54 protein-coding genes, 2 other RNA genes and 1 pseudogene (1 of these 57 cut by a window edge) are annotated in these 57,062 nt (G+C 63.9%); 40 read left to right on the top strand and 17 right to left on the bottom strand.

Annotation, left to right across the window (positions count from 1 at the left end; genetic code table 11):
* The 10 genes from ABW22_RS05085 to ABW22_RS05040 all read left to right on the top strand — a co-directional run.
* A protein-coding gene (locus ABW22_RS05085; protein WP_059752656.1) for an ExeA family protein crosses the window boundary here: on the top strand, positions 1–1,120 show its 3' portion. 176 nt of this gene lie to the left of the window's left edge; 1,120 of the gene's 1,296 nt are visible here — the last part of the coding sequence; its start codon lies beyond the left edge, outside the window; the stop codon is at positions 1,118–1,120.
* 8 nt (positions 1,121–1,128) lie between these two features.
* On the top strand, positions 1,129–2,874 hold the full coding sequence (locus tag ABW22_RS05080) for a secretin and TonB N-terminal domain-containing protein (RefSeq protein ID WP_237763233.1): 1,746 nt from the start codon (positions 1,129–1,131) through the stop codon (positions 2,872–2,874).
* On the top strand, positions 2,871–3,992 hold the full coding sequence (locus ABW22_RS05075) for a tetratricopeptide repeat protein (RefSeq protein ID WP_059752652.1): 1,122 nt from the start codon (positions 2,871–2,873) through the stop codon (positions 3,990–3,992). The genes ABW22_RS05080 and ABW22_RS05075 overlap by 4 nt, the downstream gene beginning before the upstream one ends.
* Positions 3,993–4,105: 113 nt before the next feature.
* Positions 4,106–5,803 carry a GspE/PulE family protein gene (locus ABW22_RS05070; RefSeq protein ID WP_059752650.1) on the top strand — a complete coding sequence of 566 codons (1,698 nt, stop codon included), beginning with the start codon at positions 4,106–4,108 and terminating at the stop codon, positions 5,801–5,803.
* A 4-nt stretch (positions 5,804–5,807) separates the two neighbouring features.
* Complete coding sequence (locus ABW22_RS05065) at positions 5,808–6,215, top strand: GxxExxY protein (RefSeq protein WP_059752648.1); 408 nt, start codon at positions 5,808–5,810, stop codon at positions 6,213–6,215.
* A gap of 39 nt (positions 6,216–6,254) precedes the next feature.
* The gene (locus tag ABW22_RS05060; protein WP_059752645.1) at positions 6,255–7,460 is read left to right on the top strand and encodes a type II secretion system F family protein; all 1,206 of its coding nucleotides are present in this window, start codon (positions 6,255–6,257) and stop codon (positions 7,458–7,460) included.
* A gap of 159 nt (positions 7,461–7,619) precedes the next feature.
* Positions 7,620–9,098: a YdgA family protein gene (locus tag ABW22_RS05055; RefSeq protein WP_237763232.1), complete on the top strand. Its 1,479-nt coding sequence runs from the start codon at positions 7,620–7,622 to the stop codon at positions 9,096–9,098.
* Positions 9,095–9,694, top strand: a complete 600-nt coding sequence (locus ABW22_RS05050) for a hypothetical protein (RefSeq protein WP_059752642.1) — start codon at positions 9,095–9,097, stop codon at positions 9,692–9,694. Before ABW22_RS05055 ends, ABW22_RS05050 begins: the two co-directional genes overlap by 4 nt.
* 388 nt (positions 9,695–10,082) lie before the next feature.
* Positions 10,083–10,433 (top strand): hypothetical protein, encoded by a 351-nt coding sequence (locus ABW22_RS05045; protein WP_237763231.1) that lies wholly within the window; start codon positions 10,083–10,085, stop codon positions 10,431–10,433.
* Positions 10,430–11,206, top strand: coding sequence for a type II secretion system protein (locus tag ABW22_RS05040; RefSeq protein WP_059752640.1), 777 nt, complete (start codon positions 10,430–10,432; stop codon positions 11,204–11,206). Before ABW22_RS05045 ends, ABW22_RS05040 begins: the two co-directional genes overlap by 4 nt.
* On the opposite strand, the gene ABW22_RS05035 is transcribed toward ABW22_RS05040, so the two are convergent.
* Entirely contained in the window at positions 11,163–12,917 is a 1,755-nt protein-coding gene (locus tag ABW22_RS05035) for a sensor histidine kinase (protein WP_059752639.1), read from the bottom strand. The genes ABW22_RS05040 and ABW22_RS05035 overlap by 44 nt on opposite strands.
* A 266-nt stretch (positions 12,918–13,183) precedes the next feature.
* Here ABW22_RS05035 and ABW22_RS05030 point away from each other — a divergent pair, with 266 nt between their 5' ends.
* Complete coding sequence (locus ABW22_RS05030) at positions 13,184–13,882, top strand: prepilin-type N-terminal cleavage/methylation domain-containing protein (protein WP_059752636.1); 699 nt, start codon at positions 13,184–13,186, stop codon at positions 13,880–13,882.
* A 33-nt stretch (positions 13,883–13,915) separates the two neighbouring features.
* Here ABW22_RS05030 and ABW22_RS17220 read toward each other — a convergent pair whose 3' ends face one another.
* Entirely contained in the window at positions 13,916–14,176 is a 261-nt protein-coding gene (locus tag ABW22_RS17220) for a hypothetical protein (RefSeq protein WP_157648551.1), read from the bottom strand.
* Here ABW22_RS17220 and ABW22_RS05025 point away from each other — a divergent pair.
* The 3 genes and pseudogenes from ABW22_RS05025 (at position 14,165) to ABW22_RS17935 (ending at position 16,753) form a co-directional block, all read left to right on the top strand.
* On the top strand, positions 14,165–14,653 hold the full coding sequence (locus ABW22_RS05025; RefSeq protein WP_059752633.1) for a hypothetical protein: 489 nt from the start codon (positions 14,165–14,167) through the stop codon (positions 14,651–14,653). The two genes, ABW22_RS17220 and ABW22_RS05025, sit on opposite strands and share 12 nt — an antisense overlap.
* A gap of 286 nt (positions 14,654–14,939) precedes the next feature.
* Complete coding sequence (locus ABW22_RS05020; protein ID WP_059752626.1) at positions 14,940–15,776, top strand: type IV toxin-antitoxin system AbiEi family antitoxin domain-containing protein; 837 nt, start codon at positions 14,940–14,942, stop codon at positions 15,774–15,776.
* Positions 15,776–16,753: pseudogene (locus ABW22_RS17935) on the top strand (nucleotidyl transferase AbiEii/AbiGii toxin family protein). The gene ABW22_RS05020 and the pseudogene ABW22_RS17935 overlap by 1 nt, the downstream one beginning before the upstream one ends.
* A gap of 27 nt (positions 16,754–16,780) precedes the next feature.
* Here ABW22_RS17935 and ABW22_RS05010 read toward each other — a convergent pair.
* Positions 16,781–18,751: a monovalent cation:proton antiporter family protein gene (locus ABW22_RS05010; protein WP_059752825.1), complete on the bottom strand. Its 1,971-nt coding sequence runs from the start codon at positions 18,749–18,751 to the stop codon at positions 16,781–16,783.
* A gap of 250 nt (positions 18,752–19,001) precedes the next feature.
* Here ABW22_RS05010 and ABW22_RS05005 point away from each other — a divergent pair, with 250 nt between their 5' ends.
* From ABW22_RS05005 to ABW22_RS04940, 14 genes are all read left to right on the top strand, one after another.
* Positions 19,002–19,988 (top strand): KpsF/GutQ family sugar-phosphate isomerase, encoded by a 987-nt coding sequence (locus ABW22_RS05005; protein ID WP_059752624.1) that lies wholly within the window; start codon positions 19,002–19,004, stop codon positions 19,986–19,988.
* A 147-nt stretch (positions 19,989–20,135) separates the two neighbouring features.
* A complete protein-coding gene (locus tag ABW22_RS05000) occupies positions 20,136–20,663 on the top strand; it encodes a KdsC family phosphatase (RefSeq protein ID WP_059752620.1) in 528 nt (175 codons plus the stop codon).
* A 46-nt stretch (positions 20,664–20,709) separates the two neighbouring features.
* The gene (gene lptC / locus ABW22_RS04995) at positions 20,710–21,291 is read left to right on the top strand and encodes an LPS export ABC transporter periplasmic protein LptC (RefSeq protein WP_059752618.1); all 582 of its coding nucleotides are present in this window, start codon (positions 20,710–20,712) and stop codon (positions 21,289–21,291) included.
* Between the two features lie 5 nt (positions 21,292–21,296).
* Positions 21,297–21,830 (top strand): lipopolysaccharide transport periplasmic protein LptA, encoded by a 534-nt coding sequence (gene lptA / locus ABW22_RS04990; protein ID WP_059752615.1) that lies wholly within the window; start codon positions 21,297–21,299, stop codon positions 21,828–21,830.
* Positions 21,827–22,549 (top strand): LPS export ABC transporter ATP-binding protein, encoded by a 723-nt coding sequence (gene lptB, locus ABW22_RS04985; RefSeq protein ID WP_059752613.1) that lies wholly within the window; start codon positions 21,827–21,829, stop codon positions 22,547–22,549. The genes lptA and lptB overlap by 4 nt, the downstream gene beginning before the upstream one ends.
* 80 nt (positions 22,550–22,629) lie before the next feature.
* Complete coding sequence (locus ABW22_RS04980; protein ID WP_059752610.1) at positions 22,630–24,069, top strand: RNA polymerase factor sigma-54; 1,440 nt, start codon at positions 22,630–22,632, stop codon at positions 24,067–24,069.
* Positions 24,070–24,225: 156 nt separating this feature from the next.
* Positions 24,226–24,561, top strand: coding sequence for a ribosome hibernation-promoting factor, HPF/YfiA family (gene hpf / locus ABW22_RS04975; RefSeq protein ID WP_059752609.1), 336 nt, complete (start codon positions 24,226–24,228; stop codon positions 24,559–24,561).
* Between the two features lie 96 nt (positions 24,562–24,657).
* Complete coding sequence (locus tag ABW22_RS04970; protein ID WP_059752607.1) at positions 24,658–25,113, top strand: PTS sugar transporter subunit IIA; 456 nt, start codon at positions 24,658–24,660, stop codon at positions 25,111–25,113.
* Positions 25,114–25,124: 11 nt separating this feature from the next.
* Positions 25,125–26,075, top strand: coding sequence for an HPr(Ser) kinase/phosphatase (hprK, locus tag ABW22_RS04965; RefSeq protein ID WP_059752603.1), 951 nt, complete (start codon positions 25,125–25,127; stop codon positions 26,073–26,075).
* Complete coding sequence (gene rapZ, locus ABW22_RS04960; RefSeq protein WP_059752599.1) at positions 26,076–26,912, top strand: RNase adapter RapZ; 837 nt, start codon at positions 26,076–26,078, stop codon at positions 26,910–26,912.
* A 166-nt stretch (positions 26,913–27,078) separates the two neighbouring features.
* On the top strand, positions 27,079–27,441 hold the full coding sequence (locus ABW22_RS04955) for a NusG domain II-containing protein (protein WP_059752597.1): 363 nt from the start codon (positions 27,079–27,081) through the stop codon (positions 27,439–27,441).
* Complete coding sequence (locus ABW22_RS04950) at positions 27,422–27,982, top strand: Gx transporter family protein (protein WP_059752594.1); 561 nt, start codon at positions 27,422–27,424, stop codon at positions 27,980–27,982. The genes ABW22_RS04955 and ABW22_RS04950 overlap by 20 nt, the downstream gene beginning before the upstream one ends.
* Positions 27,958–28,578: a flavin prenyltransferase UbiX gene (locus tag ABW22_RS04945; RefSeq protein ID WP_059752591.1), complete on the top strand. Its 621-nt coding sequence runs from the start codon at positions 27,958–27,960 to the stop codon at positions 28,576–28,578. Before ABW22_RS04950 ends, ABW22_RS04945 begins: the two co-directional genes overlap by 25 nt.
* Complete coding sequence (locus ABW22_RS04940; RefSeq protein ID WP_059752588.1) at positions 28,571–29,152, top strand: LON peptidase substrate-binding domain-containing protein; 582 nt, start codon at positions 28,571–28,573, stop codon at positions 29,150–29,152. Before ABW22_RS04945 ends, ABW22_RS04940 begins: the two co-directional genes overlap by 8 nt.
* A gap of 7 nt (positions 29,153–29,159) precedes the next feature.
* Here the strand turns inward: ABW22_RS04940 and ABW22_RS04935 are convergent.
* Positions 29,160–29,235: non-coding RNA, sX9 sRNA (locus ABW22_RS04935), on the bottom strand.
* Positions 29,236–29,299: 64 nt separating this feature from the next.
* Between ABW22_RS04935 and ABW22_RS04930 the strand changes: the two genes are divergently transcribed.
* The 5 genes from ABW22_RS04930 (at position 29,300) to ABW22_RS04910 (ending at position 31,388) form a co-directional block, all read left to right on the top strand.
* On the top strand, positions 29,300–29,848 hold the full coding sequence (locus ABW22_RS04930; RefSeq protein ID WP_059752586.1) for a pyridoxamine 5'-phosphate oxidase family protein: 549 nt from the start codon (positions 29,300–29,302) through the stop codon (positions 29,846–29,848).
* Positions 29,845–30,051: a hypothetical protein gene (locus ABW22_RS04925; protein WP_059752583.1), complete on the top strand. Its 207-nt coding sequence runs from the start codon at positions 29,845–29,847 to the stop codon at positions 30,049–30,051. The genes ABW22_RS04930 and ABW22_RS04925 overlap by 4 nt, the downstream gene beginning before the upstream one ends.
* Positions 30,052–30,133: 82 nt before the next feature.
* On the top strand, positions 30,134–30,334 hold the full coding sequence (locus tag ABW22_RS04920; RefSeq protein WP_059752580.1) for a DUF2905 domain-containing protein: 201 nt from the start codon (positions 30,134–30,136) through the stop codon (positions 30,332–30,334).
* On the top strand, positions 30,331–30,891 hold the full coding sequence (gene greB, locus ABW22_RS04915) for a transcription elongation factor GreB (protein ID WP_059752577.1): 561 nt from the start codon (positions 30,331–30,333) through the stop codon (positions 30,889–30,891). Before ABW22_RS04920 ends, greB begins: the two co-directional genes overlap by 4 nt.
* Positions 30,892–30,989: 98 nt before the next feature.
* Complete coding sequence (locus ABW22_RS04910) at positions 30,990–31,388, top strand: c-type cytochrome (protein ID WP_059752575.1); 399 nt, start codon at positions 30,990–30,992, stop codon at positions 31,386–31,388.
* A 45-nt stretch (positions 31,389–31,433) separates the two neighbouring features.
* On the opposite strand, the gene ABW22_RS04905 is transcribed toward ABW22_RS04910, so the two are convergent.
* From ABW22_RS04905 to ABW22_RS04875, 7 genes are all read right to left on the bottom strand, one after another.
* Positions 31,434–32,276 (bottom strand): thioredoxin family protein, encoded by an 843-nt coding sequence (locus ABW22_RS04905; RefSeq protein WP_059752572.1) that lies wholly within the window; start codon positions 32,274–32,276, stop codon positions 31,434–31,436.
* Positions 32,277–32,462: 186 nt separating this feature from the next.
* Positions 32,463–33,833: an adenylosuccinate lyase gene (gene purB / locus ABW22_RS04900; RefSeq protein WP_059752569.1), complete on the bottom strand. Its 1,371-nt coding sequence runs from the start codon at positions 33,831–33,833 to the stop codon at positions 32,463–32,465.
* A gap of 459 nt (positions 33,834–34,292) precedes the next feature.
* Entirely contained in the window at positions 34,293–34,886 is a 594-nt protein-coding gene (recR, locus tag ABW22_RS04895; protein ID WP_059752566.1) for a recombination mediator RecR, read from the bottom strand.
* Between the two features lie 3 nt (positions 34,887–34,889).
* The gene (locus ABW22_RS04890; protein ID WP_059752564.1) at positions 34,890–35,216 is read right to left on the bottom strand and encodes a YbaB/EbfC family nucleoid-associated protein; all 327 of its coding nucleotides are present in this window, start codon (positions 35,214–35,216) and stop codon (positions 34,890–34,892) included.
* Entirely contained in the window at positions 35,213–36,979 is a 1,767-nt protein-coding gene (gene dnaX, locus ABW22_RS04885) for a DNA polymerase III subunit gamma/tau (protein WP_059752561.1), read from the bottom strand. The genes ABW22_RS04890 and dnaX overlap by 4 nt, the downstream gene beginning before the upstream one ends.
* Positions 36,980–37,103: 124 nt before the next feature.
* Positions 37,104–37,200, bottom strand: an RNA gene (gene ffs, locus ABW22_RS04880) — signal recognition particle sRNA small type.
* Between the two features lie 49 nt (positions 37,201–37,249).
* On the bottom strand, positions 37,250–38,326 hold the full coding sequence (locus ABW22_RS04875; RefSeq protein ID WP_059752559.1) for a 3-deoxy-7-phosphoheptulonate synthase: 1,077 nt from the start codon (positions 38,324–38,326) through the stop codon (positions 37,250–37,252).
* A 299-nt stretch (positions 38,327–38,625) separates the two neighbouring features.
* Between ABW22_RS04875 and ABW22_RS04870 the strand changes: the two genes are divergently transcribed.
* The 3 genes from ABW22_RS04870 to ABW22_RS04860 all read left to right on the top strand — a co-directional run bounded on the left by ABW22_RS04870 (position 38,626) and on the right by ABW22_RS04860 (position 44,703).
* The gene (locus tag ABW22_RS04870) at positions 38,626–42,321 is read left to right on the top strand and encodes a DUF1631 family protein (RefSeq protein WP_059752556.1); all 3,696 of its coding nucleotides are present in this window, start codon (positions 38,626–38,628) and stop codon (positions 42,319–42,321) included.
* 230 nt (positions 42,322–42,551) lie between these two features.
* On the top strand, positions 42,552–43,493 hold the full coding sequence (locus tag ABW22_RS04865; protein WP_157648550.1) for a transferrin-binding protein-like solute binding protein: 942 nt from the start codon (positions 42,552–42,554) through the stop codon (positions 43,491–43,493).
* Between the two features lies 1 nt (position 43,494).
* Positions 43,495–44,703 (top strand): porin family protein, encoded by a 1,209-nt coding sequence (locus ABW22_RS04860; protein WP_059752550.1) that lies wholly within the window; start codon positions 43,495–43,497, stop codon positions 44,701–44,703.
* A 531-nt stretch (positions 44,704–45,234) separates the two neighbouring features.
* On the opposite strand, the gene ABW22_RS18250 is transcribed toward ABW22_RS04860, so the two are convergent.
* The 6 genes from ABW22_RS18250 to ABW22_RS04835 all read right to left on the bottom strand — a co-directional run bounded on the left by ABW22_RS18250 (position 45,235) and on the right by ABW22_RS04835 (position 53,302).
* On the bottom strand, positions 45,235–45,360 hold the full coding sequence (locus ABW22_RS18250) for a hypothetical protein (protein ID WP_269083896.1): 126 nt from the start codon (positions 45,358–45,360) through the stop codon (positions 45,235–45,237).
* A gap of 14 nt (positions 45,361–45,374) precedes the next feature.
* Positions 45,375–46,847 (bottom strand): metalloprotease TldD, encoded by a 1,473-nt coding sequence (gene tldD / locus ABW22_RS04855; protein ID WP_059752547.1) that lies wholly within the window; start codon positions 46,845–46,847, stop codon positions 45,375–45,377.
* A 30-nt stretch (positions 46,848–46,877) separates the two neighbouring features.
* Positions 46,878–47,825 (bottom strand): carbon-nitrogen hydrolase family protein, encoded by a 948-nt coding sequence (locus ABW22_RS04850; protein ID WP_059752545.1) that lies wholly within the window; start codon positions 47,823–47,825, stop codon positions 46,878–46,880.
* A gap of 16 nt (positions 47,826–47,841) precedes the next feature.
* The gene (locus tag ABW22_RS04845) at positions 47,842–51,669 is read right to left on the bottom strand and encodes a YhdP family protein (RefSeq protein ID WP_059752542.1); all 3,828 of its coding nucleotides are present in this window, start codon (positions 51,667–51,669) and stop codon (positions 47,842–47,844) included.
* 79 nt (positions 51,670–51,748) lie between these two features.
* The gene (locus ABW22_RS04840; RefSeq protein ID WP_059752538.1) at positions 51,749–52,150 is read right to left on the bottom strand and encodes an RNA-binding S4 domain-containing protein; all 402 of its coding nucleotides are present in this window, start codon (positions 52,148–52,150) and stop codon (positions 51,749–51,751) included.
* Between the two features lie 246 nt (positions 52,151–52,396).
* Positions 52,397–53,302, bottom strand: a complete 906-nt coding sequence (locus tag ABW22_RS04835; protein ID WP_059752536.1) for a LysR substrate-binding domain-containing protein — start codon at positions 53,300–53,302, stop codon at positions 52,397–52,399.
* Positions 53,303–53,408: 106 nt separating this feature from the next.
* On the opposite strand from ABW22_RS04835, the gene ABW22_RS04830 reads away from it, so the two are divergent.
* The 4 genes from ABW22_RS04830 to ABW22_RS17600 all read left to right on the top strand — a co-directional run.
* A complete protein-coding gene (locus ABW22_RS04830; RefSeq protein WP_059752533.1) occupies positions 53,409–54,107 on the top strand; it encodes a pirin family protein in 699 nt (232 codons plus the stop codon).
* Positions 54,108–54,189: 82 nt separating this feature from the next.
* On the top strand, positions 54,190–54,759 hold the full coding sequence (locus ABW22_RS04825) for an NADPH-dependent FMN reductase (RefSeq protein WP_059752529.1): 570 nt from the start codon (positions 54,190–54,192) through the stop codon (positions 54,757–54,759).
* A gap of 186 nt (positions 54,760–54,945) precedes the next feature.
* Positions 54,946–56,184: a GIY-YIG nuclease family protein gene (locus tag ABW22_RS04815; RefSeq protein ID WP_059752523.1), complete on the top strand. Its 1,239-nt coding sequence runs from the start codon at positions 54,946–54,948 to the stop codon at positions 56,182–56,184.
* 187 nt (positions 56,185–56,371) lie between these two features.
* Positions 56,372–57,062, top strand: a 691-nt coding sequence (locus ABW22_RS17600; RefSeq protein ID WP_237763230.1) for a protoglobin domain-containing protein, incomplete at its 3' end; no start/stop codon positions are given.

Here is a 57,062-nt window from a genome sequence, read left to right as displayed (position 1 = left end):
GTGCCGCAAGCTGGTCGCCCAACTGCCCGACAGCGTCGACAGCGTCTATCTCGGCAACCCCACCCTGTCACCCGACGACATGCTGGCGGCGATCCTCGCCGACCTCGGCATCGAGGCGCCCGAGAGCGGGCGGCAGGCCCGGCTGGCGCAACTCAACACCACGCTGCTGGCGCGCCACGAAGCGGGGCGGCGCGTGGTGGTGTTCGTCGAGGAGGCGCAGGGCATCGCGCTCGACAACCTGGAATTCCTGCGGCTGCTGACCAATCTGGAAACCGCCACCGACAAACTGCTGCAGATCGTGCTGTTCGGCCAGCCCGAACTCGACGCACAACTGACCGACCCGCGCATCCGCCAACTGAAGGATCGCATCACCCTGAGCCTGAACCTGTCGCCACTGACCGAATCCGAGGTGGCCGCCTACCTGCGCGCGCGACTTTCGGTGGCGGGCTATCGCGGCCCCGACCTGTTTGCGCCGGTGCTCATCGCCCGCATGACCCAGCTTTCCGGCGGCCTGTCGCGCCGCATCAACGTGCTGGCCGATAAAACCCTGCTGGCGGCTTATGCCGGGCAAACCCACACGCTGACCCCGGCCCATCTGGACGCTGCGGCGGGCGACGCAGCAATGCAGTTGCCCGCGTACGCACGACCGGCGTTGCGCCGCTGGGCGTGGTTGAGCGCCGGCCTGGCGGCCGCGCTGGGCCTGCTGGCTTTTGTCGCCTGGCAGGCCCTGTCGCTTGACGCCTCGCCCCGCGCGTCCGCTGCCATGGCCGTCCATACGCCCGCCCCCCCGGCCGCCGTTGACGTCGCCGACCTGGCCCGGCAAACCCAGCGCTGGCTCGCCGCCGCCGCGCCCGACACCCATGTCATCCAGCTCGCCTCGGCTAAAGAAGCAGCGCAGGCAGCCGTATTACTGGGGAGCCTGGATGTCGACACGCCACAGCCGGTTCGGGTTTTGTACGGGCTGCGCCATGGAGCGCCTGCCTGGATGATTCTGGCAGGCGAGTTTGCTGATCGCGACGCGGCCATGGCGGCGATGCGCACGCAGCCCGCCTCAGCGGCAGGCACACCTTTTTTACGCACGGTCGGCAAAATGCGCGCCGTAGCCTTACCAACAGGATGATGAATGCTGTGTTGAAACGCTCCGTATTGACGAGTCTGGCGCTGGCCAGCTTCGTGCTGGTGGGCGGCTGCGTGCCGCCCAAGGCGTTTGACACCTCGCCCGGCCACATCAGCCAACCCACCCAGCCTGCCGTGCCGCTCGCCCCGCCGCCCGCGCCGGTGAAGGCCGCGCCTGCACTGGCCGCGCCCAGGCCGAGCGCGCCGGTGCCGACCTACACCGTGGTGGTCAACGACGTGCCGGTGAAAGATCTGCTCTTTTCCATCGCGCGCGACACCCAGTACAACATCGACCTGCATCCGGGCATCTCCGGGCGCGTCTCGCTCAACGCGGTACAGGAACCGCTGCCCGCCATTCTCGACCGCATCGCGCGGCAGGCCGATCTGCGCTACGAAATGAACGGCCGCACGGTGTCGATCATGCCCGACACGCCCTACGTCAAAACGTATGCGGTCAACTACGTCAACGTCGTCCGCAACACCACCTCCAGCGTCGGTGTGGCGGCGCAAATCGCCAGCACCGGCGGCAGCGTCGGCGCGACCGGCAGCAGCACGACCACAACTGGCAACTCCTCCACCACCACCGTGACCAGCCAGTCCAGCAACGACTTGTGGACCGTGCTCGCAGACAACATCCGCACTATTCTTGCCGGCACCCGTGCGGTCACACAAAGCAACGAAGAACGCGCCGCCCGGCTGGACGCTGAAAAAGCCGAACGCGCCGAACGGGTATCGCAGGCCGAAGCCGCCAGCAAGGCCGGCGCCGGCGCGGCAAACTTGTTCACCGCCGCGTTTGCCAACCAGCCGGTGGGCGACGGCAAATACGATGTGGCGGTCAACCCGGTGGCGAGCACCGTCACCGTGCTGGGCACCGCCAAACAACAGGAACTGGTGCAGCAGTATCTCGACCGCGTGATGCAGTCGGCGCAGCGCCAGGTACTGATCGAGGCGACGATCGTCGAGGTCAGCCTCAAGGATCAATACCGCGCCGGGATCGACTGGTCGAAAGCGCTGCAAGGCACCACCGGATGGGCCATCAACACCCTTGGTGGCGGCACCAACGCGCTCGCCGGCACACTGACCCCCTTCATCCAGGCCACCTACACCAACAGCGGGAGCAACGGCTTCGCAGCTGCGATCGACCTGCTGGAATCCTTCGGCAAAACCAAGGTGCTCTCCAGCCCCAAGCTGATGGCCCTGAATAACCAGACCGCGCTGCTCAAGGTGGTCGACAATCTGGTCTACTTCAGCGTCAAAGCGGACACCACCACGACCGCGAATGTGGGTACCACGACCACCTTCACCACCACCCCGCAAACCGTTCCGGTCGGCATCGTCATGACGATGACGCCGCAGATCAACCAAAACGGCATGGTCTCGCTCACCGTTCGCCCGACCATTTCGCGCAATGTTGGCTTCGTTCGCGACCCCAATCCCAGCATTCCTGCCGCCATCCCCAACCAGGTGCCCGTTATCCAGGTGCGCGAAATGGAATCGCTGCTGCAGGTGCAAAGCGGCCAGACCGTGATCCTTGGCGGCCTGATCCAGGACGACACCAACAACGCCCGTGACGGCATTCCCGGTCTGTCGCGCCCGGAAGGCATTGGTGCTGTGTTCGGCCAGCACGAGCGCATCAACAGCCAGACCGAGCTGGTGATTTTTCTGCGGCCCACTGTGGTGTCCAATCCCACGCTGGAAAGCGATGAACTGCGTCAGTTCCAGCGGCTGCTTCCCAGCAGCGCACGGAGCAGCCCTTGAGCCTGCTGCTGAAAGCACTGAAGCAGGCCGAAGCCGCCCATGCGGACAAGTCCGGGGCCGGCAAGCAGGTTGAGGACGACCTCGAACTGGAACCCCTCACACCCGGCACGGCCCAGGCACGCGAATGGGTGGAGCCGCCCGACCTGCTGTTCGGCAGCAGCGGGCCCACGCCTGCGCCACGCCGTGCACCGGCTTTTCGCTGGCCGCAACTCTCGCTGGTGCCGCTCACCGCACTGCTCGCCGCGCTGATCGCGCTGGGCTACGGCGTCTATCTCTACTTCGCCCTGCAGCCGCCGGCTGCTGTCGCGCCCGCCCCGGCCAGGGTGACAGCGCCTGTGCCTGTGCCTGCCCCCGCCACGCCAAGCGCGCCCGCACTGGCCGCCCCACCAGCAGCCTTGCCTGCCGCACCCTTGCCGCAACCGCATGCGGCTGCCGAGGCGCCGACCGACGCCTCGCCGACGCCGATGCCTGCGCCTGCCCGCAGCGCCCCGCGTGCTGCTGCGCCCTCAAGCATCACCGCACCGCCACCCGCCGCGCTGCCGCTGTTCCAGCCCGACGTGCAAACGAGCTTGCTCAACCAGGCCTATGCGGCCTATCAGCGCGGTGCACTGGCTGAAGCGCAGCGGCTCTACACCCAGGCCGCCGCACGCGGACGCAATGTGGATGCGCTGCTGGGACTGGCAGCGATCGCCAGCGTGCAAAACCGCGAAGCGGACGCGCAGCGCCTGTATCGCGAGGTGCTCGACCTCGACCCGCGCAATGCCGCCGCCCAGGGTGCCTTGCTCGACCTGCTCGGCAACACCGACAGCCAGGCGACCGAAAGCCGCCTGAAAACACTGATCGAACGCGATCCGAGCCCGCAGCTTTACCAGACGCTCGGCAATCTCTACGCCGAGCAGGCGCGCTGGAACGACGCCCAGGCCGCCTATTTCGAAGCCTGGCGCGGCGCGCCGGATAACGGCGATTACGCCTTCAACCTGGCGGTCAGCCTCGACCAGTTGCGCCAGTATCCGGCGGCACTCACGTATTACGAGAAAGCGCTCGCCAGCGGCGGCGTGCACCGTTTTGATCGTGCGCAGGCGGCGGCGCGCGTGCAACAACTTAAAACATTGCAATGAAAACCTCTCACCACAGAGGCACAGAGGCACAGAGAAAACCCCAGTTTGAACGGTTTTCTCTGTGCCTCTGTGCCTCTGTGGTTAAGGGTTTTTTCTGGATGCGCTGACGCGTTATGGAGCGCCGTAAAAAACTCCGCATGGGCGAGACCCTGGTTTCGCAGGGACTCATCACCCTCGACCAGCTGCGCATCGGCCTGAAGGAACAGAAAACCAGCGGCCTGCCGATCGGCCGCCAACTGGTTGCGCTGGGTTTCATGACCGAGGCGGTGCTGCGCGACCAGCTCGCCAACGCGCTCGGCAGCCAGGGTATCGACCTCACCCAGGTGGTGGCCGACCCCGAAGCGCTGCAACTGGTGCCCGAGGAATTCGCCCGCCGCCACCACCTGCTGCCGATTGCGCATGACGCCGCGCGCAACGTGCTGACGCTGGCGACCACCGACATGTTCAACGTGGTCGCGCTCGACCAGCTGCGCGCCGCGCTCGGCGGCCAGCTCGAAATCGACACCCTGCTGGCAGCCGAAGCGCAGCTGCTCGAATTCATCGACAAGTTCTACGGCTTCGACCTCTCGCTCGACGGTATCCTGCGCGAAATCGAGACTGGCGAAGTCGACTACGCCAGCCTCAACCCCGACACCGAGGAATACACCCAGCCCGTGGTGCGGCTGGTCGGCGCGCTGCTCACCGACGCGGTGAAGCGCGAATCCTCCGACATTCACTTCGAACCCGAGCATGCCTTCCTGCGCATCCGCTACCGCATCGACGGCGTGCTGGAACAGATCCGCAGCCTGCACAAAACCTACTGGCCGGGGATTCTGGTGCGGCTCAAAGTGCTGTCCGGCATGAACATCGCCGAGACGCGCGCGCCGCAGGACGGCCGCATGTCCTTGACGCTGAACGGCCGTCCGATCGATTTTCGCGTCTCCTCGCAACCCGGCATCCATGGCGAAAACCTGGTTCTGCGCATCCTCGACCGCGAAAAATCCATCATGCCGCTGGAGCAGATGGGCTTCACCGAAGACGCGCGGCGCGAGCTGCAGCTGATGATGGCGCGGCCAGAAGGCATCCTCGTCGTCACCGGGCCAACCGGCTCCGGCAAAACCACCACGCTGTATTCGATGCTGTCGCATCTGAACAACGAGACCGTCAACATCATGACGCTGGAAGACCCGGTCGAATACCCGGTCACCCTGATGCGCCAGAGCTCGGTCAACGAAACGCTCAAGCTCGATTTCGCCAACGGCATCCGCTCGATCATGCGACAGGACCCCGACATCATCCTGGTCGGTGAAATCCGCGACAAGGACACCGCCGAAATGGCCTTCCGTGCCGCCATGACTGGCCATCAGGTGTTCACCACCCTGCACACCAACTCCGCGCTCGGCGTGTTTCCGCGCCTGATGGACATCGGCATCCAGCCCGGCATCCTGTCCGGCAACATCATCGGCGTCGTCGCGCAACGCCTGGTGCGCAAGCTGTGTCCGCACTGCAGGGAAGCCTACACGCCGGATGAACATGAGTCGCTCATCCTGGGTATCGACCCGGTCCAGCCGCCGCAGATTTACCGCGCTACCGGTTGTCCGGCGTGCAGCAACAAAGGCTACAAAGGGCGCCTGGCCCTGATCGAACTCTTGCGGATGGATCCCGAACTGGATGAACTGGTCGCCAACCACGCACCGCTGCACGAAATCCGTCGCGCCGCACTCGAGCATGGCTATCACCCACTGGCTGAAGACGGGATCAAGCGCGTGCTGGATGGCGTGACCTCGCTGGCGGAAGTGGCGCGGGTGGTGGATTTGACGGGGCGGGTGTAAAACCATGAACCACAAAACCATTAACCACAGAGACACAGAGACACAGAGAAATACGTTGACGGAAGCGGTGATCGGCGCTGCCATCGAAGTTCATCGTGCGATTGGACCGGGTTTGCTCGAATCAGCTTACGAGACCTGTCTGTGTTACGAACTTAGGCAAAGGCAAATCCCTTTCCAGCGCCAGCTTGAATTGCCAGTGACCTACAAAGGCATTCCGCTCGATTGCGGTTATCGCCTCGATATCGTAGTGAACGCCCAACTGATACTCGAACTCAAAGCGGTCGAACGGCTTCTGCCAGTGCATGAAGCTCAATTACTGACCTATCTGAAGCTAACCCAATTACACACGGGCTTGCTTCTAAACTTCAATGTTCCCGTGCTCAGTAACGGCATCAAGAGAATCCTCTTATGATTTTCTCCGTGCCTCTGTGCCTCTGTGGTTAACAGTTTCATGCCCTTCTTCAACTACCGCGCAATCGACCAGACTGGCCGCACCACCCGGGGCACGCTGTCGGCCGTCAACGACGTCGACCTCGAGCTGCGCCTGAAACGCATGGGGCTCGACCTCATCACGCTGGCCGAGCTTTCGCGCCAGTACGCCCCCAGCGGTCGCGAGCGCGTCACCCTGCGCGACCTGGTGACGTTCTGCATCCATATGCGCTACATCACCCGCGCCGGGATTCCGCTGCTCGACGGCTTGCGCGACCTGCGCGACACCATGGAAAAACGCGGCTTTCGCGATGTGCTGACCGCGCTGCTGGAAGACCTGGAGGGCGGCAAGGTGTTGTCGCAGGCCTTGGCGGCGCACCCGGCGGTGTTCGGCGCCGTGTTCGTCCACAGCGTGCGCGCGGGCGAGCAGACCGGCCTGTTGGACGCGGTGTTCGATCGCCTGGCCGAATCGCTCAAATGGCAGGAAGAGGTCACCGCCAAGGCCAAGCGGCTGATGATCTACCCGGCACTGGTGCTGGCCGTCGTCGGCACAGCCATCCTGTTCTTGCTGGTGTATCTGGTGCCGCAGGTGCTCTCCCTGGTCGAGACCATGGGGGTGGTGCTGCCGCTGCCCACGCTGATTCTGATGGCGGTGTCGGAAGCAGTGCGCTCGTACTGGCTGATTGGTTTGGCGCTGGCGCTGGCGCTGGGCGTCGGGCTGCCGCTGTGGGTGAAACGGAGCGAGGCCGGGCGCGACTGGTGGGACCGCACCCAGTTGCGGCTGCCCGTCATCGGGCCGATCGTGCAGAAGATGGCGCTGGCGCGTTTCACCAATACCCTGGCGATGATGTACCGCTCGGGGGTGTCGGTGCTCGACGCGCTGCGTGCGGGCGAGATGGTCGCCGGCAACCGGGTGATTGCCGGCGGCATCCACCGCGCGGCGCAGCAGATTGCCGACGGCCGCGGCCTGTCAGAAAGCTTTCAGTCGCTGGCGCTGTTTCCGCCGCTGGTGATCCGCATGCTGCGGGTGGGCGAATCCACCGGCGCGCTCGACGAAGCGCTGGAAAATGTGACGTATTTTTATAACCGCGAAGTGCTCGACTCCATCGAAAACGGCCTCAGGGTGCTGGAGCCTTTGCTCACCGCCATCCTCGGCCTGCTGCTCGGCGGCATCCTGGTATCGGTGCTGCTGCCGGTTTATGACCTGATCGGGAACCTGCCGTTATGATTTCAAACCCCTCACCACAGAGGCACAGAGGCACAGAGAAACCCCGTCGTAGCGTGTCATCCGCAGTGTGGCCGCACGACATACTGCAATTTCCCGCTTTGCCTCTGTGCCTCTGTGCCTCTGTGGTTAATGGTTTTGTGGTTAATGGTTTTTTCCGGAATGATGTTTGACCATCGCCTGATCCTGCTTGCCACCCCACGCCAGATCGGCGTGCTCGACTGGCGTCCGGGGCGTATGCACTGGCTGGGCGAATTTGCCGCCAGCGAAGCAGGGCTGGCGGCGTTTCGGCAGGTGCTGCTCAAGCACGCGCATTTGCCGGTGCTGCTGGTCATCGACACAGTGGACGAGGATTACCGCAGCGAAATCCTGCCGCACGTGCAGGGGCGCGCGCGCGATGAACTGCTTGCACGCAAGCTCAAGCAGGTGTTCCGCAACGCGCGTTTCACCAGCGCATGGCGACAGGCCCGCGAAACGACCGGCCGCCGCGACGACCGCTATCTGTTGGCCACCCTGACCGACACCGACTGGCTAATGCCCTGGCTCAGCGTGCTGCACCGCGAACAGGTTCCGCTGTGCGGCATCACCCCGCTGGCGCTGGCGTATCAGCACCTGCTGACCAGGCTGCGGGTGCAGGCGCCGCACACGCTGCTGGCGTGTCGCCTCAACAACAGGCTGCGGCTGTCCTACTACCACAACGGCCTGTTGCGTTTTTCGCGCCTGATCGGCAACGATACACCCACCCAGATGCCCGGCAATGCGGCCGACGAAATTGCCAAGACCCAGCTGTATCTCACCGGCCAGCGCATCCTGCCGCGCGAAGCCCGCCTGCATGTGTTGCTGCTGGACCCCAGCGGCCAGCTCGACAGCGCGCAGGCCCCGCTCAATGCCGACCCCGCGTTCAGCACGCGACTGATCGACATGCCGAGCCTCGCGCGTGCGCTGCGCATTCCCGACAGTTTCCTCGCCGCCACCCCGGAGATCGCGCCGCTGGCGGCGATTGCGGGTGAGGCCGTGCAGCTGAATCTGGCGCCGCCCGAACTGCTGCAGCACCACACCGAATTCCGCTGGCGCCGCGGCCTGAATCAGGCGGCAGGCATCGTCGCCGCGATCGGCCTGACCTTCACCGCAGCCTATTGGCTCCATGCCCAGGATCTGCGCGATCAGGTGCAGCAGATTCAGGGCGAGGTGCAGCGCGGCGATGCACGGCACGCCGCCATCGTGCGCAACTTCCCCGCGCTCGCCACCCGGCCCGACCAGCTTGGCCAGACCCTTGCCCTGGCCACGCAGCTGAACCATGCCCCCCTCGACGTCAACGCGCTGTTCCTGCTGCTGGGACAAGCGCTGGCCGCGCATCCCGAGGTCATCGTCAAAACCCTGACGCTGCAGGACACCGCAGACGGCACGGCAAATATCACGCTGGACGCACGGCTGTCCGACTTTGACGGCAACTATCGCGCCGCCATGTCGCGCATCGACCGCTTCGTCTCCCGGCTGGCCGCCACACCGGGCGTGGCGGCGGTCGAACGCGTGACGAGTCCGGTCAACACCGCCTCCACCGCCACCCTCAGCGGCAAAACCACGGGCGAAACCAGCGCTGAAGAGACCCGTTTCACCTTGAGCCTGCAGGTGCGCACATGACCCGGCCGCCGATCGCCTCGCTTAAAACATCGATCCTGCTGCTGCTTGCCGCCAGCGTGCTGTCCGCTGCGGGCATTTTCTGGAGCAACCAGCAGGACACCGAAGCGCGTGCCGATTTGCAGCTTCAGCAGACCGCGCTCAATGCCGCACACGCGCGCCAGCAACAGGGCCAAACCGAAGCGCGCCTGATTGCGCAGCATCTCGATGCCTATCACGCGCTGGTTGCACGGGGCTTTGTCGGCGAGGAGAACCGTCTCGCCTGGATCGAGGCGGTGCACCTCGCCAACCAGGACGCCCGGCTTTACGGACTCACCTACACCCTGTCGCCACGCACGGCCGCCCCGGCCACATTGGCCGACGATCTGCCGCTCAAGCAGACCCGCATGGTGGTGAAAATGCCCGTGTTGGTGGAAACCGACCTGCCGCGCTTTCTCGACGCCCTGCGCGCCCGCGCGCCCGGCCTGTTCCGCGTCAGCCGCTGCCGCCTCGCCCGCCTCACCGACGCCCCGCCGCAGCCGGTCAACCGCCCCGAACTCGACGCCGAGTGCGAACTGCTGTGGTTTACCGTGGTGGCAGACACAGGGACAATGCAATGAAAACCTATTCACCACAGAGGCACAGAGATATGTCCCGCAGGGACGGTATCCCTTGGGACACAGAGAAGAACAAGACTCTTTCATCGTTATTTGTTGGTGTTGGCCAGCGCTGTGGGAGGGGCGCCCTCGCCCCGATTTGCGCACCGTCGCAACCTCCACGGCATCGGCCCGAGGCGGGCGTGCGTGGTTGTTGCCGACGCGTCGGCTTTTACAACCACGGCCTCCTCCTCGCGGGGGCTCCTACAACAGCAGACCCCTGCGGGAGGCCGAAGGATAGGCGCCTCATCAGAGGGGACAAGACATGACTTCAACAACTAACAGTGACATAGCCAAGAACAAACCCATCAGGCACGGGATGGTCTCTGCCTGTTCAGTGTGGATTTTCTCTGTGTCTCTGTGCCTCTGTGGTTCAGGGTTTGCAGCGCAAGACTTGCCCGGCCGCCTGTTCTACACCCCCGAGCAGCGTGCCCAACTCGAAGCCGCGCGCGCCCGCAACGTCACCCAGGTCAAACAGGTAGCGCCCGATACAGGCGCCCCGCCACCGATACGCTATGACGGCGTGCTGATCCGCTCCGACGGCAAAATCACGCGCTGGGTCGACGGCCAGCCGCAACTTGATGCATCCGGGGTGGCAGGCCTGAAGCCGGGCCAGATCCGGGCCGACGGCCGTGTGTATGAACCCTACCAGGTGCTGCGCCCCAGTCCCATCGCACCTGTCGCCGCGGAACCCACGCCATGAAGCAGACGCGCGGTTTCACCCTGATCGAACTGGCCATCGTGCTGGTCATCATCACCATCCTGATCGGCGGGCTGGCGATGCCGCTGTCGGCGCAGATTCAGGCGAGGCGGGTTGCGGAGACCCGGAAAACAATGGAAGAAGCGCGCGAGGCAATTTTCGGTTATGCGATGACCCATCTCGCCATTACAGCGGGAAAACGCCGCCTGCCTTGCCCCGACGGCACGGGCGATGGACGCGAAGATCACATTCTCGGCAATCCGGCCAATGCCTGCGCCTTCGCCCTAGGCTGGTTGCCTTGGGTCACACTGGGTACAGCCTCACAGGATGCCTGGGGTAATCGGCTGTTGTATGCAGTCAACGCAGACTTTGCTCACGGCACGAATGGATTTTCAATGAATGCCCCCTCGTCTACGGCCACGCCCCCGACGACGACGACACAACTCGGAATATGCAACACACATTCCTGCGCCACGCCCAATGTGGCATCGAACGTCGCGTTCGTTGTGATGTCCCATGGTGCAAATGGTCGGGGCGCACTCAACGTTAACAGCCCTGCTCCCGGCAACATCACCCAAGCCCCACCCGACCCCTTGAGCCTTGACGAAATCGAAAACCTCGATGGCGACCCAACTTACATCAGTCGCACCCACACCAAACCCGGCGATGTAGTAAACGGCGTAACAGACGGCGGTTTCGACGATATCCTGGTGTGGGTTCCAGAGGGTCTTCTTAAGGCACAGGTGTGTCCGACGGGTTCGGACTGCTCTCCATAGCCTGCAACCGGAACGTCACCCGTCCCGGCTGATTGTCGGACAGTTCCAGCCGGTAGCCTGACCTTGCCGCCTGCCGCGCGGCCTGATACAGCCCCACCCCCAAGCCGAAATCCGACGCCACCGGGCTCAGGAACAGATTGCGCGCCACGTGCTCGGGCGCCGGCGCGCCGCTGTCGGTCACGCTCAGACCCACCAGCGGCTGCAGCACCAGACGCACCTCCACCGCAATGCCCGGTTCGTGCTGGCGTTTGCGCAGCGCATTGGTCAGCAGGTTGTCGGCGACGCTGTCGAACAGGTCCTGCGGCAGGGGCATGTTGTCGAGCGCGTCGGCGAAGAACTGCACGTCGTCGTGTTCGTAGCGCGTCTGCAAGGCCGCCCACCAAGCCTGCGCGGGAAGTTGTCCGACATCCATTTCGGTGGGCTGCTTGAGCTTGTCGACGGTTTGCGACAGGCGCGCCGCCAGTTGCGGCAGCTGGCGTTTCATCAGCGCCTGCAGACGCTCGCTGTCCTCCGGGGTGGAGGTATCGGCCGCGGCGATCAGGGTTTTCATCGACTGCAGGATGTTTTTCACGTCGTGGGTCAGGCGCGCGCCGGTGTCGTGGATGGCCTGGCTGTAGGCCTGTTCGCGCAGCGTCTGCTCGCGCACTTTGGAAGCGTAGAAATAGCCCAGCAACTGCGACAGCAACCGCACATGCAGCGCCAGCGCGGGGGTGAGCGGGCGCGGCGACTGCCAGGTCAGGGTCAGGCCATGAAAGGCATGGGTGAGGGCATGTTCGGCGGGTTCCCCGAACGTCCCCTCGCCGCGCGCGGCCTGCCAGTGGCCGCCGCGGATCCAGGTCAGTTCGTGCAGATCGGCGAGCGCTTCGCGCACGAAGGATTCGGGGTCGCGCTCGCGCTCGGCCAATGTCGCCAGCCGCTGCGCCCAGCCCTCGAACGGCAGGCCCACCGACAGCAGATAACGCGAAGTCACCTGCCCCAGTCCGGCAAACCCCGCGCGCGGATTCCACAGCCAGGACAGCGCCAGCAGCAATGTCGCCATCCCCAGCAGGGTCTGCACCAGCGCCCAGGCATAGCTCACCTTGGCCACCGCCACCACGGCAAATGCGCCCAGCGCCACCACCATGACAAGCAGTGACAGCATCAACCCATAGATGAAATCGAGTGTGGACGAGGTGCCGCGCTGGCGGCTGGCAGGCAGGAACAGGATCACCAGCGGCAGCAGTGGCAGGCCATAACGCACCGCGGCCTGCAGCCCATCGGGGAGCGAGGCATCACCCAGACTCTGCGGCAACACCCAGGCCAGCAGCAAGGCCAGCAAATAAGCCAACGCGAGCAGGTAGGCCAGCCGCGGCCCGCGCTCGTTTTGCGAAGTCGCCACCGCACCCACCAGCCCCGCCAGAATCGCCAGCCACAGCGCCATCACCCAGGTGCTGTCCGCCAGCACCAGCAGCGCCGCCATGGCAAACACCGGCAGCGCGAGGCGCGGCTCGATGCGCGCTTCGCTGCGCACCAGCGGCTGCCACAGCAAAAACAGCCCGTAATGCGCCAGCAGGAAAGCGCGCATCACCGCCGCCTCGGCATCGAGCACCACGGCCGCGTGCAGGGCCAGCAGCATCAAGGCCAGCCAGCGCCCGGGCGTCACCCGCGTGAAATGGGAGGCCAGCGATGTCAGCCAGGCCAGCGGCGACGCCGTCTCGGTGCGTTCAGTCATATCCGGGATCGTTGGAGGAACAGGAGAAATTCAGCATGACACAGCTATCGGCATTTCACCGGGGAAATGGAGGCCGCGAACACGCCTGTCCGCCCGCATACTTGCTGAAAATCCGGCAGGGGCGTCGTGTTTTCGACAAACCCACGTCCATTCAGGCACGCAATCTTTATCTTTCATTATTCTGATCAATGCGTTAAGCAGAAACCAAGTCTGGAACGCATTTTGCGTGTTGGGGGTCAGACCATAAAATAACGGAGCGCTCCGCCATGCATCACCCCAATTTTCCGCGACGCCAGTCGGGCTTCACCCTGATCGAGATCGCCATTGTGCTGGTGATCATCGGCCTGCTACTCGGCGGCATTCTGAAGGGACAGGAGCTGATCAATAGCGCCCGGGTGAAGAATCTCGCCACCGACTTCCGCAACATCCCGATGTTCATCTACGGCTATCAGGACAAGTTCAGGGCGCTGCCTGGCGACGACCCCGCCGCCAGTACGCATGTGGGCACGACGAGCATCACACCTGCATCGGGTAATGGCAATGGCGTTATCGACAGCTTATGGAACAGCACAACTGCCGCGAATGAATCCGTTTTGTTCTGGCAGCACGTGCGACTGGCAGGACTCGCGCCGGGGCTCACCACGATACCGGCAACACTTCCCGGTGATTACAACCCCAAAAACGCGTCTGGCGGCATCATCGGCATCCAGAGCGGCACAACCGATGCCGCTGAAACGCCCGTCAAAGGTGCGGACGGCAAAGCAATCGGGGGAGCTTATGTAATCTGCTCAGCCAGCATCCTCGGCAAATTCGTCAAACAACTCGACATACAAATGGATGATAGCAATACCGCGGCGGGCTCGATGATGGCCACCCCGACGACCGGCTATGCCAAAGGCGCCGCAGCCACCGCTACGACAGCCATTGATGACGCAACGTCCTACACCGTTTGCATGGGCGTTTAAACGCTATTCGTTAAAGCTTTATTCTATTTGGGCTCATAAACGCTCCGAATATGCCAAAAATAACAGCTTGTTTACTGAATGGGCGAGCCATTGAGGTAGATGTTGCGCTTGACATAAGAAATTCTGCTGATGAACGCCCGGACTTTCGCTGCATCGAATGCGGCCAAGCTGTGCGCCCTCATAGATCTGGCGGCCGCGCCGCCGCACATTTTGAGCATCTGGAGCGGAACCCAGATTGCTCGTTAATGGCGCGATCCAGTCGTTGATAGCAGTCTTCCGCGCATGAATCTGCATCGCACTTCTTTCCCTGGCGCCATTCTTGAGCGCGGCTTCTGGCTTTACGCATGGCGTATCAGTTGCGGGGAACAAAAGTTCTTTTACGTTGGCCGCACCGGAGATAGCTCGTCTCAATACGCTGCATCCCCGTTCTCGCGCCTTGGCCAACATCTCGACACCCGAGCAAATGCGAAGGCGAACACATTGCTCAGGCATGTTCGCGCGCAGGAGCTCGACCCACTCAAATGCGAGTTCGAGCTTCTCGCGTTCGGCCCCTTGTTTCCCGAGCAGGCCACCCTGGCGCTGCATCGGAAGTTCAGAGATCAAATCGCGCCGCTGGAAACTTCGCTCGCACAGATGCTTCGGTCTCGCGGCCTGCACGTGATTGGAAAACACGGCGCATCAGGCGAGCCTGATCCGATTCTACAAGCCGAAGTTAAACGAGTCTTCGAGGCCGAGTTCAATGAACTGCCAAAGCCCTTGGGTACGGATTGAAGCCAGAACTCCGCAATAAAAGCCATTTGAGAAGCCAGAACTCCGCAATAAAAGCCATTTGATACCTTGGGATGCCCTTATCCGACCCGGTAATTACCTTGTAGGCGCGTATCCCTTGCCGCCTTGGACGAAAAACCTGCACTACAAACAGCAAGCGGCATCCAGGCGGCATCGCCTTCAGTTACATATTTCAAGATCAATCCGTATCATTCAGGGAGACATATTTGCCATTATTTGCAACCGCTGTTACTATTTTATCGCTATACGTTTCCGATATGGAATCAAAATGATCGTAAAATATCATTCACAATTAAAGACGCTCGGCCCGCGCGCAGCACAGCTATTTACCTCCGTTAATGAACTGCGCAAACCCACGTTCACCTTGGCGGATGTGCGTTTGATCACTGGCCTGTCTGCGGCTGCGGCACGCAATCTTGTGCACAAGGCCCAGCAGCGGGGCTTGGTCACCCGACTGAAGCCGGGGCTATACAATCTCGTCCCCTTCGAACTCGGCTGGGCTACCGAGCACGTCGGCAGCCCTTACCTGATCGCCCAAGAGCTCGCTGGCGCGGCACCCTGCTTTCTGTCGCACGGAACCGCGCTTGAGTTGCACCGCATGGTGACGCAGCCGACCTTCACCATCTACGTGTCGTGTACACGGCGCGTACGCCCGCAGACTGTCGGCGGCTACGACTTCCGCTTCATCCACATCACTTCCGCACAAGCGTTCGGGCTGTCGAAGCACTGGATCGACAAGGAGCGCTTCGTGATGATCAGCGACATGGAGCGCACCATCATCGATGGGTTGAGGCACCCGGCATTTGCCGGGGGTATCACCGAAGTCGCCAAGGGCTTATGGATGAAGCGCGATGTGCTGAAAGCCGACCGGCTGGTGGACTACGCGCTGCACCTCGGCGTCGGTGCCGTCGTGCGACGCCTCGGGTTCCTGCTGGAGCACTATGGCCTGGCTGATGCCTCCGCGCTGGAACGGCTACGCTCTACGCTGACGGCGACCTATCAGCGGCTTGATCCGTTGCTGCCTGCCGAGGGGAGCTTCGTCTCGCGCTGGCGGCTCCAGCTCAACGTGACGCCGGAAGAACTGGATGCCGTGAGACTTGGCTGATGATTCCCCAACGCAACATTTCCCTGATCGCGAATAAACTGGTGACTGCTGGTGGGCGACGCGTCCCCGAAGCCGCCATCGAACGCGATTACGTGCTGGCATGGCTCCTGGTCGGCCTGGCCGGGCATCCGTTGTGCGATGTGCTCGCCTTCAAGGGTGGTACGGCCCTGCGACGGTGCTGGTTCGAGGACTACCGTTTTTCGGAAGACCTGGATTTCACGTTAATTCGGCAGGTCGCCCTCGAAGATATCCTTGCGGGCTTGAACGAAATCTTCGCCAGGGTCGCAGACGCATCCGGGATACTGATCGCTTTCGATCGCGAAGATCGCCACGGCCACCAGAACAGCCATACCTTCTATTTGCGTTACCAGGGGCCACTGCCGGCCGCGAACGATGTGAAGGTTGATATCACGATCAACGAGGTCTTGTGTTTTCCGCTGCGGGACCGTCCGATCCTGCGCACCTACGACAGCTTCGACGACTTGCCAGAAGGACGGGCCGTGAAGGTCTACGCTATCGAAGAGATCGTAGTTGAAAAACTGCTAGGGAGACGCTGATTAATCCGTCTTTGCGAGGAGCGAAGCGACGCGGCAATCCAGAAATGCCTGCTTAATCAATGCGCTGGATTGCCGCGCTTCGCTCGCAATGACGGTTATATCGAATTAATCAGTGTTTCCCTAGCCTTGAGCGATCGGGCACGCAACGAGCCGCGCGACCTGTATGACCTATGGTATTTATTCGGCTCCACCGACTTGCGCATTGCCGAGATGCGGATTGAGCTCGATGCAAAGCTGGCACTGCGCAAGCGCACCGTTGCTGGCATAGAGCAGGCGATCGCTGCCAAAGAAGATCGTCTGCGGCGCCTTTGGACTAATCGGCTCTCGCATCAAATGGGTAGCCTTCCACAGTTCGATGATGTCTTTCGTGAAGTGCTGCGCGCAGTACGCGCTGCCGACTTGCCAAAAGCAGACAGCTGACCCGCCTGGCGACGAAGCCGGCCAGACCTACCCCTGCAACACCCTGAACTCCGCCGCCGCCAGACCATCGGCGGCGCCGCGCAGCACCAGCACGTCGCCGACCTTGATTTCGGTGTCAGGCTGCGGATCGACGCCCTTGATTCCCTGGCGGCGGATCGCCACCACTTCCACCAGCAATTCGTCCAGCGCCAGGTCTTCCAGGCTGCGGCCGGCCGCAGCCGCGCCCTGCGTGATCAGCACGGTATGCAGGCGCGGCTGGGCGTGCTGATCGAGTTCATCGTCGGCGTCGCTGGCGCCGCGGAAAAAGCCGCGCATCATGGCGTAGCGCGTTTCGCGCACCTCGCGGATCCGCTTCAGCACCTGGGTGAGCGGCACGCCCAGCAGCATCAGCGCGTGCGACGCCAGCATCAGCGAGCCTTCCATCACCTCGGACACCACTTCGGCCGCGCCCGCCGCTTTCAGCGCGTCGATGTGGGTGTCGTCGATGGTGCGCACCACCACCGGCAGTTCCGGCCGCAGTTCGCGCACGTGGCGCAGGATGGCCATGCTCGAACGCAAGTCGGAATAGGTCACCACCACGGCCTGCGCGCGGCTGAGTCCGGCGGCGACCAGCACTTCGCGGCGGCTGGCATCGCCATACACCACGTTGACGCCTGACGCGGCCACCGCGCGGATGCGCTCGGGGTCGGCGTCGAGCGCGACGAAGGTGATGCCCTCGGCCTCCAGCAGGCGCGCCAGGTTCTGGCCGCTGCGGCCATAGCCGCAGACGATCACGTGCTGGGCCTTGCCGAAGGTCTTGACCGCGATGTCGTGCACTTCCTTGGCACGCCCGGCCCACTCGCTGCCGGCAATCAGGCGGGTGAGCGCGTCCATGCGGTTGATCAAGAGCGGGGCGATCAGCATCGACAACACCATCGCCGCCAGCACCGGCTGGGTGATCTCGGCGCCCAGCAGTTTCAGGTCGGCTGCCTGTGCCAGCAGCACGAAACCGAATTCGCCCGCCTGCGCCAGCCCCAATGCCGTGCGCACGGCGGTGGGCCGGCTGCTGCCGAACGCCATCGCCAGCCCTCCCACCAGCAGGACCTTGCCGATAACGATGGCCGCCACCAGCAGCAGCACGTCGCTCCAGTTCAGCATCACCTGCATCAGGTCGAGCCGCATCCCGATGGTGACGAAAAACAGGCCCAGCAACACATCGCGGAAGGGCTTGATGTCGTCTTCCACCTGGTAGCGGTATTCGGTCTCCGAGATCAGCATGCCCGCCAGGAAGGCGCCCAGCGCCAGCGACAGGCCGGCACTTTCGGTGAGGAAAGCCAGCCCCAGGGTGAACAGCAGCAGATTGAGCGTAAACAATTCGGGCGACTTGTGACCGGCCACCCACTGGAACCACGGGCGCATGATGCGCTGGCCGACGAACAGCAAAAAGCCCAGCACCACCACCGCCTTGAACGTGGCCAGCCCCAGCACCCAACCCATGTTGTCGGCATCCATGGCGAACGCCGGGATCAGGATCAACAGCGGCACCACCGCCAGGTCCTGGAACAGCAGCGCGCCGAATATCTGGCGCCCGTGCGGGGTCTGGATTTCCAGCCGTTCGGCCAGGAGCTTCGACACGATCGCGGTGGACGACATCGACATGATGCCGCCCAGCGCGATGGCCGCCAGCAGCGGCAAGTCGAGCAGCCAGGCAATGAGCGCGGTGAGCACGATGGTAAGCACGACCTGCGCGCCGCCGAAGCCAAACACCGTCATGCGCATGGTCATCAGGCGCGGCAGGCTGAATTCCAGGCCGATGGAGAACATCAGGAAGACCACGCCGAATTCGGCCAGGTAACGCGCCTCCTCGCTGTCCGGAATCCAGCCCAGCGCAAACGGCCCGATGGCGATGCCGGTCACCAGATAGCCGAGCAGGGTCGGCAGGCGCAAGGCGCGCGCGGCAGCCGTCACCAGCACGGCAACCGCGAGCAGAATCAAAACGAGCTGGAGGCTGCTATGGATCAAACCAAACCCCTCACCACAGAGGCACAGAGGCACAGAGAAACCCGAAGATACGCAGGCTTGCCAGAAACACCCCTCCCGCCCCTTGGACTCATTCTCTGCGTGCCATAAGCCATTGGTTTTCCTCTGTGTCTCTGTGTCCCAAGGGATACCGTCCCTTCCCTTCGGGACATATCTCTGTGGTGCAACCGCGGTGCTCGGGATCGAGAAAACGCGGCTGGAAAGGCAGGCTTTAGTATACTTGCCGACCATGCGACCCCAACCCACCTCCACCGAACATTTGCTCGCGCTTGCGCGCCAGGTGCTCGACATCGAAGCCGACGCCCTGCGTACCACGTCCTCCCGCCTCGACGCCGGCTTTGCCGACGCGGTGCACCTGATCCTCGCGTGCAGCGGCCGCGTGGTGGTGTCGGGCATGGGCAAGTCCGGGCATATCGGCGGCAAGATCGCCGCCACCCTGGCGTCCACCGGCACGCCGGCGTTTTTCATGCATCCGGGCGAAGCCAGCCATGGCGACCTCGGCATGATCACGCAAAACGATGTCGTGCTGGCGTTGTCGAATTCGGGCGAGAGCAACGAAATCGTTTGCATCGTGCCGCTCATCAAGCGGCGCGGCGCCAAGCTCATCGCGATGACCGGCAACCCGCATTCGACCCTGGCGCGCGAGGCCGACGCCCACCTCAATGCGTCCGTCGACAAGGAAGCCTGTCCGCTCAACCTGGCGCCCACCGCCAGTACCACGGCGGCACTGGCGCTGGGCGACGCGCTGGCGGTGGCGCTGCTCGATGCGCGCGGCTTTTCGGCCGATGATTTTGCCCGCTCCCATCCTGGCGGCAGCCTCGGCCGGCGCCTGCTGGTGCATGTGCGCGACGTCATGCACAGCGGCGACGAACTGCCGAAAATCGATCACGATGCCTCGCTCAAGGTCGCCCTGCTCGAAATGACGAAAAAGGGCCTCGGCATGACTGCCGTGGTCGACCCCGCCGGGAAAGTGGTAGGGGTGTTCACCGACGGCGACCTGCGCCGGGCGCTGGAGCATGCGCTCGATCTGCAGCAGGCACGGGTGACCGACCTGATGACGCCCAATCCCAAGACGATCGGCGCGGACGAACTCGCCGTGGCGGCGGTGGAAAAAATGGACACCCTGAAAATCAACGGCCTGCTGGTGGTCGACCCCGACAACACTTTGGTCGGCGCGCTCAACATGCACGACCTGCTGAAAGCGGGGGTGGTGTGATGAACCCAAAAACCTCAGTTCTCACCACGGAGGCACAGAGACACCGAGTAAAACCAACAGCTTGGCCTGGCTTTTCACGCGCCCCTTTGTTGACTCGACTTTCTCTGTGCCTCTGTGCCTCTGTGCCTCTGTGGTGAGGGCTTTAAGGTGAGTACAACTTTGATCGAACGTGCACAAAAGATCCGGCTGATCGCCTTCGACGTCGACGGCGTGATGACCGACGGCACCCTGTTTCTGGCTGACGACGGACAGGAATACAAGGGCTTCAACTCGCTCGACGGCCACGGCCTGAAAATGCTCAAAAGCAGCGGCGTCGAGCTTGCCATCATCACCGGCCGCAGCTCGCGCGTGGTGGAAAACCGCGCGAAAAACCTCGGCATCGAGATCATCCACCAGGGCGCGCACAACAAGCTGGCCGTGTACGAGGCACTCTGCCGCGAACTCGGCATCGATTGCGAGGCCACCGCCTACATGGGCGACGACGTGGTCGACCTGCCGGTGATGCGGCGCGCCGGCCTGGCGATCACCGTGCCCGCCGCGCCCGAGTTGGTGAAGGCGCACAGCCACTACACCACCACCCGCGAAGCCGGGCGCGGCGCGGTGCGCGAAGCCTGCGAATTCCTGATGCGCGCGCAGGGCACGCTGGACGCGGCGCTGGCACCCTATCTGAAATGAAGCGCCGTGGCCCGACCCCGTCGCGCAGCGCGGATTTGAGGACAGCATGATCACGCGGGGCTCGCTGTGGCTGCCGCTGGTGATTTTGCTGCTGCTGGCCGCACTCAGCTTCTGGATCGAGCGTGCGGCGCAACTGACGGAGATCAGCAGCGAAGCGAGCCAAACCGACCCCGAAGGCATCATGGAAAACTTCGATGCGCTGCGCACCGATCCGGCGGGCAAACCGCATTACCGCTTGTCCGGCAAAAAGCTCAAGCATTATTCAGGCAGCAAGCGCACCGAACTGGAATCGCCCCACTTCGTCCAACTCGACGTCGAGGCCGGCGAAGTGAGCGCAGTGGCCAAGCAGGCCACCGTCTCGCCCGACGGCCAGGAGGTGGAACTGCGCGGCGACGTCGTCGTGGAACGTGCCGCCCGCCCTGGACAATCCGCCATGACCCTGCGCACGGCACAGCTGCTTGTTTTTCCCGAACGCGACCTGCTGCGCGCACCGGGCGCCGTCGAAATCCTCGACGCCTCCCTGGCGGTGCGCGCGGGCGCCATGGAATACGACGCCGGACAACGCCTCATCAAACTGACAGGACGGGTGCATGCCCGTTATATTTCCCGACAAAACCAAGGTTCATGAATGCCATGCACACATTGAAGATGGGTTGTTATGCGGCGCTGTGTGCCGCGTTGCTGGCCTCCCCTGCCCACGCCGAAAAAGCCGACCGCGACAAGCCGGTCAACCTCGAAGCGGACATGGTCACCATCGATGACATCAGGAAAGTCAGCGTCTACCAGGGCAATGTGATTTTGAGCCAGGGCACGCTGATGCTGCGCGCCGACCGCGTGCAGGCGACACAAAACGCGGAAGGGCTCGACACGCTCAGCGCCACCGGCCGCCCCGCGACGTTCCGCCAGAAGCTCGATGGCCGCGACGAGTTCATCGATGGGTTTGCCGACCGCATCGAGTACAACAGCGTCAACAGCCAGCTTGAAATGATCGGCCAGGCCCAGCTGCGGCGCGGCAGCGACGAACTGCGCGGCGCGCAGATTTCCTACAATGCCAATACCGAATTCTACAAGGTCGTCGGCCAGCCTGATGCAAAAACCCCGGCCGGCCGGGTACGCGCCGTCATCCGCCCGAAACCGCGTACCGACCAGCCCGCCGAGAAACCATGAGCCAGATTTCCGCCCAGCGCCTGCGCAAGACGTATGGCAAACGCACCGTAGTCCACGACGTCTCGTTCGAGGTCAATAGCGGCGAGGTGGTCGGCCTGCTGGGGCCCAACGGCGCCGGCAAGACCACCTGTTTCTACATGGTGGTCGGACTGGTCGCAGCCGACGGCGGCAGCGTGCAGATGGATACGCACGACCTCACCCACATGGAAATTCACCAGCGTGCACGGCTGGGGCTGGCCTACCTGCCGCAGGAGCCGTCGATCTTCCGCAAGATGACGGTGGAGGAGAACATCCGCGCCATTCTGGAGCTCAAGCCCTACAGCAAGGATGAGCGCGAGGAACACCTCAACAACCTGCTGGAAGACCTGCATATCGGCCACCTGCGCGAGGCGGCCGCCATCAGCCTGTCCGGCGGCGAGCGCCGCCGAGTGGAAATCGCGCGCGCACTGGCGATCAATCCGCGCTTCATCCTGCTTGACGAGCCCTTCGCCGGGGTCGACCCCATTGCCGTGCTCGACATCCAGAAACTGGTGCATTTTTTGATCGAGCGCGACATCGGCGTGCTCATCACCGACCACAACGTGCGCGAAACCCTGGGCATCTGCGACCGCGCCTACATCATCAATGAAGGACGTCTGCTGATCGCCGGCACGCCCGACCTCATCATCCAGGACGACAACGCACGCAAGGTCTATCTAGGCGAAAATTTCCGCCTGTAATCCCGGACCCGGCAAACAAATCACGCAACACGCGCTACACTTGATTCAAGTCGGCACGATTTTTGCCGTAGTCAGGTTTCATGAAACACAGCCTTCAACTCAAGCTCGGTCAACACCTTACCCTGACGCCGCAACTGCAGCAGTCGATCCGGCTGCTGCAGTTGTCGACGCTGGAATTGAACCAGGAACTGGAGCAGATGCTGCAGGACAATCCGCTGCTGGAACGCGAGGACGAGAACGAAGACGAAGTCAGCCTGGCGGCCGCCGAGGCCCCCGTCCACACGGCCGAGGCTGAGGCGCAGAGCACGGAAGCCCCTCAGCCCGAGAGCTCCGAATCCGATCCGGTGACCTCGCTCGATGATTCCGACTGGAACGACTACAGTGCGGCCGGCAGCAATGACGAAGACAGCGACTATGAGCAAGGCTCGGTATCGGGTTCAACCTTGCGCGAACACCTGCTGAACCAGCTGATCGTCAGCCCACTGACCTTGCGCGACCGCACGCTGGTTGCCGCGCTGATCGACGACCTCGACGAAGCCGGCTTTCTTACCCAGCCGCTGGAAGACATCACCGCCAGTCTGCAGGCCGAAATCGAGGAGCTCGAACCCCAGGAGGTCGAAACCGCGCTCAAGCACCTGCAAAACATGGACCCGACCGGCGTCGGCGCGCGCAACCTGGCTGAATGCCTGACCCTGCAGCTGCGCGCCCTGTCCCCCGACACCCCGGCGCGCGACGCCGCCATGCGGCTGACGGCGCATTATCTCGATCTGCTCGCCGCGCGCGATGTCGGCAAGCTGAAAAAAATGCTCGGAATCGACGACCCCGCGCTGCGTGCTGCGCGTGCCCTGATCCTGTCCCTGAACCCGCGTCCCGGCGCGGCCTTCGGCGCCGACGAAACGCACTACGTCATTCCCGACGTCTATATACGCAAGATCAAGGGCATGTGGATCGCCAGCCTCAATGCCGACGCCATGCCCAGGCTGCGCGTCAACCGCGTCTATGCCGACATCCTGGCGCGCCACCGCGAAAACGGTGGCAGCCAGCTGGCCAGCCAGCTGCAGGAAGCACGCTGGCTGATCAAGAACGTGCAACAGCGCTTCGACACCATCCTGCGCGTCTCGCAGGCCATCGTCGACCGCCAGAAGCAGTTCTTCGAGCACGGCGATGTAGCGATGCGCCCGCTGGTGTTGCGCGAGATCGCCGACACGGTTGAGCTGCACGAATCGACCATTTCACGCGTGACCACACAAAAATTCATGATGACGCCGCGCGGCCTGTACGAACTGAAGTATTTCTTCGGCAGCCATGTCGCCACCGACAGTGGCGGCGCCTGCTCGTCGACCGCCATCCGGGCGCTGATCAAACAGCTGATCGCCGCCGAAAGCGGCAAGAAACCGCTGTCCGACGGCCAGCTGGCCGACGTGCTCGGCCAGCAGGGCATCGTGGTGGCCCGCCGCACCGTCGCCAAATACCGCGAATTGCTGCAAATCCCCCCCGCAAACATGCGCCGCGCGCTTTGATCGCAAACGCTTTCCCGTGCCATCCCGGCCAAAAGGCCGCGTCACGCTTGAATGTGCCCCGCTTTCGTCTCACAATGAAATCGAGCGCACGCTGTCGCTCCTGAAACGGGACAGAAAGCCGGTTTTCAGCTTTATCAAGCAGACTTAGGAGGCTCTATGAATTTGACAATTTCCGGTCATCATCTGGAAGTGACCCCAGCCATCCGCGACTATGTTTCCGAGAAACTCGACCGCGTCAAACGCCACTTCGACCACGTCATCAACGTGACCGTGATCATGCAGGTGGAAAAGCTGGTGCACAAAGTGGAAGCCACCCTGCACGTCAAGGGCCACGACTTCAATGCGCACAGCGAGGACGGCAACATGTACGCCGCGATTGACTTTCTGGCCGACAAGCTGGATCGCCAGATCGTCAAGCACAAGGAAAAAACCGCGGATGTCCATCAGGCCAGCGGCGGTTTGAAACATCAACCGACAGAAACCGTTGCCTGACGCCGATCCGTCCGAATTGAGGCAACCCCGCCCGGAGACACTCCGGGCGTATAATTTCCAGGCGCCGGACTCCCTTCCCCCGGCTTCGCAACCGGCATGAACCTAATCGCTCCCCTTATCACGCCCGACACCACCTTGCTGGACATGAGTTTTTCCAGCAAGAAGAAACTGTTCGAACACGCTGCCGAGCTGCTCGCCCAGACCCACGGGCTCAAATCCACCGACATTTTCACCAGCCTGTTCGAACGCGAACGCCTGGGTTCGACCGCGCTTGGCTACGGCATCGCCATTCCGCACGGCCGCATCAAGGGCCTGAAGGATGCCAGCGGCGCGTTTTACCGCCTGAAGATCCCGATCGAATTCGACGCCCCCGACAACCAGCCGGTGTCGCTGTGCTTCATTTTGCTGGTTCCCAAGGATGCCAACGAACGCCATCTGCAGATTCTGGGCGAACTGGCCCAGCTGTTTGGAGACGATGCCATGCGCTCAAAAATGCTGGCGGCCGACACCCCATCCGAATTGATCGCGCTGCTCGAATCGTGGTCAAGCTAGCCGCTCGGCGCATGGACGAACCCAGCCAGGTTTCGGTCGAGACGCTGTTTCGCGACATGGCGGAACAATTGTCCCTGCAGTGGATAGCGGGGCGTGATGGCGGCAAGCGTACCCTGTCTTCCGAAACCATCCAGAAACCGACTCTGGCCCTCATCGGGCATCTCAATTTTGTGCACCCCAACCGGGTACAGGTGCTGGGGCCTGCCGAAATGGGCTATCTGCGCAGCCTGTCCGAGTCCGGCCTGCAGGACGCCATCGATCACCTGTTTTCGACCGAACTGGCAGCCATCGTCGTCTCCAGCGGCGAAGCCGTGCCGGCAGTTCTGCTCGACAGTGCCGAGCGCACCGAAACCCCGCTGTTCACGTCGACGCTCGCGAGCCCCATCCTGATGTCCTACCTGGGGCATTACCTGACGCAGCGACTGGCCGAGGCCACCTCGATCCACGGCGTGTTTCTCGAGGTGCTCGGTACCGGCGTCCTGCTCAAGGGCGACGCCGGCGTCGGCAAGAGCGAGCTGGCGCTGGAGCTCATCTCGCGCAGCCATCGGCTGATCGCCGACGACGTGGTCGAACTAAAGCACGTCGCACCCCAAACGCTGGAAGGCAGCTGCCCACCGCTGATCCGCGATTTTCTCGAAGTGCGCGGCCTGGGCATTCTCAATATCCGCTTCCTGTTCGGCGAAATGGCGGTCAAGCCGAAAAAGAACCTCAATCTCATTGTCGAACTGGTGCATCCGGAAGAAGTGGGCGAAGTCGGTCTCAACCGGCTCGACATGGTAGCGTCGACCGAGACCATCCTCGACGTCGCTATTCCCAAGGTACGTATCCCGGTTGCGGCCGGCCGCAACCTCGCGGTGCTGGTCGAGGTGGCGGTGCGCAATCACCTCCTCAAACGCCGCGGCATCAATCCGGTCGAGCAGTTCATCCAGCGCCAGCAGGCGGCCATCAACGAGGGCAGTTGAGTGCAGATCGTTCTGGTCTCTGGACTGTCGGGGTCGGGCAAAAGCATCGCCATTGCGGTGCTGGAAGACGTCGGCTATTACTGCGTCGACAACCTGCCGCTGGCCATGCTGCAGCCGCTGGTCGACTATCTGAGGCACGAAGGCCACACCCGCATCGCCATCGCCATCGACGCGCGCAGCAGTGCGAGCTTTTCGCAACTGCCACAGATTGCCGAAGCACTGCGCGAACAGGGCGCCGACCTGCGGGTGATCTTCCTCGAATCCAAGACGCTGACGCTGGTCAAGCGCTTTTCCGAAACGCGGCGGCGCCATCCGCTGTCCAGCGACAGCGTGTCGCTGCAGGAAGCCATCCAGCTCGAACGCGAGATGCTCGCCGACATCGCGCCGCTGGCGCATCGAATCGACACCAGTGACCTCTCCGCCGCGGCGCTGCGGCTGTGGATCAAGGACCTGATCGGACAGGACCGTTCGCGCATCACGCTGCTGTTCGAGTCCTTCGGCTTCAAGCACGGCATTCCGCTCGACGCCGACCTGGTGTTCGACGTGCGCTGCCTGCCCAACCCGCACTATGTCGCCGAGCTGCGCCCGCTCACAGGGCGCGACCAGCCGGTGCAGGACTTTATCGAGTCCAGCCCCAACGCCATGGCGCTCCTGGCTGATATCCGCGGCTTTGTCGAAAACTGGCTGCCGTGCTTCATCCGCGACCATCGCGCCTACCTGACGGTCGCCATCGGCTGCACCGGCGGCCAGCACCGCAGCGTCTACTTCGCCGAAACGCTGGCCGCCGCCTTCCGCGAACGCGAGCAGGTGCTGGTGCGGCACCGCGAACTGTCATGATCCTTGAAACCGCAGTTGAACCACAGAGGCACAGAGAGCACAGAGGAAAGACGACACCGTGCATGTGTCAGTGTGCCCACCCGATGGGTGAAGGCTGGTTGATCGACAACCCATTGATTTCCTGCCGTTCTCCGTGCCTCTGTGTCTCTGTGGTGGGGTTCTTAGGATGATACTGCGCGCCGGCGACATGGGCGTGCTGCTGCTCGGCGGCGGCCTGGTTGCCGCGCTGACGGTATATGCATGGGGCGGTGATCGCGGCGACACGGCCGTCATCCGCGCCGCCGGCCAGGTGGTCAAAACCGCCCCCCTCACCCACGCGCAAAGCGTCTCCATCGACGGCCCGCTCGGCACCACGCGGATCGAGATCGAGCCCGGCCGCGCCCGCGTCGCAGCGGACCCGTCGCCGCGCCAACTGTGCGTGAAACAGGGCTGGCTCACGCTTTCCGGCCAGACGGCGCTGTGCCTGCCGAACCAGGTCAGCCTCGAAATCCGGGGCCGCGTCCCCGCCTATGACACGCTCGGCTATTGAATTGCCGGTCACCGCCGACGACCGCCGCATTGCGCGGCTGGCGGCGCTGGCGATCGGGCTGACGCTGGCCGAAGCGGCGATTCCCAGTCCTATCCCCGGGGTGAAACCGGGGCTGGCCAACATCGTCATTCTGCTGGTGCTGCTTCAATACGGCTGGCGCGCGGCGGCCTGGGTGTCCGTGTTGCGCCTGCTGGCCGGCGGCCTGCTGCTCGGCAGCCTGTTTGCGCCGGGCTTCTGGCTGGCGGCCGCCGGCGCGCTCGTCAGCCTGTCGGTACTGGGGCTGGCGCGCCACCTCCCCGACCGCTATTTCGGCCCGGTCAGCCTGTCGGTGCTGGCGGCGTTCGGCCACATCGGCGGCCAACTCGCGCTGGCCGGGATATGGCTGCTGCCCGCTGCGGCATTGCTCAAGCTGCTGCCGGTGTTTGCCGCCGCCGCACTGATTTTTGGCGCGGTGAACGGCGTCATCGTGGCGCGTCTGCTTGCCGGTCCTGTGTCATCCGGGCGACAATCCGGGTCATGCACCCCACCGTCAATACCGTAACCCTGGCGCTCACCGGCGCCTCCGGCATGGCCTATGGCATGCGCCTGCTCGAATGCCTGCTGGCCGCCGACGTGCGCGTTTACCTGCTGCTGTCGCAGGCCGCGCACATCGTCGCCAAACAGGAACTCGGCGTGGCGCTGCTGGCGCGCGCCGGCGATCTCGAAAAACAGCTGAGCGAAAGCCTGAACGCACGCGACGGCCAGCTGCGCGTGTTTGGCCGCGAGGACTGGAATGCGCCGGTCGCTTCCGGCACCAATCCGGCCGATGCGATGGTGGTGTGCCCGTGCTCGATGGGCACGCTCGCCGCCATCGCCCACGGCCTGTCCGACAACCTGATCGAGCGCGCGGCCGACGTGATGCTGAAAGAGCAGCGCAAACTCATTCTCGTCCCGCGCGAAGCGCCGTTTTCCACCCTGCACCTGGAAAACATGCTGAGGCTGTCGAGGATGAATGCAGTGATCCTGCCCGCCAACCCTGGCTTTTATCATCATCCGCAATCGGTCGAAGACATCGTCGATTTCATCGTCGCCCGCATTCTCGACCAACTGGGAATCCAGCACCAACTGATGGCACGCTGGGGGACGGCCGGTGAGTGACACCCTGCCCCTGTTCCCGCTCAATACCGTGGTGTTCCCCGGCGGGCAGCTGCCGCTGCGGATTTTCGAGCAGCGTTATCTCGACATGGTCAAACAGGCCATCGCCGACAACACGCCGTTCGGCATCTGCATCATCCGCGAAGGCAGCGAGGTCGGCACCCCCGCTGTTCCCTACGCTGTCGGCACCCGCGTGCACATCACCGACTGGGACATGCCGCAGACCGGCATCCTGCACATTGACACGCAGGCAGCGGAACGCTTCGTCGTCCGCAGCACCCGCACCGAACCCAGCGGCCTGCTCATCGGCAACGTGGACGCGGTCAGTGTCGAGCCCGCCAGCGCCATCCCCAACGAGCTCGAACTTGCCGTCGAAATCCTGCGCCATATCATCGACGAATACGGCGACGCCCATTTCCCCATGCCGCATGAATTCGACAACGCGGTGTGGGTCGGCTACCGGCTGTCAGAAGTGCTGCCGCTCAAGCGCTCCATCAAGCAGAATTTGCTGGAAATGAACGACAGCGTGATGCGCCTGCGCATCCTCACCAATTTCCTCAAAAAGCAGATCAACTGATGGATACCTCTAGAAATCGTAGCGAGCGGCCATCAGCCGGACGCGCCCGGAGCGCAGGAACCGGAATGTACATGGAAGTACATGAGGATTCAGAGCACCGGACGCGCCCGGATCATGGTTGCGCAGTAGATTTATAGGGGTATCCAGATGGCGCGCTTCTATCCCGCACTTGAAGCCAAACACCGCGACTTCATCGCTGCGCAGAACCTGTTCTTCACCGCCACCGGCACCGCCGACAGTCACCTCAACCTGTCGCCCAAGGGCATGGACAGCCTGCGCGTGCTCGACGCGAATCGCGTGGCCTATCTCGATCTCACCGGCAGCGGCAACGAAACCGCAGCCCATCTGAAGCACGACGGCCGCATGACGATGATGTGGTGCAGCTTCGACGCCAACCCGCTGATCCTGCGCCTGTATGGACGCGGCCGCGCCGTGCGCCGGCAGGATCCCACGTGGAGCGAACTGCGCCGCCACTTTCCCGCCCTGCCTGGCGAACGCCAGCTCATCGTGCTCGACATCGAATCGGTGCAGACCTCGTGCGGTTACGCCGTGCCGATGTACACCTACCTGGGTGAACGCGACACCCTGGCGCGCTGGGCCGACAAGAAAGGCGCGGTGGGTTTACTGGATTACTGGCGCGAAAAAAACCAGGTCAGCATTGACGGCCTGCCCACCGGTCTGCTGGAGGACGCATGATGAAACGAATCCCGATTCTGCTTGGGTTGATCCTGAGCGCCTGCGACCCGACGCCGCCGCCGCAGCCCGAAACCGAACGCAAACCCAACCCGGCGTTCGAAACCCAGATTCAGGCGATGGAAAAAGCACGCGCGGTCGAGCAACAGGTTCGGGACGCTGCCGATGCGCAGCGCCAACAGCTGGAAGCGGCAACCCAGCCCTAAGCGTCATTTCCCGTCACCCGGACCCCGGAGAAATCCGGGCGCGTTCAGCCTGCGGCCAGGCCGCATCGGCTAAACTGTCATCATGTTGAAATGGCTGGTCACCCTGATTGCAGCCCTGCTGATCCTGGGCCTGTTCACCCCCTGGCTCAACCGCCTCGGCCTGGGGCGACTGCCGGGCGACCTGCGGGTCAAGCGCGCGCGCGGCACCTTCTACTTCCCCTTCACCAGCGTCATTCTCATGTCGCTGCTGCTCTCGCTACTTGCCTATCTGTTGGGTCGATGAATAAAGCATTTGTTAAGGAAACCGACGCGGCGGACGCCGACGAAGACGACGTCGCAGCGCCGGCGCTGCCCGTCGGGTCGAAGAATTACATGACGCCCGCAGGCTACGCGCAGCTCGACGCCGAATTCAATCATCTGTGGAAAAACGAGCGGCCCAAGCTGGTGGAAACGATCTCCTGGGCCGCCAGCAACGGTGACCGCTCGGAAAACGGCGACTACATCTACGGCAAGAAACGCCTGCGCGAGGTCGATCGCCGCATCCGCTTTCTGTCCAAGCGACTGGAACACGCCGAGGTGGTCGACCCCGCCACCCGCGAGGACACCGATCAGGTGTTCTTCGGCGCCACCGTCACCGTCGCCGACCAGGACGGGCGCGAGTCCACCTACGCCATCGTCGGCACCGACGAAGCCGACGCCGGGCGCGGCCGCATTGCCTGGATTTCGCCGATGGCGCGTGCGCTGCTGAAGGCGCGCGAAGGCGACACCGTCAGCGTGCAGACGCCGGACGGACGGCGCGAGGTGGAAATCGTCGAAGTGCGCTATCAGGCCATCGACTGAGCGGCGTGTGACACTATCGGAATAGTCACGGGCAGCCACCCTGCACGCCTGATTGAAGAAGTTGCGCCCCCTGTCCCCATTGATTCCACGAGGCCATCATGAAACCTGTCCATCTCGGTACCAGCCTGTTGTTGTTTGCGGCGCTTGCCGCCTGTGGTGACGCCACCGCACCCAGCGGGGAGGCCGCGTTGCAGGCCGGATCGGCCGCATCCAGCTTGCCCGATCCTTCAGACATTCTGGCGGCGCTGCCGCCCGAGGCCCAGCCTTACGGCCTGGATGTCTATAGCGCCAAGTGCATAAGCTGCCACGGCGACCTGGGTCAGGGGATCGACAACAACCCCGCGCTCAGGGGGCTGACGCCTGCTGCCATGCAGCAGAAACTGCTGGACTACCGCGCGGGCAAAACCCTGGGGGCGCAAACCGCCGTAATGGCCCAGGCCGTGGCGGGGCTCAGCGATGCGGAAATCGCCGCAGTTTCAATCTACGCCGGGGAATAAGGCAACGGGGCTAGCTGCCTTCACGCAACGCGAAGACAGGCAAACTCAGTACAGCGCGCTGGCCAGCAGGCGCCGGTAGCGGCTCACCCGTTCGCCGCCACCCAGCAGGTCGAATACCGACAGCAGGGTCTTGCGGCCGATATCGTCGCCGAAGCCGCGATCGCGGCGGACGATTTCCAGCAACTGGTCCATCCCCGCTTCGTACTGCCCGGCGGCGACCAGCAGCTTGGCCAATTTCAGCCGCGCCTCCAGATCGTTTTCGTCTGCCGCCACCCGCGCGCTCAGCGCCGCCTCGTCTTCGCCGGCTGCGCCCATGAACTGCAATCGGGCTTTTAACTGCGGCACGCGTGGGTCGGCATCGTCCGCCATGCCCGCAATCAGACGGCGGATTTCGTCGGCTTCGCCGAGGTCGAGCATGATTTCAGCGGCGTCGAGCCGCACGCCGACATGGGCAGGGGCGATTTTCGAAGCATCGGCCAGCTTCTGCAACGCGGCAGACATATCGCCCGCAAGACGCAGTTCGGCGGCCTCTGCACGCAGTTCGTCAGCCGGGCCGGGCACCAGTCGATCGAGGAAGGCGCGCACCTCGGATTCCGGCAGCGCACCGGAGAATTCATCGACCGGCTCGCCGTCGACGAAGGCCTTGACGCTGGGAATGCCGCGCACGCCGTAGCGCGTGGCGAGCGCCTGGTTGTCGTCTGAATTGACCTTGGCGAGCAGGAACTTGCCGCCGTATTCGGCGGCGAGCTTTTCCAGGACGGGTTTCAGCGACTTGCAGGGGCCGCACCAGGGCGCCCAGAAATCGACCAGCACCGGGCGATGCTTCGATTCTTCGAGAACGTGTTGCGGGAAGTCGGCAAGGCCGACGTCGAGGGCATGCTCAGTCATGGAAACTCCGCTTCAAATCTGCCGGATGGCCTCGGCTTAAATCAGACTAGCTTAGGGAGGCGCTGATTAATTCGTCGTTGCGAGGAGCGCAGCGACGCGGCAATCCAGAAATGCCCGCTTAATCAATACGCTGGATTGCCGCGCTTCGCTCGCAATGACGGCCATATCGAATTAATCAGCGCTTTCTTAGATCTGCCTGGCCAGTTCGGCCGCCATCCCGGTATAGGAGCCCGGGGTCAGGGTCTTCAGGCGGGCCTTTTCGGGGTCGGGTATCGCCAGGCCGTCGATGAACAGATGCAGGATCTCGCGCGTCATGCCGGCCTTGCCGCGCGTGAGCTCCTTCAACTGCTCGTAGGGGTTGGCGACACCGTAGCGCCGCATCACGGTCTGGATCGGTTCGGCCAGCACTTCCCAATTGGCGTCGAGATCCGCCGCCAGCACGGCCGGGTTGGCCTCCAGCTTGGACAGGCCGCGCAGGCAGGATTCGTAGGCCAAGAGGCTGTAGCCGAAGCCGACGCCCATGTTCCTGAGCACGGTGGAATCGGTAAGGTCGCGCTGCCAGCGCGAGACCGGCAGCTTTTCGGCGAGATGCCGCAGCACCGCGTTGGCCAGCCCCAGGTTGCCCTCGCTGTTCTCGAAATCGATCGGGTTGACCTTATGCGGCATGGTGGAAGACCCGACCTCGCCCGCCTTCACCTTCTGCTTGAAGTAGCCGACCGAGATGTAGCCCCAGAGGTCGCGGTTCAAATCGATGAGGATGGTGTTGGTGCGCGCGATGGCGTCGTACAGTTCGGCCATGGCGTCGTGCGGCTCGATCTGGATGGTGTAGGGGTTGAAGGTGAGCCCCAGCTCCATCACGAACGCGCGCGCAAAGTGTTCCCAGTCGATCTCGGGATAGGCCGACAGATGCGCGTTGTAGTTGCCGACCGCACCGTTGATCTTGCCCAGCAGTTCGATATCGCCGATGGCGATATAGCTGCGGCGCAGGCGGTAAACGACGTTGGCGAGTTCCTTGCCGACCGTGGTGGGCGAGGCGGGCTGGCCATGGGTGCGCGACAGCATCGGCAAATCGGCCAGCGCGTGCGCCAGTTCGGTCAGCCGAACGATCAGTTTTTCCAGCGCGGGCAGCAGGATGGCGTCGCGTGCGCCCTTCAACATCAAGGCATGCGACAGGTTGTTGATGTCTTCCGAGGTGCAGGCGAAGTGGATGAACTCGGACACCGCCGCGATCTCGGCACTGTCCTGGGTCTTTTCCTTGAGGAAATACTCGACCGCTTTCACATCGTGATTGGTGGTCGCCTCGATGGTTTTGATGCGCTCGGCGTCCGCCACCGAAAAGGTGTCGGCAATGCGGTCGAGCAGCGCGACCGCATCGGCGGAAAACGCCGGCACTTCGGCAATTGCAGGTTCGGCTGCCAGCGCCTTCAGCCACTCGATTTCGACGATGACTCGGTATCTGATCAGCGCATACTCGCTGAAGAAGTCGCGCAACGGCGCGGTCTTGCTGCCGTAGCGGCCATCGAGCGGAGAAAGGGCGGTCAGTGCGTTGAGTTCCATCGTGTCATCCGGTTTGATTGTTCATTCAGTTAAACGGTGCGCGTCACGCTGCGTAACCCTAAAATCTTCACCACAGAGGCACAGAGATATGTCCCGCAGGGACGGTATCCCTTGGGACACAGAGAAAAAACAAGGCTCTTTCATCGTTATTTGTTGGTGTTGGCCAGCGCTGTAGGAGAGGCGCCCTCGCCCCGATTTGCGCGCCGTCGCAGCCTCCACGGCCTCCTCCTCGCGGGGGCTCCTACAACAGCAGACCCCTGTGGGAGGCCGAGGGATAGGCACCTCATCAGAGGGGACAAGACATGACTTCAACAACTAACAGTGACATAGCCAAAAACAATATGTTGCAGCACGCTGCGCATTCACCTCTTGGACGAAAGCCAGATTCAAGACAACACAAGGGTTTAATGGGTCTCTCTGTGCCTCTGTGCCTCTGTGGTTCAACTGCCCTTCTCCAGGTTAAACGGTGCGCCGATCACGCACGGCCTGCGCCAGCGTACCGCTGTCCACATATTCCAGTTCGCCGCCCACCGGCACCCCGCGCGCCAGGCGGCTGACCCTGATGCCGCGCGCTTTCAGCAGTTCGCCGATGGTGTGCGCGGTGGCCTCGCCTTCCGGGGTGAAGTTGGTCGCCAGGATCACTTCCTCGACCACGCCGTCCGTCGCACGATTGATCAGGCGGTCGAGATGAATCTCGCGCGGACCAATGCCATCGAGCGGGGAGAGGCGCCCCATCAGCACAAAATACAAACCGTTGTAGCTCTGCGTGGCTTCCATCATGTTGAAGTCGGTGGGCATTTCGACCACCGCCAGCTGCCGCTTGTCGCGACGCGAGCTGGTGCAAACCTCGCACACTTCCGCCTCGGAAAAATTATTGCACAGGCGGCAGTGGTGCAGATGGGTCAGCGCATGGTTGAGTGCCGCGGCGAGCTGCTCGGCACCGCGGCGGTCGCGCTGCAGCAGATGATACGCCATGCGCCCGGCCGACTTGGGGCCGACCCCGGGCAGCACGCGCAGGGCGCCAATCAGATTTTCCAGCGCGGCAGGTTGCATGGCTCAGAACGGCATTTTCATCCCCGGCGGAATCGGCAGGCCGGCGGTGACGCTGCCCATCTTTTCCTGCACCGTGGATTCGACCTTGCGCACCGCATCGTTCACCGCCGCGGCCACCAGGCCCTCCAGCATTTCGCGGTCGTCCGTCATCAGGCTGGGGTCGATGGTGATGCGGCGCACGTCGTACTTGCAGGTCATCACCACCTTGACCATGCCGGCGCCGCTCTGCCCCTCGATTTCGATATCGGCCAGCTTGGCCTGCATCTTGGCCATATTTTCCTGTACCTGCTGGACCTGCTTCATCATGTTGCCAATGCCGCCCTTCATCATGGGTTTTCTCCTAATGGTTGTATGGAAGTGGCGTCGAGCTGGCCGCCTAACTGGTCGACCAACTCGCGCACGAATGGATCCGATTCGATGGCGACCACGGCCTCGGCCTGCCGCGCTTGCTTGATGCGGGTGCGCACCTGCTGCGGCGTCTTGTCCGCCGCGGCGCCGATCTCGATCGTCACGACGAGCGTTGCCCCGTACTTGTCGCGCAGTGCCGCGATCAGCTTGTCCTGATAGGCGAGGTCGAGCAGATGCTTGTGCGCTTCGCCCACGCGCAGCGTCACGGCGTCGCCCGCCTGCGACACCAGCTCGCAATGGTCGGCGAGCATTTTGGCCATGCCGCCGAGGCGCAGCTCGCCGACGACGGTGAGCCAGTCCCAGGCCGCATGCGGCGTGGATTCGCGGGCCACCAGTTCTGCGGCGGGGGGCGCGGCTGGCTCGGGGGCCACCAGTTCCGCATCCGGCGCAGCGGCCGGGACCGGGACCGGGACCGGGACCGGGACAGGGGGCACGACGGCCACGGGCGCGGCGGCAGGCAGGGCCGGCTCGGCACGCCTGGCGGGCGCCGTCAGCGCCGACTCCGCCCTCAAGGACCTCGATCCACTACGTGCTGAAGCCCCGCGAAGCGGGATGGAACCAGGCGCACTGTTCTGCGAACCCGGCACGAAAGCCAGCATGCGCAGCAGCGTCATGCAGAAGCCGGAAAACTCGTCCGGCGCATACGGCAGATCACGGCGGCCGTTCAGCGCGATCTGGTAGTACAGCTGCACGGTTTCGACATCCAGCTGTTCGGCGGCCGCCTGCATGCGCTCGGCGTCGGCGCTGGCTTCAATCGCCCGAGGCGCGTGCAGCAGCAAGGCCAGTTGGGTGAGCAGGCTGCCCAGGTCCTGCAACGCGGCGTCGAAGGCGATGCCGCGCTCGGCAAGCGTGCGCGCCTGTTCCAGCAGATCATCGCCGTTGCGGGCCGCCAGCGCGTCGAGCAGATCGAACAGATAGTCGCGCCGCACTGTGCCGAGCATGGTCTCGACAGCGGCCGCCTCGATGCGGCCGCTGCCATAGGCGATGGCCTGGTCGGTCAGCGACAGCGCATCGCGCATGCTGCCGGCGGCGGCGCGCGCCAGCAGGTTCAGCGCGGCCGGTTCGGCGTCGACGTTTTCCTGCGCCAGCACCTCGCCCAGATGCTGCGCCACCAGCGCGGGCGGCATCGGCTTCAGGTTGAACTGCAGGCAGCGCGAGAGCACCGTCACCGGAATCTTCTGCGGATCGGTAGTGGCGAGGATGAATTTCACATGGGCGGGCGGCTCTTCCAGCGTCTTCAGCATGGAGTTGAACGCCGGCTTCGACAGCATGTGCACTTCGTCGATGATGTAGACCTTGTAGCGTCCCACCGTCGGCGCGTACTGCGCGTTGTCGAGCACCTCGCGCATGTTGTCGACGCCGGTGTTCGACGCTGCGTCGAGTTCGAGCAGGTCGACGAAGCGCCCGGCATCGATCTGGGTGCAGGCGGAGCACACGCCGCAGGGCGTGCTGGTCACGCCGGTTTCGCAGTTGAGGCATTTGGCGAGAATGCGCGCCAGCGTGGTCTTGCCCACCCCGCGCGTGCCGGTCAGCAGATAGGCGTGATGCAACCGCCCCTGGGTCAGCGCGTTGGAGAGCGCCTGCACCACATGTTCCTGCCCCTTGAGGTCGGCAAACACGCGCGGTCGCCACTTGCGCGCCAGCGCAAGAGCGGGGGATGCAGCGTCGCCGAGGAGATCAGTCATGTTTGTGGGGCTAGGGGTCAGGGGTCAGGATTCAGGGGTCAAGGGAAAGCCATTTCGCTAACGGTTCGCACGGGCAAGTCCGTCACACCCTGATCCCTGAATCCTGACCCCTGAATCCTGGAAAAGTGGCGAGCCTTACCCCGGCACTGGCATCAGTCGCTGTGGCTGCTTCCTTCCGGATCTGACCCGATTCACGACTTAGCCATGCGGGGAGACCCGCCGCGTGCATTTTAACCCGGATGTTTCATAAATTCGCGTCCACAAGCGCGCTTATTCCTCGTCCGCCGGCACGGCCAGGCGGCGTTTTTTTACCGCGCCGGCCAGCACATGCAGCAGAGGAATGGTGTCGTCCCAGCCGATGCAGGCGTCGGTGATCGACTTGCCGTATTCCAGCGGCTGGCCGGGAACCAGGTCCTGGCGCCCTGGGCTGAGATGGCTTTCGATCATCGCGCCGATGATGCGGGCGTCGCCGCCCGCCACCTGTGCGGCGACGTCGGCACCCACGTCGAGCTGGCGCTGGTACTGCTTGCTCGAATTGGCGTGCGAGAAGTCGATCATCAGCTGCTGGCGCAGCCCGGCCGCGGCCAGCTCGCCGCAGGCCTGGTTGATGCTCGCCGCATCGTAGTTGGGCGCCTTGCCGCCGCGCAGGATGACGTGGGCGTCCTCGTTGCCGGAGGTGCTGAACACGCCGACATGTCCCGACTTGGTGATCGAGATGAAATGGTGGCGCGCCGCCGCCGCCTTGATCGCCTCGACCGCGATTCTGAGGCTGCCGTCGGTGCCGTTCTTGAACCCCACCGGGCACGACAGCCCCGAGGCCAGCTGGCGGTGCGACGGTGACTCGGTCGTCCGCGCGCCGATGGCGCCCCAGCCCACCAGGTCGGCGATGTATTGCGGCGAGATCAGGTCGAGGAATTCGGTCGCGCAGGGCAGGCCGATTTCGTTGATTTCCAGCAGCAGTTTGCGCGCCAGGCGCAGCCCCTCGTTGATGTCGAAGCTCTCGTCCAGATGCGGGTCGTTGATCAGCCCCTTCCAGCCCACGGTGGTGCGCGGCTTCTCGAAATACACCCGCATCACGATGATGAGCTCGTGCGCCAGCTCGTCTGCCAGCGGCTTCAGCTTCTTCGCGTAATCGAGCGCGGCGGCCGGATCGTGGATGGAGCACGGGCCGACGATGAGGAACATGCGGTCGTCCGCCCCGCGCAGCACGTCGTGTATGGCGCTGCGCGCGTGCGCGACATGCGCCAGTACGGTTTCGTTGGCGCGCAGCTCGCGCATGATCTGCATCGGGGCGAGCAGTTCGCCGCTTTGCTCGATGCGGGTGTCGTCGGTTCGGGTGGCAGGCATTTTCAGGCTCCGTATGGTTTGCTTTGATCCGCTGCGGCTTAAACAAAAAAACCGCCAGCGGGCTGGCGGTTTCGTTAAGGCGTTGCTGCTCGTCTCAGCGCCTCCCGACCGCCTGCGGCGTGGGATAAAAGCGGCAAAAAAAGAACATTTCGGCACGAATCATGCGTAGCAGTCTACCAAAACCGGGCGGAGCACGCCAAGTGCTTTTACACCGGCGGGATTTACGCCGTGCACAGACACCGCAGCCGCGTCGTTTACTGCATAAGCGGGACAAATCAATAAAAGGAAGCAGTGTGGAAATGATGGCGAAGGCGACAGACAATCAGCACCCCGATCAGGAAATGCGGCGCGACAAGCGCTTCCAGGTCTCGCAGGCGGCCATCATCACGCAGCCGGGGCATACCGAAATTGCCTGCGAAATCCGCGATTTCTGTTTCGGCGGGCTGTTTCTCAAATTCACCAACCCGGAAGCGGCGATCGCCGCGCTGGCCAAGCGCGCCGACGCCGAGGTGGAAATCGTTTTCACCCCGGTGTCGATCAACGCCACCCAGACCTTCCGCGTGCCCGCGCAGCTCAAGCGCCTGAGCCCGCTCGGGGTCGGCGTCGTATTCATCCGCCAGCCAATCGACGCCTTGCGGGCGCTGCAAAAACTGCGCATGGCCGAACACCGTCAAAAACTGGCCGCCCTGCCCACCGCCAGGGCGCACCCGCATCTGCGCGAAGCCAGCACCACGCTGTTGAATGAAACCCTGCTCCAGGCGCACGACCAGGTGATGCGCATGCTGAACGACAAGCTGAGTGCGGCCGCCCAGCACGCTTCCGGCATTGCCGAACACAGCGGACTGCTGAGTGCCATGCACGAATTCGGCCAGCACGCGGCAACCGTGCAAACCCGCTTTGCGCAGCAGGTGCTGGATGCACTGAAGCAGGCACGGCCGGTGCAAACCCAGGCCACCCGCGACACCCTGGACGGCGGACTGGCGCTGGTCGACGAACTGGATTTCGAGGACTGGCTCGCCACCGCGTCCGAGGTGAACAAACTGGACGAGCAATTCCGCGAGCAGCTCGCCGACATCGAGCCGCGCATCGGCCAGTTGTTCGGCTTCGCCTGCGACCACCGCAACAACCCGTTCGGCCCCGCCGTCATCAGCCACGCCTACCGCAGCGCATTGCAGGATGTACCGGTGCTGGGACGCGCGCGCCAGGTGGCTTATGCCACGCTGCGCGACGTGTTGTCCGACCAGCTCGCCCCCTTGTATGCCGAGCTGCTCGCGCTGCTGCCCGTCTCGCAGGCCGAGGCCGAACGCCAGCAACCCAGCGTGACAGCGCAGCCGCAGCACGCCGCGCCCGTTGCGGCTGCGCCGGCGCAGGTTGAAGCGGCTGCGCCGCAGGGCGCCCTCGGCCGCCTGACCGGCTCGCTGCTGGACTTTTTCCGAGGCCAGCCGGCCTCGGCGCCGATGGGCGCAACGTCCGCCCGCGCCGCATCCGGCAACACCCTGCCGGGCCATGCCCCCCAGGGTGCAACAGCAGGGGCTGGTGGCCAAGGCATGATGACGGGCGCGCCCGGCGTGGCACACTCGCCGGTGCTGCAGCGCCTGGCCGCCGCCGGCGCGCTGCCGCCCACCGTCACCCAGGACATGCAGCGCTCGGTCGACCTGTTCGGCGCGCTGTTCGACACCATGCACGCCGAGAAATCGGTCAGCGAGGGGATGCGGCCGTTCTTCCAGCAACTCGAAACCAGCCTCATCAAGCTGGCGATGGCCGACCCGCAGTTCCTGAGTTCGCCCGCCCACCCGGCGCACAAGGTGCTGAACACGCTCGACCGCATCAGCATGGTGGCGGGCGACGACGGCAAGATCACCGATGCGCGCCTGCTGCGGCTGATGAGCCGCTGGACCGACCGCATCAATGCCGAAGCCGACAAGAATCCGGGCGTGTTCGAAGAAGCGCGCACCCAGCTCGAACGCGTGGTCAAGCCGCTGTTGAACGAGCGCGCCGCACGCGTGTCTCGCCTGCAGGAAATGTGCGAAGGCCGCCAGGGCGCGGAAGTCGCCAAGCAGCGCATCCTGCGCGAACTGCTGGCGCGGATGGACGAGCGTGCGGTGCCCAATGCCGTGATCGAACTGTTGAACGGCGGCTGGCGCAATGTGCTGCTGATGGCCGAGCTGCGCCACGGTGCCGACAGCGACGAAGCGCGCGCGGCCTGGCAGGTGCTGCAGCAGCTATGCACGTGGCTGGAGCCGGAGCACGACGAGCCGCCCAGCGCCGCCGAAATCCAGACCCTGCTGCAGCGCATCGACCAGGCGCTCACCCGGGTATGCGCCGACAAATTCGCGCAGGACCGCATCGTCGACCAGCTCGCCACGGCGCTGTTCGACGAAGACAAATCGCAACACCAGCACACCTCGATCGCCGCCCGCCTTAACGACGCCGCCAGCGAACCCCTCTCAGAGGCGCAGGACGACCTGGCGGAGCGCCTGCGCGTCGGCGACTGGCTGCAGTTCAAGTCGCCCGACACCCCGCTCAACCTGATCTGGATCGGCGACCAGCCGCCGGTGTACGTGTTCGCCAACTACCGCGGCATCAAGAAGCTCGACCTCAAGCGCGCCGACCTGCTGCAGTCGCTGGAAGATGGCACAGCGCAATGGACCGAAGACCTGGAGCTGCCGCTGATGGATCGTTCCTACAGCGCAATGATCCAGAAAATGCAGCGCGACCTGCTGTGGCAGGCCTCGCACGACCCCGCCACCGGACTGGCCAACCGCAAGAGCTTCTTCCGCGCCATCCGCCGCAACTGGCTGCGTAGCCCGGCAACGGACGGCGGCTACGCCATCGGCGTGATCCAGCTCGACATCAGCAACCCCGCAGGCGACACGGCAGGCGTCGAAATCCGCCCCCCCATCCTGCGCGAATTCGCCCGGCTGCTGCCCGCGCAGCTGCCGCCCAACGCGCTGCTGGCGCGCGCCGGCGAATCCGGCCTTGCATTCTGGGTCGAAGCGGCCGACAGTGCTGCCGCCCAGGCACAGGCCGATGCGCTGCTGCAAGCCATCGCCGCCCATCCGCAGGAAATCAACGGCACCCGCTACCGCGTGCAGGCGGCCGCCGGCCTGATGTGGGCAAGCGATTGCCTCAGCCCGGAGGCCTATTACGACAACGCCAACGCCGCCTGCGCCCGCGCGCGCGAATCCGGCATCCCCGTCGTGCAATACGGTGGCGAAGGCGACGCCAGCGGCGTGCTGGCACTGGCGCAATGGGCGCACGAGCTAACCGCCATCCTCGCCAACAATCAGCTCAGTCTCAATTGCCAGCCGGTGGTCGCCGCGTCCGACGCTGCGCACACCCCGCTGTATTACGAAGTGCTGCTGCACCCGACCGCCCACGCCGGGCGCGGCATTGCCACGCGGGACCTGATCGGCATCGCCGAGCGCCTGCAACGCGTCGCCGAAATCGACCGCTGGGTGGTCCGCCACGTCCTGCAGTGGATGCGCGGCCATGTCGATCTGGTCACCCGGCTCGGCGGTTTCTCGATCAAGCTGTCGGGCCAGTCGGTCACCAACCCGCTGTTCCTGAAACTCCTGCTGGGCGAGCTCGCGCGCGGCGACATCCCCGGCGACAAGCTCATATTCGAGATCAGCGAAGCCGACGCCGTCGAAGGCCACGCCCAGACGCAGCTGTTCATGCGCCAGCTGCAGCGCCACGGCTGCCGCTTCACCCTCGACGAGTTCGGCATCGGCACCAGCTCCTACACCCGCCTGAAGAGCATGAAGCTGGATTACCTGAAAATCGACCACGCGCTGGTGCGCGAGATCGGCACCAGCATGATCGACGAGGCGCTGGTGCGGTCGATTCTGGAGACCGGAAGTTTCCTTGGAATCAAGACAGTGGCGGGGTGTGTCGAGGATGCCGAGACCCAGGCTAAGCTCAGCGAAATGGGCGTAGACTGCGTTCAGGGCTATCTCATCGGGGAACCGCAGCCGTTGGCGCGTTTGGGATGAGGCGGTTTGGCCATTCCCCGCGTAAATCGTCTCTATGTTCGCCAGCGCACTGAACTGTGCGTGGCATTCGCCTACGATTGGGTTTCAGCCTCGACCCCGAGCCCGCTGCAATCAGGTCCGGCGCCTGGTCGCATCGGCGAACCAGCAGGTGCGCAGCCCGGCGACGTCGACAGGCGTCAAATCATGGATTTTTGTCCATAATGAAGTTCCAACATAGAAGGGTGGGCGTCATGAAAACAGTAGCCGGCAAGCGCACTGCATTACTCAGCGTTTCATTGATTCTGTCCGCCTGCGGCGGAGGCGGGGGCGGTAGCGCACCCACGCCCGCCCCCACACCCATCGCCACTACGGCATTCACAAAATGGAGCGCTGTGCAGCCCGGCGTGAACTACAAGGCCGATGGCCTAGGCCAGGAAGTCACGGGAACGGCGTCTGGCGGGCAGTTTATTGCAATCACACCTTCGGGCGTGGCGGACGGTTACAGCGCCTATTTGACGTTCGATTCGGCTCTCGAGTTAAGCCGGTTGGCCCTGACGACCCCCGCCCCCACCCTGGTGGTCCTCGATAAAGCCGATGGCGCCACCTTCACTAACTTGACGTTGACCCCGGGAGCATCTCCTCAATTCGTGGGTGCCAGGAATTCAACCAGCGTGGCGGTCACGGCCAAACCCATTGACCTTGGCTGGGAATACCAGACTTTCGGCGTTTGGGAAACCGGTCTGGGTACAACCAGCAGGACCTTTGGCGCCATGAGCGTGGGGAACACCGCCGGGACGGCCATTCCGGACAGTGGCACAGCCACCTTTACCGGCTATACCACCGGCAGCTACGTCAACACGGCTGGCGCGGGCACGACCGTCTTTGCAGACCTGACGGTAATCGCCGATTTTGGCACGGCCCGGTCTTTGACCTTCAAGACGAACAACACCCAAACCTCATCAGACTGGGTTGTTTTTACCTCGAAACCCGACCTGAATCTGAACGGCGCCCTGACCATTGCTGCAGGCACAAACAGCTTTACTGGATCGGTAAACTCTGTCGGCGGACTGGCGGGCAATTCAACCGGCCAGTTCTATGGCCCGAATGCCGAGGAACTGGGCGGCGTGTTCCTCCTGCAAGGGAGCGGCGTCGAGACCTATGCGGGTGCATACGGCGCCAAACAGACACCCTGACATGCGGCGATTCAGTGCGGTGCTGGCCTGCGTTGCGGCGCTGCTGACTTGCCCCGTGCTGGCCGAGGAAGCGCCGGCCGGCATGCAGCCCGACCAGGGCGCCACCTATCAGGCACGCTTTCTCCTCGGCGTCGAAGCCTTGCATGCGGGCAATCCGATGCGAGCGGTGGCGATTTTCGAGCCGCTGCTTGCCGAGACCGGCAGCCCGCGGGTCAAGCTGGAACTCGCCCGCGCGCTGTACCTGTTGCAGGATTACGAGCGTTCCGAACAGTTGTTTCGTGAAGTGCTGGCGCGCCCGGAACTGCCCTGGCGGGTGGCCGAGAACATCCGCGTCTACCTCGACGAGATCGACATGGCTACGGGCTACGTCAAGTTTTCCGTCGGCGTGGTCAGCGACTCGAATCCGCGCAACTTCACCAACAGCCGCGAAGTGATGATCGGCGGCCAGTCGCTGACCGTGGTGCCGCCCGAGGACAACCGCCATGTCACCGGCGTCAGGCTGTCGGTGCGCGGCTATCGGCCGCTGGACGAAAAACACCGGACCACGGCCTTCTTCACCGCCTCCTATTCCGATTTTCCGGGTGGAACGTTCGACCGGCTGAACGGCGACTTTGGTCTGGCGCGGGCGGTACCGGGCCTGCCATGGCTCAAGGCCAAGGCAGGCTTCGAAGGGGCCCGGCTGGATGGGCGCACCCTCTACCGTTTTCCCTACGTGGGCGCGCTGGCCGCCATGGCGCCGTCGGACGGCTACCGCCTGCTGGGCGAGTTGAAGGTCGGCAGGCTGCAGGTGCTGCAGATGCCGCACCTGGATTCCGACAACCTGTTCCTGGTCGGCAAGCTGGCCTACCCGCCGGCACTCGGTCTGGCCTTCAGCAACGAGGCCACGCTGGAACGGGCAAAAGCCGGCGAAGCAGCTTATTCCTACCGCGGCGGCAGCCTCGGCGGCTCGGTGGTCTGGCCGTCCGACACCTGGGATACGCGATTCACGCTGTATGGCGCTGCCGGCGTTCGCAAGTACGATGGGATCGATCCGTTTTTTGGAGACCGGCGCCAGGACACGCGTTTCACGGTAAGCCTGGACCTGCTGCGGCCTTCGCTGCGCATCCGAGGCTATCGACCGCAGATCGGCGTGGTCTATGAAAGAACCGACTCGACGCTGGACTTCTTCAGCTTCAGCAAGCTGGGACTGCGCTTCCAGCTCGAAAGCTGACCGCAGAGAGACGCGTTAATCCTCAACGTCAGCTGCCGGGATGCGGGCCAAGCCTGCGGAGTGGAATGAATTGGGTGCGGGGTATTTGATTGGGGCGCCGAAGCCGCTCGATCGTCTGGCCTGTCATTGCGAGCGCAGCGAAGCAAACCAGTTGAACTGAGCGCGAAGCACGACTGAGGGTCGTTGGCCGGGGGTAGCCCGGCAGCTAGTCACTTTTCTTGTCTCGCCAAGAAAAGTAACCAAAAGAAGGCGACCCCAACATCCCCGAATTCCCGAGAATCGAGCCTGCCGGACGGGCGGCGAAGAACTCGCCCCGCCCTGCTGTTTTAAATTGGTTTTTTGTGGGCGGGACTCAAACACCTTCGCCACTGATCCGCCCGGCAGGCTCGATTCTCGGCGGGGCTGTAAGGGGAGAAAGCAAAACCAGGACAGCGATGACTGCACGGCCTGAATCCGCGTAGGTTGGGCTGCAAAGCCCAACAGCTTTAGTGATCACCAGTCTATGCAGAAGGTTTGCATTTGGGCTTCATTTCATTCAGCCCAACCTACGCGCCAGTTGCCTTTGTCGTAAATCTTTTCAAGCCGGGGACGTTCCCGAATGCCCGAACCTTCGGCGATGGTTTCGACCACCGTGATTGCGCCGGCGATCTCAAACATGGCCGGCTAAAACCTTACGCCGTCCCGCCCACCGTCAAGCCGTCAATCCGCAGCGTCGGCTGCCCCACGCCGACTGGCACGCTCTGGCCTTCCTTGCCGCACGTCCCCACACCTGAATCCATTTCCATGTCGTTGCCGATCATGGAGACGCGGGTCAGCACTTCGGGGCCGTTGCCGATGAGGGTGGCGCCTTTCACCGGATAGGTGATCTTGCCGTCTTCAATCATGTAGGCCTCGGCGGCGGAGAAGACGAATTTGCCGCTGGTGATGTCGACCTGACCACCGCCGAAATTGACGGCGTAGAGGCCGTTCTTCACCGAGGCGATGATTTCGTGGGGGTCCTTGTCGCCGTTCAGCATGAGTGTGTTGGTCATGCGCGGCATGGTCAGATGCGCGAAGGATTCGCGCCGTGCGTTGCCGGTGATCGGCATGCCCATCAGGCGCGCGTTCATCATGTCCTGCATGTAGCCGGTGAGGATGCCGTCTTCGATCAGCACGGTGCGCTGGGTGGGGTTGCCTTCGTCGTCGACGTTGAGCGAACCGCGGCGCAACGGGATGGTGCCGTCGTCGATCACCGTCACGCCGGGGGCTGCCACACGTTCGCCGATGCGGCCGGCAAATGCCGAGCTGCCCTTGCGGTTGAAGTCGCCTTCGAGGCCGTGGCCGATCGCTTCGTGCAGCAGGATGCCGGGCCAGCCGGCGCCGAGGACGACGGTCATGGTGCCGGCGGGCGCGGGGCGCGCGTCGAGGTTGACCATGGCCTGGTGCACCGCCTGGCGCGCATAGATTTCCAGGATGTCGTCGGTGAAATAGCTGTAGTCGAAACGACCGCCGCCGCCGCCGGAACCCTGTTCGCGACGACCGTCCTGCTCGGCGATGACCTGCAGCGACAGGCGCACCAGCGGGCGCACGTCGGCGGCCAGGTGGCCGTCGGAACGGGCGATGAAGATCACTTCATATTCGGAGGCCAGACTCGCCATCACCTGGGTCACGCGCGGGTCCATGGCGCGCGCCTTTTTCTCCAGCCGTTCCAGCAGCGCGACCTTGTCGGCGTCCTGCAAACTCGCGAGCGGGTCGACCGCGTGGTACAGCTGGCGGCCTTCGCCGCGCTGCACCACACCGAAGCTGCGGTTCTGCCCGGCGCGCGCGATCGCGCGGGTGGCATCGGCGGCGGCGCCCAGGGCGTCGAGGCTGATGTCATCGGAATAGGCAAACGCGGTTTTCTCGCCCGAGATCGCACGCACGCCGACGCCCTGGTCGATGTTGAAGCTGCCGGATTTGACCTGGCCTTCTTCCAGGCTCCAGCCTTCGGAGCGCGAATACTGGAAATACAGGTCGGCGTAGTCGACGTCATGCGCCATCAAGCGGGAAAAGACCGGCGCGAGCTTGTCGGCGTCAAGGCCGTTTGGCGTCAGCAGTGTGGCTTCGGCGGAATGAAACAGCTGTTCGGCGGTTTGAATGGGTACGAAGGCGTCGGTGGGGTTCATGGCGAGGTCCTGAATGATTTTGGCACTGCGTTATTTGGCGGCGGGCTCGCGCTTGGCCGGCACCCGGCGCTCGACCACTTCGACCGCAATCTGCTGGCACTGGATGAAGCGGTGCTGGCGCGCGGGCAGGCTCTTCCTGAGGCTGGCCTGGTAGGCCGGGTTGATGTTGGCGATGACCACGCCGGAACCGCGCGGCAGGCGGTCGAGCACCACGCCCCAGGGGTCGACGATCATGCTGTCGCCGTGGGTTTCGCGGCCCGACAGATGGTAGCCGCCCTGCGCCGGGGCGATCACATAGGCGAGGTTTTCGATCGCACGCGCGCGAATCAGGGTTTCGAAATGCGCGCGCCCGGTGGTGGCGGTGAACGCCGACGGCACCACGATGATGTCGACGTCGGGCATGGCGCGGTACAACTCGGGGAAACGCAGGTCATAGCAGATCGACAGGCCGATGCGGCCGAACGGGCTGTTGATGATCACGACCTTGTCGCCCGGCTCGATCAGCCGGGCTTCCTGATAGCGCTCGTTGCCGAGGTCGAGCCCGAACAAATGGATCTTGTCGTAGCGCGCCACCAGCTTGCCGCGCTCGTCGTACACCAGGCAGCTGTTGCGCACCTTGTTCGCCACGCTGGCCTCCAGCGGCACCGAGCCGCCGACCAGCCAGATGTGGTGTTTCTTCGCCATGCGCGACAAAAACGTCTGGATCGGACCGTGGCCTTCGGCCTCGCGCGCCTTCACCACGTCGGCGTCTTTCAGCCCCATGATGCAGAAAAATTCCGGCAGCACGATCAGGCGTGCGCCCCCATCGACCGCCAGCTCGATAAGCCGTTCGGCTTCGGCCAGGTTGGCCGGCACGTTGGGGCCGGATGCCATCTGGATCGCCGCCACGCGCACGGTGCCCGCCTGCAGTGCGGGTTTCTTGACTTGCGCGCCCTTGGAGCGTGCCACGGTCGTTTTTACGGGTTTTTTTGTCGTCATGTAACAGATTCCACGATCACGGTTCAGATACCGAGGTTTCAGATTGGGTCAGTTTCTTGACATCGGGTTCCTGCCACGCCCCGGTCACCATGTATTCCTGGCTAATGGCTTCCTCGAACGGGTCACGCAGCAGTTTTTGCGCGGCCAGCGCACCAATCCCGGCCAATGGGCCGCCGATCAAGGCACCGGCCACGGCCAAGCCTTCGGACAATTTCGGGATCACTTTCACCCGCAGCTGCACGGATTCCTGATTGAGGTCGGCAAGCCCGGACATGTTGACCTTGGCGGCCGGCCCGCGCATCCGGAAGTCATCGCTGTAGACCACGCCGCGCGCAATGCGCAGGGTGGCGCCGATATCGTCGAAGGCATAGCCTTGATTGAAGATATCACGGAAATCGAAGTTCAACCGGCGCGGCAGCGATTGCAGGCTCAACACGCCGAGCAGCTTGCCGGCACCGGGGTTGATCTTGAGAAACTGCCCGCCGCGGGCCTTGAAGTCGAGCTTCCCGGCCAGCGTGTCGAACGCGAAATCGGCGGGCGTGCCGATCCAGGTGGCGTTGCCCTGGACCTCCGCAGTGCCGCGTTTGAGCGCGTCGGGATAACCAAAACGGCTCAGAAACTTGCCCGCATCCAGCACGTTCAGATTCAGCTCGGCGCGGGTTTCGCTCTGCGCGCCGTCGTGCCAGAGGCCACTCATGCGGAACACGCTATCGGGATGCGTGAGCAGCAGGCTGTCGATCACCATCCCCTGCGGCGAGCCGCGCGTCGTCATTTCCAGGCGTCCCAGCGATCGTTCCTCCAGACGAAAGTCCTCCACCGTCAGATCCAGCGCCGGGAAATCCACGGCCTTCATGTTGATGCCGTCCGCCGTGCCGACGGCGGGTGCCGGGGGCGGAATGGTCAGCTGCCTGAACTGTGCCGATACGCGAGCGGGCAGCTCCCTAAAGGACTCCGATCCACTACGGGCTGAAGCCCCTGTGGAATCGTATGCCCCGGCCGGGCGATAGGTCAGCACGCCGTTCAGTTCGTGCCCGGTCACCTGGGTGCGCAACAGGCCGTTGCGGCTGCGTCCCTGCAGGCGCACATCCCGATAGCGACGTCCCATCAGGTCAAGTGCGTCAAAACCGATATCCATGGATGAAAGCGGCAGGGTCGCCCGGCCTTTGCCCTTGGGCAGCGCCGCCGCCCAGCCCGAAATATCCAGGCCGCGTCCGCTGCCGGCCAGGCGCAGGCCGGGCTCATCCGGCATTTCCGCATCCCCGCCAAAGCGGATTTCGCCGCGGTCGAAGCCGTCTGTCGCGTTGCTGCGCCACACTGCGCTGACGGTTTGGCCCAGCCGCACGTCATGCAGCAGGCCATCGCCCTGCGGCTGGCGGATCACCCGCAGCGGCAGCGGCTGCGCGGCGGCCTTCGCCAGCGGCGCGGGCAGGCTGGACGTCAGCCCGACGAGATCAGATTCCACACGAATGCGTTCGCCCGCCGGCTGCAGGTCAATCTGGCCGCGCCATGCGGCCTCCCCCGACACGCGCTTGCCCCATTCCCCGCCGAGCCAGGGCGTCATGCCCGCGGCGGTGGCGCGCCCCTGCGCCAGAATCTGCACCTGGCCATCGCGGGTGACGGTGTCGATGCGCAAGGGGCCGCCAAGAAACTGCGCTGTCATGTTCTTCGCAGTCAGGCTGTCGTGCGTGAACTCAATGTCGCCGCGCACCTGGTCGAGCCGTGGCAGGCCGGGCGGAAGCAGGGTATCGCCCAGAAACGACAGCCGGCCGGTCAGCGTAGTGTCGTGGCTGTGGCGCAGCGGCACCTGCAGCTGCAGGGCGAGTGTCATCGGGCCGCTGCCGTCCACGTCACGGGTGAAACCGCGCAGCCGCTCGCCGACTGGGCTGACATTGGCAAAGCGGATGAAATCCTGGATGGGGCCGTTGGCCTCGCCGTCGATATGCAGCTGCTCTTCGTGATGGATCAGGTCCGGAATGACGGCCTTGACCGGCCCCAGCGCCACCCCGTAAATCCGCGCCTGGCTGGAGGTCACCTCCATCGTCTTGCCCTGGAACAGCACGCGCCCCTGGATGCCCTCGATGCGCGGCCAGCCCGGCACGTAGTCGATTACGGCATCCCTGGCCTGCACATCAACGCGAAATACGCCGTTGCCCTGCTCGAACGGGAACTGCGTCAGATCGCCCTTGAGGTCCAGCCGCACATTGTCGGAGTGCCCGGCCACGACGGCCCGCCTCACCCAGTTGACCGTGTCATCGCCGATTTTTTTCGGGAAGTAGCGGTACACCGCGGTGCCCTCGGCACGGTTCAGATGCGCGCTCAGGTCAATGACGCCGGGCTGGCCGGCGATCAGCTCGTAGTGGCCCTTGGCCGTACCTGCCATGTCCTGATTGGCGAATGCCATGTCGGCCAGCGTCAGGCGGCGTCCACGCGGCGTTTTTTTCCAACTGCCGCGCGCCTGCACGCTGTCGAAGCCGAAAGACGGCTCGCGGAACAGGCCGGGCAGACTGAGCCCCAGTTGTTTCGAATCGATCTCGAACACGCCTGCGCGCGCGTCCCCTTCAATGCGCCCGGAGAGGTTGGCCAGACCGGGCTGATTGCCGGCCGCCGTCACGCCCAGGCCGCTGAAGCGGGCTGCAATATTGAAGTTATCCAGCCCCGGCTGCGCGCCGCGCCAGCGGAACCGCAATACATCGAAGCGCCCTTGCGGTTGCAGGGTATGCAGGCGCGCACGCAAGGCCGCATCCATCGGCAGGCTCGGCAATATCGATTGCCAACCGCTCAGGTTGAGCGCCTGTGCCGTGAATTCACGCGACGTGGCGTTCCAGGCCAGGCCCGCATTGAACGGTGCGCCCAGGGCTGCACCCGGCCGCGCCACACGCAGGTTTTCAAACGCCACGCGCTGACCGTCAGGGTCGCGCTGCCACATGGCCTGGCCTTGTACCTGCGCCAGTTTCAGCGCAGGCAGGCCATCACCCAGGACAGTTTCAATCGCGCGCAGATCCAGGCCCGCGACCACCCCGGCCAGCGCACCGCGCGCCACCTCGAGCCGCATGTTCAGCGTGCCCTGGCCCTGCCGGGGCTGATACGGCAGGGCCAGCCAGGCGCCCAGTTGCGAAAAGGACAGCTGCGCCATGCTTGCGTCGATGCTGCCGTTCCAGGTCTTGAGGTCGTCCGCATCGCGTGCGCTCAGTTTCGCGTCGATCGTCAGCGGCTGGGCCAGGCTGGCCGGCGGAACGGCATGCAATTGCAGGCGATGGGTGCGGCGCGCATTGGTCAGGGTGAAATCGACCGCGGTCAGAATCAGCGGCGGCGCATTGCGCACCTCGTCCTGCCAGGTGAGCGTGGCGTTGCCGACATGCACCCGCCCCTGCCGCAGCAGCCAGCTGGAAAACCGGCTGTCGGGGTCGGCCGGATTGATCGGAATGCTGCCGACGTAAAAATGTCCGTCGCGCGCGCGCCGCACCCCGAGTGTCAGCCCCTGCAACTCGATGCGGTTGAAACGCGGCTCCAGAAACAGCAGCGAACGCCAGGCAAACGCGGCCTTGAGTTCGGGCAGGTAAAGTGCCGGACGACTCTGTGGGTCGTACAGGCGCACCCCCTGCAGGCGGAATTCGGGACGCGCCTGCTGCCACACCCCCGACACTGCCTCCAGCGTCACCTGCTGGCCCAGCGCGCGCGACATCAGGCTGGCCACCGTGTCGCGGTGATCGGCGATATTCGGCAACACCCAGAAAAACATCAGCGCCGCGGCGGTTGCTAAGCCCAGCACGGCAAGCGCAGCTAGGGCTGCCAGCCAGCGCGCGGCGCGGCGCGGGAACACAGAAAGCGCTGAAGAAACAGTCATGAAAGAGGGCTCGCGGATGCCACGATTCTATGCGCTTGCCCGCGCCTTGCGGCGGAATCCGGCAGGAAATTGATGCGCCTCATTCGTCGGTGAAGCGGTGAATCAGGCGCCGGTCGCGCTTGGTGGGGCGGCCCTTGATCGCGGCGGCCGGGCTGGCGGCCAGCTCGCGTTCGCTCACTTGCTGCTGGCGGCGCGCGTGGCTGGCGGCGTCTTCTTCATACAGCGCTTGCGCCACCGGCGCCGGACCGCGCTGCATCGACAGCGCACGCACCGTGATGGTCCAGTCGGAATCGCCGACATGAAGATTCAGCCGGTCGCCCGGCCTGACCTCGCGCGCCGGCTTGACGCGCTCGCCGGCGAGATTCACGCGGCCCTGCTCGATGGCCTGGGTGGCCAGGCTGCGTGTCTTGAAAAAGCGCGCCGCCCACAGCCACTTGTCGAGCCGCATTTTATCGAGCAGGGTTTTATTAGGCTCTTTCATCGTTATTTGTTGGTGTTGGCCAGCGCTGTGGGCGGGGCGCCCTCGCCCCGAATTACGCACCGTCGCAACCTCCACGGCATCGGCCCGGGGGCGGACCTCCTACAACAGCACGCCCCTGTAGGAGCGGCTGAAGCCGCTCCTACAGGGGCGCCTGCGGGATGCCGAAGGGTAGGGGCTTCATCAGAGGAGGCAAGACATGACTTCAACAACCAACAGTGACATAGCCTTTTATTAGGCATGGCTCTCTCAGTCGGCATCGAGCACCTCCGCCAACACACCGGGCTGCGACAGCGCCCGCGTCCACCATTCCAACGCCCGCCCCGCTTCGCCGCTGCGCCAAGCCAGGTGCAGGGTTTCATGTGGATTGCCGCCGGCCCACTCGCACGCCGCCAACCGACCGGCGGCCACTTCGCGGTCGGCCAGCCAGCGCGGCAACGACCCCACCCCCAGTCCGGCCTGCTGGGCGGCGAGCTTGCTCGGCAAATCGGCCACCGTCAGGCGCGGCTGCTGCTGCAGCCAGCCCGCACTGCGCAGCGGCAGGTTGCGCGCCGTGTCGGCGATTACCACCGCGCGGTGGGCCGCGATGTCGGTCTGGCTGAGTGGCTTTTTTGCGCGCGCCAGCGGATGCTGCGGCGCCACGCAGAACACGAATTCGATGCGGCCCAGCGCGCGGGTGCGGATGCCGCCGCCGGCAGGCGCGTCGCCGCCGGCGATCACCAGGTCGGCGCGGCCGGCGGCGAGCGCGTCCCAACCGCCCGCCAGCACTTCGTGGCGCAGCTTGACCTCGGTGGCCTGGTCCAACTGATAAAACGCGTCGAGCAGCGGCAACAGCAGCGCAACCGGCAAGATGCCCTCGACCGCGATCGTAAAACTCGTCTCCCAGCCGCCCGCAACCTGACGGGTTTTGTGCACCAGCGCGTTGGCCGCGGCCAGCAGCGCACGGCCTTCCTCCAGCAACACGCGGCCGGCCGGGGTGAAACGCGCGCGGTGGCCGGAGCGGTCGAACAACAGCACATCGAGGCCGGCCTCGATATGCTGCACCGCGTAGGTCAGGCTCGACGGCGCACGCGCCAGTTCTTCGGCGGCACGGGCAAACGAACCCTTGCGTTCGATGGCGTCAAGAATGGTCAGCGCGTCCAGGGTGAGCGGCATGTTCTGAAAAATTGAACGAGTTGGTCGAATTGTGCCGGTTTTACTCGACAGAAGCCACGTTTATATTGACTACAACGACTGAACATGCAACCCAAAGGAGACCCCCATGCTTATCGTGCGCAAATCAGCCGAACGCGGCCACGCCCACCATGGCTGGCTAGACAGCTTCCACAGCTTTTCGTTCGCCAGCTACCACGACCCCGCCTGGTTGGGGTTCGGCCCGCTGCGTGTGATCAACGAAGACCGCATCTCACCTGGCGGCGGCTTCCCCACCCACAGCCACCAGGACATGGAAATCGTCACCTGGGTGCTCGCAGGCGCGCTCGAACACCAGGACTCGCTCGGCAACGGCGGCGTGATCCGCCCCGGCGAGGTGCAGCGCATGCGCGCCGGGCACGGCATCGCCCACAGCGAGTTCAACGCGTCGGCGACCGAACCGGTGCATTTGCTGCAAATCTGGATCGAGCCGGATGCGTATGGGCTGGAGCCGGGCTATGAACAAATTGCCTTTGCTCCCGACAGCCTGCAGGGCCGGCTGCAGTTGATCGCCTCGCGCGACGGCCGCGACGGCTCGGTGACGATCCACCAGGACGCCGCGATCCACGCCGGGCGACTGGCGGCCGGCGACCGCGCCACCCTGACGCTCGCGCCGGGGCGACGCGCCTGGCTGCAGGTGGCGACCGGCCGGGTCAAGGTGCAGAGATTGCCGCTGGACGCCGGAGATGCCGTGGCGGTCCGCTTCGAATCCGCCGTCGACATCGAGGCACTGGAAGCCAGCGAAGTAATCTGCTTTGATCTCCCCTGATCCCCCATGAAACCGGCTGGTCTTCCGCCCCGCGGACGGAAGACCGATACAATCCCCCCCCTTTTTGACACAAGGACACGCCATGCCCAAGATTCTCGCTTTTCCCGGCAGCATTCGCCGCGATGCCTGGAACCGCAAGCTGATCCAGGTGGCCGTTGACGCCACCCGCGCCGCGGGCGGCGACGTCACCCTGATCGACCTGGCGGATTATCCGCTGCCGCTCTACAACGGCGACCTCGAAGACCGCGACGGCCTGCCCGACAACGCGCTGCGCCTGAAAGCGCTGTTCAAGGATCACGACGCCCTGCTGATCGCCAGCCCGGAATACAACAGCTCGATTCCGCCGCTGCTGAAGAACACGCTCGACTGGGTGTCGCGCGAATGGCAGGGCGAATCGGGGCTGATGCCGTATCAGAACAAGGTCGCCGCCCTCATGGCGGCCTCACCGGGCCAGTTCGGCGGCATGCGCATGCTGCCGCACCTGCGGCAGATCCTGAACACGCTCGGCGTACTGGTGCTGCCCGGCCAGTTCTCGTTGCCCGGCGCCGACAAGGCATTTGACGAGGAAAGCGGCGCGTTGAAATCGCCGGCGCGGCTGCATGATCTGGTGCTGGAACTGGTGAACACCACCGCCGCCCTAAAGCGGGCATAACGGAATGCGCCGGTCAGGCCGCCCGGACTGCATGGGCAGGCTGGCCTCCGCGAAGCATTCCAGAAAGCCACCCTTGCCGGAGTCCCGGAAACCCGCATAGACAACCATTTCCGAGCCATCGGTCATCCCGTCTCTCCGCAGGCTTAGCGGAAGAAGAACCCAAAACATTTTGTCGGTGAACAGCACTTGCAGCACAACAACAACAAGATCGACGCCGCACTGCTCGGCAAAATCATGCTCGCCCGTTTTCTGGCGTTGCCGCTACGGGCTTTCGACCGCCTCGTGATCCAGGCGGAGTCATCCACCGGGTTTAACGCGCTACGCCCCTGGGTCACCGTGGGCCGACTGGAAGGCGCACGGGTGGCGCATGATGCGGCCGACATCCCCCAAACCAAAGCATCCCTGATCCTGGGAGAAGTTCACGAGGCGAGCCAGGACCTGGTGTTCCTTTACCACCGCGACAGCTATGCGCGTGAGTACCGGTTCGATGATGAAGAGGGGATGAACCGCCTGATGGCACGTGAAGAAACCCCCGGAGATTTCGCAGGGACGTTGCGCAGGCTGCGCCTCATCAATACCCGGAACCGGCTCACCCATGCGCTGGTACAGGCGGTGCTGGCAGCGCAGGCAGCGTATCTGCGTTCCGGGCAGGCCCTGTCGCTCCTGCCCTTGACCCAGGCGGAGATTTCCACCCGCCTGCGGTCGGAATCGAATCTTTCCGTGGTAGCGGATCCGGGCCGGATCTCCCGGCTGGTGCGTGGATTGTCGATTGCGCTGGCAAACGGGAAAGCGGCGCCGTTAAACACCCTGTTCCCGAAGCCGCGGCAAGTTCATTGCCATTTCGTGGATTACCTGATAAAAATAGAAAAAACATGGATGTCAGAAGGGTTATTGCAGGGGCCGCTGACGGACGAGGCCGTCGCTGCCATCCTTAAGCGGGAACATGGCATCCGCTTGTCGCGGCGCACAGTGGCAAACATCCGGCATGATCTGGCGATTCCCGATTACAGGCGCCGCAGCCAGCGCACGGATTACCTGGCCGCTACCGAGGGGTTTTCCGTCCTGGTGCCGCTGACCGCTCAGGCGCTGCGCACCGCGGTTCCGGCCCATTCCGGCGTGTATGAAATCCGGACGGCTTTCACTTTCCGCCCCGGTGAAGAAAAGGACTGGCCGGGGAAAAGTATGCCGGTCGTGCCGCACGGCGTGGTCTACATCGGATCGGCCGGTGATTTGCGCAAGCGCCTCAGCGATCACCTGCGAGGCAGCAGCGATAATGCGCTGCTGTATCGCCACGTGGCCGACGGCGCCGCGCGGGTGCGGTTTCGCCTGATCAGTGCAGACTGGCGCGTGGTGGAGCGGGAGTTGTACCGGGTATTTTGTGAGACCTTCGGCGTGTCCCCGCCATGTAACCGCATGAGTCCTTAAAGGAAGTGCGCAACCCGCCGATATATCATGCACACCAATCCGGTACACGACCCGAACCGATTTCGGGCACAAAAAATGAACAAGAACAACCCTAAGGTTCAGTGGCGTGATATGGAAGAAATCTTGCGCAAGCAAGCAAGCCGGCAGTTTCATCTCCCTTTCCTGGTTTACGGCGAGGTCCGGGAGCATGAAGCCTCTGGATGAGACCGTCGAGGCCGTGGTGCGGGCGCTTGGACTGGACGATGCCGCCGTCGTCCGGCGCAAGGCCTTTCTGGAATTCACCGATGACGACGTTGCGCGGTTGCGAACGCTGCACGAAGCCCTGCGGACCCTGGCGCCGGATTTTGCCAATGCCTTTTACACCCATCTCCTGGCCTTCGAGGAAACACGGGCGCTGTTGCCCGACGCGCAAACGCTGGAACGTTTGAAGCGCACCCAGGCGGCGTACTTCGACAGCCTGACCGCGGGGGACTACGGCCCCGAGTATATCCACCACCGCCTGCGAGTCGGCGTAGTCCACCAGCGCGTCGGCCTGGCGCCGGAATGGTATCTGGGCGCCTACAGCAAGTACCTGTCGGGGTTGCTTCCCGAACTCTGGCAGCGGCTCGGAAAAGACCCCGAGGCGTTTGTCGCCACCTGCCAGGCGCTGATCAAGATCGTTCTGCTGGACATGGGACTCGCCATCGACACCTATATCCAGGCCGACCGGCAAACCATCCTGGCGCTGAAGGAGTATGCCAACATCGTATTCACCAGCATTCCCGACGGACTGTTGGTGCTCTCGCCCAATCTCACCGTTTTGTCCGCCAATCGGGTTTTCCTGGAACGGTTCGAACTCACCGGGAAGGCCGTGCACGGCCGCTACCTGATGGAGGTGC

The sequence above is a fragment of the Thiobacillus denitrificans genome, from assembly GCF_001530125.1.
Classification (GTDB): domain Bacteria; phylum Pseudomonadota; class Gammaproteobacteria; order Burkholderiales; family Thiobacillaceae; genus Thiobacillus; species Thiobacillus denitrificans_C.
Note: the sequence above shows the minus strand (reverse complement) of the source record. Positions and strands in the feature narration are given on the sequence as shown.

Bases quoted from the DNA above. Each gene is read 5' to 3' on its own strand.
- ABW22_RS04825 (WP_059752529.1), top strand. From the start codon at position 54,190: ATGCCCAAGATTCTCGCTTTTCCCGGCAGCATTCGCCGCGATGCCTGG.
- hprK (WP_059752603.1), top strand. From the start codon at position 25,125: ATGGACGAACCCAGCCAGGTTTCGGTCGAGACGCTGTTTCGCGACATG.
- ABW22_RS04890 (WP_059752564.1), bottom strand. From the start codon at position 35,216: ATGATGAAGGGCGGCATTGGCAACATGATGAAGCAGGTCCAGCAGGTA.
- ABW22_RS05070 (WP_059752650.1), top strand. From the start codon at position 4,106: ATGGAGCGCCGTAAAAAACTCCGCATGGGCGAGACCCTGGTTTCGCAG.
- ABW22_RS04870 (WP_059752556.1), top strand. From the start codon at position 38,626: ATGATGGCGAAGGCGACAGACAATCAGCACCCCGATCAGGAAATGCGG.
- recR (WP_059752566.1), bottom strand. From the start codon at position 34,886: ATGCAACCTGCCGCGCTGGAAAATCTGATTGGCGCCCTGCGCGTGCTG.
- tldD (WP_059752547.1), bottom strand. From the start codon at position 46,847: ATGAACCCCACCGACGCCTTCGTACCCATTCAAACCGCCGAACAGCTG.
- ABW22_RS04945 (WP_059752591.1), top strand. From the start codon at position 27,958: ATGCACCCCACCGTCAATACCGTAACCCTGGCGCTCACCGGCGCCTCC.
- ABW22_RS05055 (WP_237763232.1), top strand. From the start codon at position 7,620: ATGATGTTTGACCATCGCCTGATCCTGCTTGCCACCCCACGCCAGATC.
- ABW22_RS04980 (WP_059752610.1), top strand. From the start codon at position 22,630: ATGAAACACAGCCTTCAACTCAAGCTCGGTCAACACCTTACCCTGACG.
- ABW22_RS17220 (WP_157648551.1), bottom strand. From the start codon at position 14,176: ATGCAGATTCATGCGCGGAAGACTGCTATCAACGACTGGATCGCGCCA.
- ABW22_RS05030 (WP_059752636.1), top strand. From the start codon at position 13,184: ATGCATCACCCCAATTTTCCGCGACGCCAGTCGGGCTTCACCCTGATC.
- ABW22_RS04925 (WP_059752583.1), top strand. From the start codon at position 29,845: ATGATGAAACGAATCCCGATTCTGCTTGGGTTGATCCTGAGCGCCTGC.
- ABW22_RS04845 (WP_059752542.1), bottom strand. From the start codon at position 51,669: ATGACTGTTTCTTCAGCGCTTTCTGTGTTCCCGCGCCGCGCCGCGCGC.
- dnaX (WP_059752561.1), bottom strand. From the start codon at position 36,979: ATGACTGATCTCCTCGGCGACGCTGCATCCCCCGCTCTTGCGCTGGCG.
- ABW22_RS04860 (WP_059752550.1), top strand. From the start codon at position 43,495: ATGCGGCGATTCAGTGCGGTGCTGGCCTGCGTTGCGGCGCTGCTGACT.
- ABW22_RS05060 (WP_059752645.1), top strand. From the start codon at position 6,255: ATGCCCTTCTTCAACTACCGCGCAATCGACCAGACTGGCCGCACCACC.
- ABW22_RS05040 (WP_059752640.1), top strand. From the start codon at position 10,430: ATGAAGCAGACGCGCGGTTTCACCCTGATCGAACTGGCCATCGTGCTG.
- ABW22_RS04830 (WP_059752533.1), top strand. From the start codon at position 53,409: ATGCTTATCGTGCGCAAATCAGCCGAACGCGGCCACGCCCACCATGGC.
- ABW22_RS04910 (WP_059752575.1), top strand. From the start codon at position 30,990: ATGAAACCTGTCCATCTCGGTACCAGCCTGTTGTTGTTTGCGGCGCTT.
- ABW22_RS05035 (WP_059752639.1), bottom strand. From the start codon at position 12,917: ATGACTGAACGCACCGAGACGGCGTCGCCGCTGGCCTGGCTGACATCG.
- ABW22_RS05005 (WP_059752624.1), top strand. From the start codon at position 19,002: ATGCGACCCCAACCCACCTCCACCGAACATTTGCTCGCGCTTGCGCGC.
- ABW22_RS04840 (WP_059752538.1), bottom strand. From the start codon at position 52,150: ATGAAAGAGCCTAATAAAACCCTGCTCGATAAAATGCGGCTCGACAAG.
- purB (WP_059752569.1), bottom strand. From the start codon at position 33,833: ATGGAACTCAACGCACTGACCGCCCTTTCTCCGCTCGATGGCCGCTAC.
- ABW22_RS04875 (WP_059752559.1), bottom strand. From the start codon at position 38,326: ATGCCTGCCACCCGAACCGACGACACCCGCATCGAGCAAAGCGGCGAA.
- ABW22_RS05020 (WP_059752626.1), top strand. From the start codon at position 14,940: ATGATCGTAAAATATCATTCACAATTAAAGACGCTCGGCCCGCGCGCA.
- ABW22_RS05025 (WP_059752633.1), top strand. From the start codon at position 14,165: ATGAATCTGCATCGCACTTCTTTCCCTGGCGCCATTCTTGAGCGCGGC.
- ABW22_RS04835 (WP_059752536.1), bottom strand. From the start codon at position 53,302: ATGCCGCTCACCCTGGACGCGCTGACCATTCTTGACGCCATCGAACGC.
- ABW22_RS04970 (WP_059752607.1), top strand. From the start codon at position 24,658: ATGAACCTAATCGCTCCCCTTATCACGCCCGACACCACCTTGCTGGAC.
- ABW22_RS05050 (WP_059752642.1), top strand. From the start codon at position 9,095: ATGACCCGGCCGCCGATCGCCTCGCTTAAAACATCGATCCTGCTGCTG.
- ABW22_RS04905 (WP_059752572.1), bottom strand. From the start codon at position 32,276: ATGACTGAGCATGCCCTCGACGTCGGCCTTGCCGACTTCCCGCAACAC.
- ABW22_RS04950 (WP_059752594.1), top strand. From the start codon at position 27,422: ATGACACGCTCGGCTATTGAATTGCCGGTCACCGCCGACGACCGCCGC.
- ABW22_RS18250 (WP_269083896.1), bottom strand. From the start codon at position 45,360: ATGTTTGAGATCGCCGGCGCAATCACGGTGGTCGAAACCATCGCCGAA.
- ABW22_RS04930 (WP_059752586.1), top strand. From the start codon at position 29,300: ATGGCGCGCTTCTATCCCGCACTTGAAGCCAAACACCGCGACTTCATC.
- lptB (WP_059752613.1), top strand. From the start codon at position 21,827: ATGAGCCAGATTTCCGCCCAGCGCCTGCGCAAGACGTATGGCAAACGC.
- hpf (WP_059752609.1), top strand. From the start codon at position 24,226: ATGAATTTGACAATTTCCGGTCATCATCTGGAAGTGACCCCAGCCATC.
- ABW22_RS04955 (WP_059752597.1), top strand. From the start codon at position 27,079: ATGATACTGCGCGCCGGCGACATGGGCGTGCTGCTGCTCGGCGGCGGC.
- greB (WP_059752577.1), top strand. From the start codon at position 30,331: ATGAATAAAGCATTTGTTAAGGAAACCGACGCGGCGGACGCCGACGAA.
- lptA (WP_059752615.1), top strand. From the start codon at position 21,297: ATGCACACATTGAAGATGGGTTGTTATGCGGCGCTGTGTGCCGCGTTG.
- ABW22_RS05065 (WP_059752648.1), top strand. From the start codon at position 5,808: ATGAACCACAAAACCATTAACCACAGAGACACAGAGACACAGAGAAAT.
- ABW22_RS04865 (WP_157648550.1), top strand. From the start codon at position 42,552: ATGAAAACAGTAGCCGGCAAGCGCACTGCATTACTCAGCGTTTCATTG.
- ABW22_RS04850 (WP_059752545.1), bottom strand. From the start codon at position 47,825: ATGACGACAAAAAAACCCGTAAAAACGACCGTGGCACGCTCCAAGGGC.
- lptC (WP_059752618.1), top strand. From the start codon at position 20,710: ATGATCACGCGGGGCTCGCTGTGGCTGCCGCTGGTGATTTTGCTGCTG.
- ABW22_RS04920 (WP_059752580.1), top strand. From the start codon at position 30,134: ATGTTGAAATGGCTGGTCACCCTGATTGCAGCCCTGCTGATCCTGGGC.